General features: G+C 36.9%; 51 protein-coding genes and 1 other annotated feature (2 of these 52 only partly in view). Of the genes, 43 read left to right on the top strand and 8 right to left on the bottom strand.

Annotated elements, in window-relative coordinates; genetic code table 11:
* From accD to AC3RV6_RS11470, 5 genes are all read left to right on the top strand, one after another.
* Nucleotides 1-855, top strand: partial view of an acetyl-CoA carboxylase, carboxyltransferase subunit beta gene (accD, locus tag AC3RV6_RS11490; RefSeq protein ID WP_489746177.1) — the 3' portion only. It extends 6 nt beyond the left edge of the window; the window shows 855 of its 861 coding nt (coding positions 7-861); the start codon falls outside the window, past its left edge; the stop codon is at nucleotides 853-855.
* 1 nt (nucleotide 856) lies between these two features.
* The gene (locus AC3RV6_RS11485) at nucleotides 857-1810 is read left to right on the top strand and encodes an acetyl-CoA carboxylase carboxyltransferase subunit alpha (protein ID WP_489746176.1); all 954 of its coding nucleotides are present in this window, start codon (nucleotides 857-859) and stop codon (nucleotides 1808-1810) included.
* A 70-nt stretch (nucleotides 1811-1880) separates the two neighbouring features.
* The gene (gene pfkA, locus AC3RV6_RS11480) at nucleotides 1881-2840 is read left to right on the top strand and encodes a 6-phosphofructokinase (protein WP_489746175.1); all 960 of its coding nucleotides are present in this window, start codon (nucleotides 1881-1883) and stop codon (nucleotides 2838-2840) included.
* Between the two features lie 41 nt (nucleotides 2841-2881).
* Entirely contained in the window at nucleotides 2882-4642 is a 1761-nt protein-coding gene (gene pyk, locus AC3RV6_RS11475; protein WP_489749240.1) for a pyruvate kinase, read from the top strand.
* A gap of 111 nt (nucleotides 4643-4753) precedes the next feature.
* Nucleotides 4754-5137, top strand: a complete 384-nt coding sequence (locus tag AC3RV6_RS11470; protein ID WP_489746174.1) for an FxsA family protein — start codon at nucleotides 4754-4756, stop codon at nucleotides 5135-5137.
* Here AC3RV6_RS11470 and AC3RV6_RS11465 read toward each other — a convergent pair.
* Nucleotides 5124-6101: an AI-2E family transporter gene (locus tag AC3RV6_RS11465; RefSeq protein WP_489746173.1), complete on the bottom strand. Its 978-nt coding sequence runs from the start codon at nucleotides 6099-6101 to the stop codon at nucleotides 5124-5126. The genes AC3RV6_RS11470 and AC3RV6_RS11465 overlap by 14 nt on opposite strands.
* Nucleotides 6102-6281: 180 nt before the next feature.
* On the opposite strand from AC3RV6_RS11465, the gene citZ reads away from it, so the two are divergent.
* The 20 genes from citZ to AC3RV6_RS11365 all read left to right on the top strand — a co-directional run bounded on the left by citZ (nucleotide 6282) and on the right by AC3RV6_RS11365 (nucleotide 26980).
* On the top strand, nucleotides 6282-7400 hold the full coding sequence (gene citZ, locus AC3RV6_RS11460) for a citrate synthase (RefSeq protein WP_489746172.1): 1119 nt from the start codon (nucleotides 6282-6284) through the stop codon (nucleotides 7398-7400).
* Nucleotides 7401-7470: 70 nt separating this feature from the next.
* Nucleotides 7471-8739: an NADP-dependent isocitrate dehydrogenase gene (gene icd, locus AC3RV6_RS11455; protein ID WP_489746171.1), complete on the top strand. Its 1269-nt coding sequence runs from the start codon at nucleotides 7471-7473 to the stop codon at nucleotides 8737-8739.
* A 57-nt stretch (nucleotides 8740-8796) separates the two neighbouring features.
* A complete protein-coding gene (gene mdh, locus AC3RV6_RS11450) occupies nucleotides 8797-9735 on the top strand; it encodes a malate dehydrogenase (protein ID WP_489746170.1) in 939 nt (312 codons plus the stop codon).
* A gap of 103 nt (nucleotides 9736-9838) precedes the next feature.
* Complete coding sequence (locus tag AC3RV6_RS11445; RefSeq protein ID WP_489746169.1) at nucleotides 9839-10273, top strand: MaoC/PaaZ C-terminal domain-containing protein; 435 nt, start codon at nucleotides 9839-9841, stop codon at nucleotides 10271-10273.
* 59 nt (nucleotides 10274-10332) lie between these two features.
* Nucleotides 10333-11043, top strand: a complete 711-nt coding sequence (locus tag AC3RV6_RS11440) for a response regulator transcription factor (RefSeq protein WP_489746168.1) — start codon at nucleotides 10333-10335, stop codon at nucleotides 11041-11043.
* The gene (gene pnpS, locus AC3RV6_RS11435) at nucleotides 11040-12458 is read left to right on the top strand and encodes a two-component system histidine kinase PnpS (RefSeq protein WP_489746167.1); all 1419 of its coding nucleotides are present in this window, start codon (nucleotides 11040-11042) and stop codon (nucleotides 12456-12458) included. Before AC3RV6_RS11440 ends, pnpS begins: the two co-directional genes overlap by 4 nt.
* 59 nt (nucleotides 12459-12517) lie before the next feature.
* On the top strand, nucleotides 12518-13486 hold the full coding sequence (gene hflK / locus AC3RV6_RS11430; protein WP_489746166.1) for an FtsH protease activity modulator HflK: 969 nt from the start codon (nucleotides 12518-12520) through the stop codon (nucleotides 13484-13486).
* Nucleotides 13486-14487 carry a protease modulator HflC gene (hflC, locus tag AC3RV6_RS11425; RefSeq protein ID WP_489746165.1) on the top strand — a complete coding sequence of 334 codons (1002 nt, stop codon included), beginning with the start codon at nucleotides 13486-13488 and terminating at the stop codon, nucleotides 14485-14487. The genes hflK and hflC overlap by 1 nt, the downstream gene beginning before the upstream one ends.
* A gap of 87 nt (nucleotides 14488-14574) precedes the next feature.
* On the top strand, nucleotides 14575-17199 hold the full coding sequence (gene polA, locus AC3RV6_RS11420) for a DNA polymerase I (protein WP_489746164.1): 2625 nt from the start codon (nucleotides 14575-14577) through the stop codon (nucleotides 17197-17199).
* Between the two features lie 9 nt (nucleotides 17200-17208).
* The gene (gene mutM / locus AC3RV6_RS11415) at nucleotides 17209-18081 is read left to right on the top strand and encodes a bifunctional DNA-formamidopyrimidine glycosylase/DNA-(apurinic or apyrimidinic site) lyase (RefSeq protein WP_489746163.1); all 873 of its coding nucleotides are present in this window, start codon (nucleotides 17209-17211) and stop codon (nucleotides 18079-18081) included.
* Between the two features lie 30 nt (nucleotides 18082-18111).
* Nucleotides 18112-18708 (top strand): dephospho-CoA kinase, encoded by a 597-nt coding sequence (gene coaE, locus AC3RV6_RS11410; RefSeq protein WP_489746162.1) that lies wholly within the window; start codon nucleotides 18112-18114, stop codon nucleotides 18706-18708.
* 122 nt (nucleotides 18709-18830) lie between these two features.
* On the top strand, nucleotides 18831-19853 hold the full coding sequence (locus AC3RV6_RS11405; RefSeq protein WP_489746161.1) for a glyceraldehyde-3-phosphate dehydrogenase: 1023 nt from the start codon (nucleotides 18831-18833) through the stop codon (nucleotides 19851-19853).
* Nucleotides 19854-19965: 112 nt separating this feature from the next.
* Nucleotides 19966-20430, top strand: coding sequence for a transcriptional regulator NrdR (gene nrdR / locus AC3RV6_RS11400; RefSeq protein WP_489746160.1), 465 nt, complete (start codon nucleotides 19966-19968; stop codon nucleotides 20428-20430).
* Nucleotides 20431-20447: 17 nt separating this feature from the next.
* Entirely contained in the window at nucleotides 20448-21839 is a 1392-nt protein-coding gene (locus tag AC3RV6_RS11395; RefSeq protein ID WP_489746159.1) for a replication initiation and membrane attachment family protein, read from the top strand.
* A 1-nt stretch (nucleotide 21840) separates the two neighbouring features.
* Nucleotides 21841-22785: a primosomal protein DnaI gene (dnaI, locus tag AC3RV6_RS11390; RefSeq protein ID WP_489746158.1), complete on the top strand. Its 945-nt coding sequence runs from the start codon at nucleotides 21841-21843 to the stop codon at nucleotides 22783-22785.
* A 108-nt stretch (nucleotides 22786-22893) separates the two neighbouring features.
* Nucleotides 22894-23129: a binding site (T-box leader), on the top strand.
* A gap of 51 nt (nucleotides 23130-23180) precedes the next feature.
* Nucleotides 23181-25112 (top strand): threonine--tRNA ligase, encoded by a 1932-nt coding sequence (gene thrS, locus AC3RV6_RS11385; RefSeq protein WP_489746157.1) that lies wholly within the window; start codon nucleotides 23181-23183, stop codon nucleotides 25110-25112.
* 331 nt (nucleotides 25113-25443) lie between these two features.
* The gene (gene infC / locus AC3RV6_RS11380) at nucleotides 25444-25950 is read left to right on the top strand and encodes a translation initiation factor IF-3 (RefSeq protein WP_489749239.1); all 507 of its coding nucleotides are present in this window, start codon (nucleotides 25444-25446) and stop codon (nucleotides 25948-25950) included.
* A gap of 21 nt (nucleotides 25951-25971) precedes the next feature.
* Nucleotides 25972-26172, top strand: a complete 201-nt coding sequence (gene rpmI, locus AC3RV6_RS11375; protein ID WP_489746156.1) for a 50S ribosomal protein L35 — start codon at nucleotides 25972-25974, stop codon at nucleotides 26170-26172.
* Between the two features lie 40 nt (nucleotides 26173-26212).
* Nucleotides 26213-26572 carry a 50S ribosomal protein L20 gene (gene rplT, locus AC3RV6_RS11370; protein ID WP_489746155.1) on the top strand — a complete coding sequence of 120 codons (360 nt, stop codon included), beginning with the start codon at nucleotides 26213-26215 and terminating at the stop codon, nucleotides 26570-26572.
* A 117-nt stretch (nucleotides 26573-26689) separates the two neighbouring features.
* Entirely contained in the window at nucleotides 26690-26980 is a 291-nt protein-coding gene (locus tag AC3RV6_RS11365; protein WP_489746154.1) for a DUF1294 domain-containing protein, read from the top strand.
* 118 nt (nucleotides 26981-27098) lie between these two features.
* Here AC3RV6_RS11365 and AC3RV6_RS11360 read toward each other — a convergent pair whose 3' ends face one another.
* Nucleotides 27099-27479, bottom strand: a complete 381-nt coding sequence (locus tag AC3RV6_RS11360; protein ID WP_489746153.1) for a sigma-w pathway protein ysdB — start codon at nucleotides 27477-27479, stop codon at nucleotides 27099-27101.
* A gap of 95 nt (nucleotides 27480-27574) precedes the next feature.
* Here AC3RV6_RS11360 and AC3RV6_RS11355 point away from each other — a divergent pair, with 95 nt between their 5' ends.
* The 7 genes from AC3RV6_RS11355 to AC3RV6_RS11325 all read left to right on the top strand — a co-directional run bounded on the left by AC3RV6_RS11355 (nucleotide 27575) and on the right by AC3RV6_RS11325 (nucleotide 34933).
* A complete protein-coding gene (locus AC3RV6_RS11355; protein WP_489746152.1) occupies nucleotides 27575-28060 on the top strand; it encodes a dUTP diphosphatase in 486 nt (161 codons plus the stop codon).
* 20 nt (nucleotides 28061-28080) lie between these two features.
* Nucleotides 28081-28905 carry a metallophosphoesterase gene (locus AC3RV6_RS11350; RefSeq protein ID WP_489746151.1) on the top strand — a complete coding sequence of 275 codons (825 nt, stop codon included), beginning with the start codon at nucleotides 28081-28083 and terminating at the stop codon, nucleotides 28903-28905.
* A gap of 171 nt (nucleotides 28906-29076) precedes the next feature.
* A complete protein-coding gene (locus tag AC3RV6_RS11345; RefSeq protein WP_489746150.1) occupies nucleotides 29077-30816 on the top strand; it encodes a carbon starvation CstA family protein in 1740 nt (579 codons plus the stop codon).
* A 73-nt stretch (nucleotides 30817-30889) separates the two neighbouring features.
* Nucleotides 30890-31147 carry a cory-CC-star protein gene (locus AC3RV6_RS11340; RefSeq protein ID WP_489746149.1) on the top strand — a complete coding sequence of 86 codons (258 nt, stop codon included), beginning with the start codon at nucleotides 30890-30892 and terminating at the stop codon, nucleotides 31145-31147.
* A gap of 33 nt (nucleotides 31148-31180) precedes the next feature.
* A complete protein-coding gene (locus AC3RV6_RS11335) occupies nucleotides 31181-32113 on the top strand; it encodes an ArsA family ATPase (protein WP_489749238.1) in 933 nt (310 codons plus the stop codon).
* Between the two features lie 5 nt (nucleotides 32114-32118).
* A complete protein-coding gene (locus AC3RV6_RS11330; RefSeq protein WP_489746148.1) occupies nucleotides 32119-33102 on the top strand; it encodes a zinc-binding dehydrogenase in 984 nt (327 codons plus the stop codon).
* A gap of 151 nt (nucleotides 33103-33253) precedes the next feature.
* Entirely contained in the window at nucleotides 33254-34933 is a 1680-nt protein-coding gene (locus tag AC3RV6_RS11325) for a formate--tetrahydrofolate ligase (protein WP_489746147.1), read from the top strand.
* Between the two features lie 295 nt (nucleotides 34934-35228).
* Here AC3RV6_RS11325 and AC3RV6_RS11320 read toward each other — a convergent pair whose 3' ends face one another.
* Nucleotides 35229-36563, bottom strand: a complete 1335-nt coding sequence (locus AC3RV6_RS11320; RefSeq protein ID WP_489746146.1) for an ISL3 family transposase — start codon at nucleotides 36561-36563, stop codon at nucleotides 35229-35231.
* Nucleotides 36564-37182: 619 nt separating this feature from the next.
* Here AC3RV6_RS11320 and AC3RV6_RS11315 point away from each other — a divergent pair.
* Together AC3RV6_RS11315 and AC3RV6_RS11310 are read left to right on the top strand one after the other, a co-directional pair.
* A complete protein-coding gene (locus AC3RV6_RS11315) occupies nucleotides 37183-37467 on the top strand; it encodes a DUF6509 family protein (protein WP_489746145.1) in 285 nt (94 codons plus the stop codon).
* 220 nt (nucleotides 37468-37687) lie between these two features.
* Complete coding sequence (locus AC3RV6_RS11310) at nucleotides 37688-38671, top strand: NAD(P)/FAD-dependent oxidoreductase (RefSeq protein WP_489746144.1); 984 nt, start codon at nucleotides 37688-37690, stop codon at nucleotides 38669-38671.
* 198 nt (nucleotides 38672-38869) lie between these two features.
* Here AC3RV6_RS11310 and AC3RV6_RS11305 read toward each other — a convergent pair whose 3' ends face one another.
* Both AC3RV6_RS11305 and AC3RV6_RS11300 read right to left on the bottom strand, forming a co-directional pair.
* Nucleotides 38870-39973, bottom strand: a complete 1104-nt coding sequence (locus AC3RV6_RS11305; protein WP_489746143.1) for a DUF1648 domain-containing protein — start codon at nucleotides 39971-39973, stop codon at nucleotides 38870-38872.
* Nucleotides 39973-40350, bottom strand: coding sequence for a GntR family transcriptional regulator (locus AC3RV6_RS11300; protein ID WP_489746142.1), 378 nt, complete (start codon nucleotides 40348-40350; stop codon nucleotides 39973-39975). Before AC3RV6_RS11300 ends, AC3RV6_RS11305 begins: the two co-directional genes overlap by 1 nt.
* Nucleotides 40351-40544: 194 nt before the next feature.
* Between AC3RV6_RS11300 and trhO the strand changes: the two genes are divergently transcribed.
* The 3 genes from trhO to AC3RV6_RS11285 all read left to right on the top strand — a co-directional run bounded on the left by trhO (nucleotide 40545) and on the right by AC3RV6_RS11285 (nucleotide 44335).
* Nucleotides 40545-41519 (top strand): oxygen-dependent tRNA uridine(34) hydroxylase TrhO, encoded by a 975-nt coding sequence (trhO, locus tag AC3RV6_RS11295; RefSeq protein ID WP_489746141.1) that lies wholly within the window; start codon nucleotides 40545-40547, stop codon nucleotides 41517-41519.
* Nucleotides 41520-41832: 313 nt separating this feature from the next.
* Nucleotides 41833-43065, top strand: a complete 1233-nt coding sequence (locus tag AC3RV6_RS11290; RefSeq protein ID WP_489746140.1) for an IS110 family RNA-guided transposase — start codon at nucleotides 41833-41835, stop codon at nucleotides 43063-43065.
* A gap of 122 nt (nucleotides 43066-43187) precedes the next feature.
* A protein-coding gene (locus AC3RV6_RS11285) for an IS3 family transposase (protein ID WP_489746139.1) occupies nucleotides 43188-44335 on the top strand; the annotation gives its coding sequence in 2 pieces (ribosomal slippage) (nucleotides 43188-43434 and nucleotides 43434-44335; 1149 coding nt in all).
* Between the two features lie 458 nt (nucleotides 44336-44793).
* On the opposite strand, the gene AC3RV6_RS11280 is transcribed toward AC3RV6_RS11285, so the two are convergent.
* Nucleotides 44794-45897 carry an ISL3 family transposase gene (locus AC3RV6_RS11280; RefSeq protein WP_489749237.1) on the bottom strand — a complete coding sequence of 368 codons (1104 nt, stop codon included), beginning with the start codon at nucleotides 45895-45897 and terminating at the stop codon, nucleotides 44794-44796.
* Between the two features lie 588 nt (nucleotides 45898-46485).
* Nucleotides 46486-47814, bottom strand: a complete 1329-nt coding sequence (locus AC3RV6_RS11275) for a TrkH family potassium uptake protein (protein ID WP_489746138.1) — start codon at nucleotides 47812-47814, stop codon at nucleotides 46486-46488.
* Between the two features lie 461 nt (nucleotides 47815-48275).
* Between AC3RV6_RS11275 and AC3RV6_RS11270 the strand changes: the two genes are divergently transcribed.
* Together AC3RV6_RS11270 and recQ are read left to right on the top strand one after the other, a co-directional pair.
* Nucleotides 48276-49094, top strand: a complete 819-nt coding sequence (locus AC3RV6_RS11270) for a DUF368 domain-containing protein (RefSeq protein WP_489746137.1) — start codon at nucleotides 48276-48278, stop codon at nucleotides 49092-49094.
* 139 nt (nucleotides 49095-49233) lie between these two features.
* Nucleotides 49234-51006, top strand: a complete 1773-nt coding sequence (gene recQ, locus AC3RV6_RS11265; RefSeq protein ID WP_489746136.1) for a DNA helicase RecQ — start codon at nucleotides 49234-49236, stop codon at nucleotides 51004-51006.
* Nucleotides 51007-51180: 174 nt separating this feature from the next.
* Here recQ and AC3RV6_RS11260 read toward each other — a convergent pair whose 3' ends face one another.
* Complete coding sequence (locus AC3RV6_RS11260) at nucleotides 51181-52341, bottom strand: MFS transporter (RefSeq protein ID WP_489746135.1); 1161 nt, start codon at nucleotides 52339-52341, stop codon at nucleotides 51181-51183.
* 234 nt (nucleotides 52342-52575) lie between these two features.
* Here AC3RV6_RS11260 and AC3RV6_RS11255 point away from each other — a divergent pair, with 234 nt between their 5' ends.
* The 4 genes from AC3RV6_RS11255 to AC3RV6_RS11240 all read left to right on the top strand — a co-directional run.
* Nucleotides 52576-53562: a diaminopimelate dehydrogenase gene (locus AC3RV6_RS11255; RefSeq protein WP_489746134.1), complete on the top strand. Its 987-nt coding sequence runs from the start codon at nucleotides 52576-52578 to the stop codon at nucleotides 53560-53562.
* Between the two features lie 52 nt (nucleotides 53563-53614).
* The gene (locus AC3RV6_RS11250) at nucleotides 53615-54703 is read left to right on the top strand and encodes a M42 family metallopeptidase (RefSeq protein ID WP_489746133.1); all 1089 of its coding nucleotides are present in this window, start codon (nucleotides 53615-53617) and stop codon (nucleotides 54701-54703) included.
* 82 nt (nucleotides 54704-54785) lie between these two features.
* The gene (locus AC3RV6_RS11245; RefSeq protein WP_489746132.1) at nucleotides 54786-55823 is read left to right on the top strand and encodes a tyrosine-type recombinase/integrase; all 1038 of its coding nucleotides are present in this window, start codon (nucleotides 54786-54788) and stop codon (nucleotides 55821-55823) included.
* An 846-nt stretch (nucleotides 55824-56669) separates the two neighbouring features.
* Nucleotides 56670-57671, top strand: the 5' portion of a protein-coding gene (locus tag AC3RV6_RS11240) for an S-layer homology domain-containing protein (RefSeq protein WP_489746131.1). It continues 627 nt past the right edge of the window; the window shows 1002 of its 1629 coding nt (coding positions 1-1002); the start codon lies at nucleotides 56670-56672; its stop codon lies off the right edge, out of view.

Here is a 57671-nt window from a genome sequence, read left to right as displayed (position 1 = left end):
CGCGATATATTTAAAAGAAATAATAAGAACCAAGATGCTAAAATTCCAACTAATGATACGAAGAACGGTGTTCCCGAAGGGATTATGACTAAGTGTCCTGAGTGTAAAAAAGCTATTTTAACTAAAGAATTAACGATTGTATTGAAGGTTTGTCCATCATGTAATCACCATTTTACAATGACTGCGAATGAAAGAGTCTTAAGTCTTTTCGACGAAGGAACTTTTATTTCAATAGATAATCATTTACAAACAGAAAATCCTCTTGGTTTTCCGGGTTATACTGAAAAAGTTCAGTCTGATGCTTTAAAAACAGGATTAAATGAAGCTGTCTTGACTGGTACCGGCTTAATTGAAGGAAACGAAGTTGCCATAGCTATTATGGATTCACATTTCAGGATGGGCTCTATGGGTTCAGTTGTTGGTGAAAAAATAACACGTGCAATTGAAAAAGCTACGGAGAAGAAGATTCCAATGCTCATATTCACCGCGAGTGGAGGAGCAAGAATGCAAGAAGGGGTTTTATCTCTAATGCAGATGGCGAAAACAAGTGTTGCGTTAAGTCGCCATGCGAAAGCAGGGTTATTATATATTTCAATTATGACCTACCCGACGACAGGCGGTGTTTCGGCGAGTTTTGCATCTGTAGGGGATATTAATATAGCTGAACCTAAGGCGCTAATTGGTTTCGCTGGAAGACGTGTAATAGAACAAACGGTTAGAGAAAAATTACCTGATGATTTTCAAACAGCTGAGTTTCTTCTTGAACATGGACAACTAGATGCGATTGTCCATCGTTCAGAAATGAAATCAACACTTGCAAATATTTTAAGACTTCATACCAGGGAGGCTAACTAAATTGGGGAAAACATTAGCGTTTGAAGAGCCGATTGTTAGGCTTCGTGAAAAAATTAATGAACTTGAAGATTTTACAAATAGCTCTTCTGTAGATTTGTCAGAAGAAATTGGAACTTTGAAAGTAAGATTGAGAAATCTTGAAAAAGATATTTATGGGAATATGGGTGCGTGGGATAGAGTGTCCGTAGCTAGACATCCAGGTAGACCAACTTCACTTGATTATATAAATGAACTGTTTGTTGATTTTATTCAACTTCATGGTGATCGTAACTACGGAGATGATGCAGCGATTGTGGGTGGAATTGCTTTCTACGAGTCTACACCTATCACTGTAATTGGGCATCAACGCGGGAGAGATACGAAGGAAAATGTGAAGCGGAATTTCGGTATGCCACATCCTGAGGGCTATAGAAAAGCGCTTAGGCTGATGAAGCAAGCAGAGAAGTTCGGAAGACCTATTATTTGTTTAATTGATACCAAGGGTGCCTATCCTGGTAAAGCGGCTGAAGAACGTGGACAGAGTGAAGCTATTGCTCGAAACCTAGTTGAAATGGCAGGATTAACGGTTCCTGTAATCTCTATCGTTATTGGTGAAGGGGGTAGTGGCGGCGCACTTGCATTAGGCGTTGCAAACCATATTCACATGCTTGAGCATTCGACATACTCGGTAATATCACCTGAAGGAGCTGCCTCGATTTTATGGAAAGATCCAAGTTTATCCAAACAAGCAGCAGAAGCAATGAAAATTACTGCGCCGGATTTAAAAAGAATGGGCATTATTGAAGAAATTATACCTGAAGTCCTTGGAGGCGCCCATCGAGATTTAAAAGCACAATCAATTTTGATTAGTGATGTGATTCGTAAATCAATGGAACAACTTGGGAAAATGAGTCAAGAAAGTATAGTAGAAGATCGCTATGAAAAATTCAGAGATATAGGCTTGTTTACTGAGTAAAAGGACGTAAAATTTGTACTTTATTTAATCTGAAAAAGAAATAGATATGTATAATAAAGGAGAGGCTCACTTGAAGAGAATCGCTGTGTTGACAAGTGGTGGAGATGCGCCTGGAATGAATGCTGCAGTTCGTGCAGTTGTAAGAAAATCGATATATGAAGGACTTGAAGTAATAGGGGTTATGAGCGGTTTTCAAGGTTTAATTGATGGCGAAATGAAGCTTCTAAATCTTGGTTCCGTGGGTGATATTATTCAAAGGGGTGGAACGATATTGCGTTCAGCCCGTTGCGCGGAATTTAGAACTTTAGAAGGGCGCCAAAAAGCATTAAAACAAATAAGGAAAAATCAAGTTGAAGGTTTAGTTATTATTGGTGGAGACGGGTCTTTTAGGGGTGGTTTCGAACTGAGTCAACTTGGAATACCTTGCGCTTGTGTTCCAGCTACAATTGATAATGATATTAATGGAACGGAATTTACAATTGGTTTTGATACAGCCCTGAATACTGTTATTGAAGCAATAGATAAAATTAGAGACACAGCGAGTTCTCATGAACGAACATTTATAATTGAGGTAATGGGACGAGATGCTGGGGATCTTGCGCTTTGGGCAGGTGTAGCTGGCGGTGCAGAAACTATTATTATTCCGGAAGAAAAACTGGACTTGCAAGATGTTATTAAACGATTAAAAAGTGGTACGGGGCGTGGGAAAAAGCATAGTATACTCATTGTCGCTGAAGGTGCTATGACCGGTAATGAGCTTGCCAAGATGTTAGAGCAGGAGGCAGGAATAGAAACACATGTCTCTGTACTCGGTCATATACAACGAGGGGGATCCCCATCAGCGAGAGATAGGGTAATTGCTAGCCAATACGGTGCCTTAGCAGTTGATGTAATTAGAGCAGGTCGTGGAAGTGCTGCTATTGGTATGCAAAATCATCAAGTGGTAGAATATGACTTGCAGGATGTATTTAAGAAAACTAGTAAATTGGACAAGAAATTGTATGATTTATCTAAAGAAATTTCAATATAACTAAAATCCTATCTAACTAAAAGAGGAGATTTTTAATGATGATGAGAAAGACAAAAATAGTTTGTACAATTGGTCCAGCAAGTGATTCAGTAGAATTACTCGAACAACTTATCGATGCAGGTATGAATGTTGCACGTTTAAACTTTTCACATGGTAGCCATGAAGAACATAAAATTCGTATTGATCGAATTAATGAAGCAGCTCGAAAAAAAGGTAAAGTGGTAGGTATTCTACTTGATACAAGAGGTCCGGAAATTCGAACGCATTTGATGAAGGATGGACGTATAGATCTTGTAAGAGGACAGAAAATTGATGTTGCGATGTCTGAAATTGAAGGAACTGAAGAGGTATTTTCAATTACATATGAGAAGTTGATTGAAGATGTTGAAGTTGGATCTGTTATCCTTCTTGACGATGGATTGATTGAATTAGAAGTAACTGGAGTAGATCTAGAACGTGGATTAATTCATACAATGATTATGAATTCAGGAACTTTAAAAAATAAAAAAGGTGTTAATGTACCGGGTGTTCAGGTTCAACTACCAGGCTTAACACAAAAAGACACAGATGATATTTTATTTGGTATAGCTGAAAGTGTCGATTTTGTTGCCGCATCTTTTGTTAGACGAGGATCAGATGTAATGGATATTCGTAAACTACTGGAAGAAAATGGTGGTTCTACGATACAAATTATTCCTAAAATTGAAAACCGCGAAGGTGTGGACAATATCGATGACATCATCGCACTTTCTGATGGTTTGATGGTAGCACGTGGAGATTTGGGTGTTGAAATACCTTCTGAAGAAGTTCCGCTTATCCAAAAGATATTAATTACTAAGTGTAACCAGGCAGGAAAACCAGTAATTACAGCAACTCAAATGCTTGACTCAATGCAACAAAATCCAAGGCCGACTCGTGCAGAAGCAAGCGATGTTGCAAACGCAATTTTAGATGGTTCAGATGCAATTATGTTATCAGGAGAAACTGCTGCTGGTCTTTATCCTGTTTTATCTGTAAAAATGATGGATAAAATTGCACTTCATACCGAAGAAGCAGTGGATTATCGAAGCTTGGTTTCGACGCGTAGACGTGAGAAACATGGTAATATGACTGAAGCAATAGCGCAATCTGCCGCTTATACAGCAATTAACCTAAAAGTAAAAGCAGTTCTTGCTCCTACAAGAAGTGGTCAAACAGCAAGAATGATAGCGAAGTATCGACCAGGATGCCCGATTATTGCGCTAACATCATCTGAGAAAAGCTCAAAGAAACTTTCACTCGTTTGGGGAGTTTATCCAATAGTAGGAAAAAATGTACAATCCATTGATGAAATTCTTCAAGAATCTGTTGAAGAAAGCATTAAGCATCAATATGTAAGTCTTGGTGATGTCGTTATCATTACTGCGGGTGTTCCTGTAGGCAAAGTAGGAACTACGAACCTTATGAAAATTCATGTAATTGGTGATTTGCTTGCCAAGGGTCAAGGGATTGGAAGATCTGTTGCTCATGGTCAGACAGTTGTCGCTAAAAGCACAAAAGAAGTGCTAAGTAACGGCTCTGATGGAAGCATCTTAGTAATTAAAGAATCAAACATCGAAATGATGCCTGTAATTGAAAGATGTGCAGGGATTATTACAGAAGAAGGCGGACTAACGAGCCACGCGGCTATTGTCGGGCTAAGCTTAGGGATTCCAGTTATTGTTGGCGTAGAAAATGCAACATCTGAATTTAAAAATGGAATAGATATTACGATGGATGCTGAAACTGGCGTAATTTATAATGGTCATGCCAGCGTACTTTAAAGATATTCATTAATTAAAGGGACATTTTTGCTTAATGATGGAGAATAAAATAAAAAAATGTGCTGCTTACGAGAAATCGTTAAGCAGCTTTTTAGGAAGTTAGTGAATATTATGAAATGGTTAATACTCGCGTTTATATTAATCCCGACAACTGAATTAGCAATACTCATTTATTCAGGGCAATTGCTTGGTTTTATCCCGACAATTACAATCATTTTGATTACTGGAGTTGGCGGTGCTTATTTAGCTAAAAAGCAGGGGCTTAAAGCTTGGAATGACCTAAATAAACGGATGTCAACAATGGATACCCCTGGAGATGCACTTATTGATAATGTTTGTATTTTGGTGGGGGGAATCATGCTTATTATGCCTGGATTCTTGACAGATATTGCAGGGTTTTTATTGTTATTTACTTGGCCCAGAAATTTAATACGTCCATTTATTCAGAGATGGATTTACAAGAAGATGAAAAACGGTCGCATTATTTCAAGGTGAATAATCGATGTTGCTTAACTTTTAATGCTGCAAAGAGTAGAAACGGTGTTAATAAAATCCCGGCAAAACCTAATAAATAAACTGAACTGGCCATTATGAAAAATGCGTGTATGGGCCTAAGTTGAAATGTAGACGCCCACATATAAGATTCTGCAAATTGACGAGTTATAAGTGTAAATAAATAAAGAGAAATTAATGCTATACCGATTATTAGGTTATTAACATATAGAAAAAAAGCTGCCATCGGAATAATGAAAATACCAATTCCGAGGAAAGGCACACTGTCAACAAGGGCTATAAGAAAAGCCATTCCTATAGGTGAATCAAAGCCTAATAATGAAAACCCGATAGCTAATATAATAAATGTTAGAAACATTAAACGTGCTTCCAAAGAAATAAAGGTACCGATAAGCTTACTCGCTTCTACTAGCATCTTTTTTGTTGTCTTACGCATTTTAACCGGAAAATATACTAGAAACCAAAATCTTTCTTTTCCAGATTCTCTTAATGCGAAAAAATATGCAATTAGGAAAATGAAAAAGCTAAATACGTGTTGGAATACAGTTTGGATAATTGTAATAGCGTATTCCAATAAAGCATGTCCATATTGAACAATTTTCTCTTCTAAAAAGGCGATAATCTTACTTGTGAAATCTTTATTTTGCGTAAATGGTTCAAGGTGACGTTGAACAGCAGGAATGATTTCGATAATACCGTGCATGGCGATATAAATTAATGAGCTCGTTATGAGAATTATTAAAGCCATTACAATGAGTGTTGCAAGCGTATTCGGAATTTTAGTGACGGATTTGACGGCTGACAATAAAGGTGCAGTAAAGTAAGCTAATATAACAGCGATAGCTGCCGGTGGTACGATAAAAATGATAAGCAATATTAATAGTGGAGGTAGCCACTTCAAAACTCTTTCGCTAGATGTCTTCTGTTTTTCCTTACAGAATGTCATTTTATAACCTCATTTTAAACTTTTTAAAATATATTTAAGCGTTTTCATACACAAAGTAGTTAAAGTTTACTATAATTGAACGTGTAAGTATTTTAGTTTAGTTATATAATAAAAATGAAAGGCTTTCATCTTAAAATATCAAAGATTGAATGCCAAACTAAAATTGAAGGAGCGATTTATATGACAGCAGCGACACGTGGTTTAGAAGGTATTGTAGCAACAGAGTCAGCTATCAGTTCTATCATTGACGACACACTTACATATGTCGGCTATGATATTGACGATTTAGCTAACAACGCGAGCTTTGAAGAGGTTGTTTACCTATTATGGCATCAAAAACTACCAAACCAAGATCAGCTTTCCGAACTAAAAAAACAAATTTCAGCTAATATGGCTATACCTAAAGAAGTTATTGAACATTTTAAATCGTATCCGATTAATAATGTCCATCCAATGGCTGCTTTACGTACTGCTGTATCACTTCTAGCATTGTACGATGAAAAATCAGAAGATATGTCTGACGAAGCAAATTATGAGAAAGCGATTAGCCTTCAAGCTAAAATTGCGACACTTGTAACTACTTTCTCACGTATCCGTAAAGGCTTAGAGCCAGTGGAACCTAGGGCTGATTTGAATTATGCTGCAAACTTTCTTTATATGTTATCTGGGGAAGAGCCTGAAGCAATTGAAATCGAAGCTTTTGACAAGGCGCTTGTTCTTCATGCGGACCACGAACTAAATGCGTCTACATTTACTGCACGCGTATGTGTTGCGACTCTCTCTGATATATATTCAGGAGTAACTGCTGCTATTGGCGCGCTCAAAGGACCACTTCACGGTGGTGCAAACGAGCAAGTGATGAAAATGCTTATGGAAATCGGTTCAGTTGATAAAGCTGAAGCATTTGTTAAAGATAAGCTTGCAAACAAAGAAAAGATTATGGGTTTTGGACACCGTGTTTACCGTAAAGGTGACCCACGTGCGAAGCATCTTCGTGAAATGTCTCAGAAACTTACAGCGCTTCGTGGAGAATCTAAATGGTATGATATGTCTTTGAAAATTGAGGAAACATTTACTGCAGAGAAAAATCTACCACCAAACGTAGACTTCTATTCAGCATCAGTTTATCATTCTCTTAATATCGATCATGACCTGTTTACTCCAATTTTTGCAGTTTCACGTGTGTCTGGCTGGATTGCTCACATTCTTGAACAATATTCAAATAACAGACTTATCCGTCCACGCGCAGCATACATCGGACCGGATATGCAAAAGTATGTACCAATCAGCGAACGCTGATATAATATAAAAAACTGGGCGGCATCTTCTGGTGTTAGCCCTATGATTTTGAAATTAGGAGGAATTTTTAATGATGAACGGTGAAAAAGTAACAGTAGCAAATGGTGTTTTAAGTGTTCCAGATCAAGTTGTAATTCCATATATTATCGGTGATGGCACAGGTCCTGATATTTGGCATGCAGCATCACGTGTACTTGAAGCAGCAGTAGATAAAGCATTTGATGGAAAGAAGAAACTTGTATGGAAAGAAGTTCTTGCTGGAGAGAAAGCATTCAATGAAACAGGCGAATGGCTTCCACAAGCAACACTTGATACAATTGATGAATATTTAATTGCCATTAAAGGACCTCTTACTACTCCAATCGGCGGCGGATTCCGCTCATTGAACGTAGCACTTCGTCAAGAATTAGACTTGTATACTTGTTTACGTCCTGTACGCTATTTTGAAGGTGTACCTTCTCCTGTTAAGCGTCCTGAAGACTGTGACATGGTTATTTTCCGTGAGAACACAGAAGATATCTACGCAGGAATTGAGTATGAAAACGGTTCTGATGATGCTAAAAAATTAATCGACTTCTTACAAAATGAATTGAATGTTAAAAATATACGCTTCCCAGAAACATCTGGTATTGGTATTAAGCCAATCTCTGAAGAAGGAACAAAGCGTCTAGTACGTAGTGCACTTGACTATATCATCAGAGAGAACCGCACTTCATTAACGTTAGTTCACAAAGGAAACATCATGAAGTTTACTGAAGGTGCATTTAAAAATTGGGGTTATGAAGTTGCTGAACAAGAATACGGCGACAAAGTATTCACTTGGAACCAATATGACAAGATTAAAGAAGCTGAAGGAACTGAAGCTGCAAATAAAGCACAAGCTGAAGCCGAAGCTGCTGGAAAAATACTTGTGAAAGATTCAATTGCTGATATCTTCTTACAACAAATTTTAACGCGTCCAAAAGAGTTCGACGTTGTAGCAACAATGAACTTAAATGGTGATTACATCTCTGATGCACTAGCTGCACAGGTTGGCGGAATTGGTATTGCACCAGGAGCTAATATTAACTATGAAACTGGACATGCTATTTTCGAAGCAACTCACGGTACTGCACCTAAATACGCTGGACTTGATGTAGTAAACCCATCATCACTTCTTTTATCAGGTGTATTGATGTTAGAACATCTTGGTTGGCAGGATGCTGCTACTATGATCGTTGATTCTCTTGAGAAGACAATCGCTTCAAAAGTTGTCACATATGACTTTGCACGCCTAATGGATGGTTCAACTAAAGTTAAAACATCTGAGTTTGCAGACGAACTAATTAAAAATCTTTAATAATAATTGAGGGGGCCACCGCCTCCTCTTACATATGTTTAAAAGGAGAGTTACAACATGACAAATAATCGGAAAAAAGTATCGGTAATTGGTTCAGGTTTCACAGGTGCTACAACCGCATTCCTTTTAGCGCAAAAAGAATTATGTGATGTTGTTTTAGTTGATATCCCGCAAATGGAAAACCCTACAAAAGGTAAAGCGCTTGATATGTTAGAAGCTGGTCCTGTACAAGGTTTCGATGTCAATATTATCGGAACTTCAGATTACGCGGATACAAAAGACTCTGATATCGTTATTATTACAGCTGGTATTGCACGTAAGCCAGGTATGAGCCGTGATGACCTTGTCCAAACAAACCAAAAAGTCATGAAAATTGTAACAGCAGAAATCGTAAAGCATTCTCCGAACACAAAAATTATCGTACTTACGAATCCTGTGGATGCAATGACATACACAGTATACAAAGAATCTGGGTTACCAAAAGAGCATGTTATTGGTCAATCCGGTGTACTTGATACTGCGCGTTTCCGCACTTTCGTTGCACAGGAGTTAAATCTGTCCATTAAAGACGTTACAGGCTTCGTGCTTGGTGGTCACGGTGATGATATGGTTCCTTTAGTGCGTTATTCTTATGCAGGTGGAATTCCACTTGAAACATTGATTTCTCCAGAGCGTCTTGAAGAAATTATTGACCGCACGAGAAAAGGTGGAGCTGAAATCGTTAATCTTTTAGGAAACGGTTCAGCATATTATGCACCAGCTGCATCACTTGTTGAAATGGCAGAAGCCATTTTGAAAGATCAAAAAAGAGTGCTTCCGTCGATCGCATATTTAGAAGGTGAATATGGATTTGATGGTATTTACATCGGCGTTCCAGCGGTTCTTGGTGCCAATGGAATTGAAAAAATATTTGAACTTGAACTAACTGAAGACGAGAAGGCTGCATTATCTAAGTCTGCTGATTCTGTTAAAGCGGTAATGGAAATACTAGTGTAAATTTTACTTTAATAGTAATGGAAAAATCGAGTAGCAGTTGCTACTCGATTTTTTTCTAAGTTATTGGTAGACTTAGATTATTATAAATAAAGGAGGAGACAAGTTGATTCTTGGCAAGAAAAGGCGGCTCGGGAAGAAAATTGATGAGGTTGTTTTGGGTGAAAAGTTAAAGCTAACGGAAAAAATAGCTGACAAAGATTTACTCTTATATCTAGGGTTAACTAATGATGGAAATCCACTTTATATACAACATGATTTCGCATCCAAAACGAGTTATAAACATCCAATTGTACCGACGATCTTGTTAACTGGTATTATTTCATCTGCAGTCTCAAAGCATTTACCCGGTCCAGGCTCGCATATTGTCGAACAAAAACTTACGTTTCCGAAAGTAGTCTATCACAATACAACATTAGAATTTGTTATGGAAGTTATCGAAATTAATATAGAAGCGAAAACGATTATTATTCAAGTTGTTGCATATGATGGAGATGAAGAAATAGTAGTAAATGGAACAGTAACAGTAAATCCTCTTTAAATTAGGTATACATAATACTCTATACTGATTATTAAATTGAACAGGGAGCAGTGATAAGGTTGAATTTTAAGAAGCAGAAAGTACTTATTGTTGACGATGAACAACCAATCCGAACCTTGCTGGATTATAACCTTAAACAAGCTGGTTACGACACGATTAATGCGGTTGATGGTCAAGAAGCTATTAGTATGGCAGAAAGCGAAGTGCCCGACTTAATTTTATTAGATCTTATGCTTCCCAAAATAGATGGTATTGAAGTTTGTAAAATTCTTAGACATCGGGAAATGAGTATTCCGATTATCATGTTAACTGCTAAAGGCGATGAATTTGATAAAGTATTAGGGTTAGAAATTGGTGCAGATGATTATATGACAAAGCCGTTTAGTCCGAGAGAAGTCGTTGCTCGCGTCAAAGCTGTGTTGAGGCGCAGTGAAAAGAGCACCACGCAAATTGATGACAAAGTATTAAGTTCTGGAACTTTAACAGTTTATCCAGAACGTTTTGAGGCTTATCAAGGGGAAACTGAACTTGAATTTACACCTAAGGAATTTGAATTACTAGTTTATTTTATTCAAAATAAAAATCGTGTTTTATCTCGCGATCAGCTGCTAAGCGCTGTATGGAATTATGACTTTGCAGGAGATACCCGAATTGTTGATGTTCATGTGAGTCATGTGCGTGAAAAAATTGAGGAAAATACGAAAAAGCCAATCTTTATTAAAACTGTAAGAGGAATTGGTTATAAATTTGAGGAGATGAAAGCCTGGTGAAAGGATTATATAGTCGTCTTTTCATTGCATGCGCAGTACTTCTCTCAGTGTTATTAACTGCCCTTGGTATCGTCCTTGGACAGTTTTTTTCATTGTTTTATAAAGAAGTGGATTTAGTCGTTGAAAGGCAGTATTGGATTTTTCTTATCGTTATTTTATTAATTGCATTTATACTATCACTTTTTATGGCTGGACGTTTGATGCTTCAATATGCAAAGCCAGTTGATGATGTAACAAAAATTGCTACGGTCATTGCGCAAGGTGATTATTCTGCAAGATCCCCACTTACTGAGCCAGAATACGATAACGAACTTTCCGTTGCTATTAATTCTATTGCTCGAAATATGCAAGAAATATCAACTTTAAGAGTAATGGAAAAAGAGCGCTTAAATACTTTAGTTGAAAGTATGGGTAGCGGTTTGATAATGTTTGGACGTGAAGGTTCTGTTAATCTAGTGAATGGTGTTTTTAAAGAAAAATTTGGGTTCAATAATAATATAATTGGCAAAACGATTAATTCAATTAATTTACCAATAGAAATTAAGGAATTAATTGAAGATGTATTTATGACGGAGCAAGTTCGAGAAAAACAGGTTCGGCTTGATAAAGGGTCAATTCTATCTTCCGCTAGTGTTTACGGGGCACCTGTAATTGGTGACCATGGAAATTGGCTCGGTATAGTCGTTGTTATCCATGATATTACTGAGCTTGTTAGACTAGAGGAAGTTAGAAAAGATTTTGTTGCAAATGTCTCACATGAGTTACGCACACCTGTAACGTCGATTAAAGGGTTCACTGAAACGTTGCTAGATGGTGCTATGGATGATAAAGAAGTGATGGTACAATTTCTTGAAATTATTCAAAAGGAAAGTGACCGGTTAAAAGTATTAATTGATGATTTACTGGAGTTGTCCGGTATTGAAAGAGTAGGGTTTTCATTAGAGTACGGACCTGTAAGTCTTCGCAACGTCGTAAATGATGCGCTTCAAGTCGTTTCAAGAAACACTAAAAAGAAAGATATGAATATGCTATTTGAATTGCAAGATGATATTATCTTTGAAGGAGATGAAGGAAGGTTAGTGCAAGTAATGGTCAACCTCCTTTCAAATGCGATTGCTTATTCGAAAAACGATAAAACAATTAAAGTCTATGCTGAAATAATAGATGAAGATGTTTTAATTGTTGTCGAAGATAATGGAATTGGTATCGAAGCATCTGAACTTACTCGTCTATTCGAACGTTTTTACCGTGTTGATCGCGCTAGGAGTCGCGATTCGGGAGGTACAGGACTTGGCCTGGCAATCGTTAAACACCTTGTTGAAGCCCATGGTGGTTCTGTGAATGTCGAAAGTGAGCTTGGGGTAGGTACTGCATTTCGAATTAAACTACCGCTTCAACAAAACAACCAAAAATGAAACCTTTTATTAAACTAACCGTATAGCATATAGATACATAGTTAAAGGGGGATTATTTAATGAGTGTTAGACGAATAAGAACTTTGGTTGGGCTGGTCATTTTAGGACTTATTTTAATTATAGTAGGATTTACAACTTGGTATACAGTTGATGAATCAGAACAAGCAGTGGTCATTACGTTTGGTCAGGCGAATTCAACGGTGACTGAATCAGGTCTTCATTTCAAAATGCCATGGCCAATTCAAGAAGTGAAGCTTTTATCTAAAGAAACATATAGTTTGAAATTTGGTTATAAGCAAGATGAGGGTGGTGATCTTGTTTCTTACGATAAAGAAACCAAAATGATTACTGGTGATGAATATATCGTGTTGACTGATCTTGTTGTTCAATGGAAAATTACTGAGCCTGAAAAGTACTTATTTAATTCTGAAAACCCAAAAGAAATACTCCATGATGCAACTTCAGCATCAATTCGTTCTATTATTGGTAGTTCAACGATAGATTCTGCTTTAACAGATGGAAAAGCAGATATTGAAGCGAAAACGAGAGATTTACTTGCAACTCTTGTAGAAAAATACGATATTGGTATCGTTATTCAAGGTGTTAAATTACAAGATGTTGAATTACCTAATGCCGAGGTTCGTTCAGCATTTACTGCGGTAACAGATGCTCGAGAAACAAAAAATACGAAGATTAACGAAGCTGAAAAATATGAAAATCAGAAAACAAGTGAAGCCATTGGTGAACGTGACGCCATTAAATCAAGAGCATTAGGACAAAAAACAGCACGTATTGAACAAGCTCATGGAGACGTATCATTATTTAATAAACTTTATATTGAATATAAAGACAATAAAGAGATTACGCGTCAACGACTTGTCCTTGAAACACTAGAGCAAGTGCTCCCAAAGGCGAAGTTATACTTTATGAATGACAATGGAGAAACGGTAAAATATCTTCCTTTGCAACAATTGGAAAACACTCCGCCGCCACTAACTGAAAAAAGTGATGAAGGAGGAAAAGAATAATGCCGAATGATAATAATTTATTTAAAAGTATAGAGGAAAAGTTTCTTGAAAAACAACGCAAAAAAAGAATAGTTTCAAAGGGACCTAATGAACCAATTGAATTAAAAAAACCGGTTGAAATTAGAAAGTATGTAAAACTTACAATCACGCTAACTTTGATTTTTGCTGTTGCGGTTATATTACTAGCTAATATATTCATTGTTAAAGAGAACGAATACCGAGTAGTTCGTCAGTTTGGTGAAATTAAAAGAATTGTCCAAGAGCCTGGTATTAATATAAAAATTCCTTTTATTCAAAGTGTTGAAATGTTGCCTAAAAGTCAGATGACCTTTAATGTTTCTGAAGAGGAAATTAATACTAAAGATAAAAAACGTATCATTATCGATAACTACGCTGTTTGGAAAATTACAGAACCGACTAAAATGATTTCTAATGCCCGAAATATTGTTAATGCAGAAGCACGTATGGAAGAATTTATTTACTCCGTCATTCGGTCAGAGTTAGGTCAATTAAATTATGTTGATGTTGTAAATGATGAAAATTCATCACGGGGAAGCTTAAATGATCGTGTAACTGAGCTAGTTAACGGTTTCTTGGACGATGGGAATTACGGCATTGAAGTAGTCGATGTTCGTATGAAACGCATCGATTTACCTGAAGAAAACGAGCAATCCATATATACAAGAATGATTTCAGAACGTCAATCAACTGCACAGAAGTATTTATCCGAGGGGGACGCGGATAAGAGCCGCATTGAAGCTGAGACGGATCGAGAAGTGAAAGAAATGCTTGCGACTGCTCATAAAGAAGCTGCAATTATTCATGCGGATGGCGAATCAGAAGCAGCTAAGATTTATAACAATACATTTTCTAAGGATCCTGAGTTTTACGAGTTGTACAGAACACTACAATCGTATTCGAAAACAATCGGGGATGACACAATGATCATCATTCCTGCTGACTCTCCATATGCTAAAATATTAACTGGATACTTAAAATAACAAAAGACCGTCCTCATCATTTACAATAAATGAAGAGGACGGTCTCTTAAATAAATTAATGGATGATCGAATAGGAGTGGAATTTATTTGAAGAAGAAAAAGATTGTACTACTTGATGGAAATAGCCTTGCTTATAGAGCGTTTTTTGCTTTACCTTTATTGACGAATGACACTGGTATTCATACGAATGCTGTTTACGGATTTACGATGATGTTGAAAAATATTTTGGAGGAGGAAAAACCAACCCATATGCTAGTTGCATGGGATGCTGGTAAAACTACCTTTAGGAATAAAATGTTTAGTGAATATAAAGGCGGAAGACAAAAAACGCCTTCTGAGTTATCTGAACAGTTTCCTTACATTCGTAAAATGCTTGAAGCTTTTAATATTAGCCAATACGAACTGAATGACTATGAGGCAGATGATATTATTGGAACGCTAAGTCGCATAGGTGACGAAGAAGATTCTGAAATAGTTGTTATTTCAGGAGATAAGGATTTAACTCAATTAGCATCTAGTAATACGACGGTATTAATTACACGTAAAGGGATTACGGATACTGAAAAATATACACCAGAACATGTAATGGAAAAGTACGGCATTAAACCTCTTCAAATTATTGATATGAAAGGGCTAATGGGCGACGCTTCGGATAATATTCCGGGTGTTCCAGGTGTGGGAGAAAAAACTGCACTGAAGTTATTGATTGAATATGGCTCAGTTGAACGTGTTTATGAATCACTTGATAAAATTACTGCAAAAAAATTGAATGAAAATTTGACGTTAAATAAAGAACAGGCGTTTATGAGTAAAGATCTCGCTACAATAGATATCAATACACCAATTACAATAGGGACGGAAGATTTAGTATATTCGGGACCTGATCAGGACAAGTTGGTTAGCATTTATAAAGATTTGAAGTTCAATACCCTTCTTGAAAAACTATCACCTGGTGCGAGCGCTGTGCCGCAAGAGGAAATTAATGTGACTATCGTTGAGCAATTGAGCGAAAGTCAGCTGACAGATAATATGGCTATGCATATTGAAATGATGGACGAGAATTATTTAACTGCACCAATTCTGGGTATTGCTCTTGCAGATGAAAAGAATACGCTATTTGTTCCGTTTACAGTTGTTGAAGAGTCCACAATTTTAAAAAATTGGCTTGTAGATGAAAGTAAAAAGAAATACTGTTCAGATTCTAAAGCGGCTTTAGCTTCTATGGCGCGTGGCAATTTTGATATAAAGGGCATTGATTTTGATTTGTTATTAGGGGCTTATATTGTAAATCCGTCCACTTCATACACAGATGTGGCTTCAGTTGTAAAGCAGTTTAATTATACTGATGTGCAACCGGATGAAGTGATTTATGGAAAAGGGGCTAAAAAAGCAGTTCCCGAAATAGAGATTGTAGCGGAACATGCAAGTCGAAAAGCGCTTGCTGTATGGAAGCTCCGTGCTATTGTTGAAGAAAAATTGAAAGAATATGATCAGTTTGATTTATATCACGAACTAGAACTTCCGCTTTCTGAGATACTCGGAAAAATGGAGTCAACAGGCGTGAAGACAGATAAAGAGGTATTAGCTGAAATAGGGAAACAACTTTCTGTTAGAATTAATGAGTTAGAAACCTTAATTTATGAAATTGCGGGTGAAAAGTTTAATGTTAACTCACCGAAGCAATTGGGCGTAATTCTTTTTGAAAAGATAGGTCTGACACCTATTAAGAAAACAAAAACAGGGTATTCTACTGCGGCAGATGTACTTGAGAAACTTGAAAGTGAACATGAGATTATTGGTCATATTTTGTTGTATCGTCAATTAGCAAAATTGAACTCGACTTATATAGTAGGACTTTTAAAGGAAATTCATGAAGATGGGAAGATTCATACTCGTTTTCAACAAGCGCTTACGCAAACTGGCCGACTTAGTTCGATTAATCCTAACTTGCAAAATATACCTGTAAGGCTTGAAGAAGGACGTAAAATTCGGGCAGCTTTTGTACCGTCAGAATCCGGCTGGTCTTTATTTGCTGCAGATTACTCCCAAATTGAACTACGTGTCCTCGCGCATATGTCACGAGATGAAAAAATGATTGATGCATTTCTTCATGGAGCAGATATTCACCAAAGTACGGCAGCAAATGTATTTGGTGTTGAACCGAGTGAAGTTACATCTGAAATGCGAAATGCTGCTAAAGCAGTTAACTTTGGAATTGTTTATGGAATAAGTGATTATGGGCTTTCGCAAAGCTTAAATATTTCACGAAAAGAAGCAGCGGAATTTATTAAGACATATCTTCAAAACTTCCCAGGTGTAAAAACTTATATGGATGAAAGTATTGCGGAGGCAAAAAAGAATGGCTACGTGACGACGTTAATGAACCGTAGACGCTATTTGCCGGATATTACAAGTTCAAACTTCAATCTACGTGGTTTCGCTGAAAGAACAGCGATGAATACGCCTATTCAAGGAAGTGCAGCAGACATCATTAAACAAGCGATGATAGATATGGCGAAGAGACTTGAAGACGAAGGAATGCAGTCGCGTATGCTCCTTCAAGTACATGATGAACTTATATTCGAAGCGCCAGAAGATGAACTTGAAAAGCTAAAGGAAATCGTGCCAGAAGTGATGGAAGCTGCGATACAATTAGACGTACCTTTAAAAGTAGATTGGGCGTTTGGTAAGTCTTGGTATGATATGAAGTGAGGGAGAGAAATGCCAGAATTACCAGAAGTAGAAGGCGTTGTTCGTGCGCTAGCACCTGAAATTATTGGACGAACAATAGACTCAGCGACGATTTCTGAAATTGTAATTGAGTCAAAGGAAAATGGTAAAGAAGCAATCATCAAGGGTGTCACAACTGATTCCTTTATAGAACAAATAAAAGAGATGACTATTACGAATGTCACGAGACGTAGTAAATATATTTATATAAATCTAAAAAAAGAAGAGAAAGACTATCTCCTCGTCAGCCATTTAGGTATGACAGGGGCGTGGTTCGTCGTTAACTCACTCAACGAGATTACTGAGTTGAAATTTAAAAAGCATATTCATGTAATATTTAAAATGAGGGATGGTGGAATGCTTGTTTATTCGGATATTCGGCGCTTCGGGGAACTTCGTTTATTGAACGTAGAAGCAGATTATCCACCTTTATTAAAAATGGCGCCAGAACCTTTCGAAGACGTCGCATGCATGCATTATATGGAATTACTTACGCTACCCAAATATGCTAAGAAGCCAATCAAAGAAATTATTATGGATGGTCAAGTAATATCTGGATGCGGAAATATTTATGCGACAGAAGCGCTATATAAAATGAAAATCCATCCGATTAGAAAAGCTGAACGCATTAGTGGGAAACGAAAAAAAGAGTTGTTTTCAGTTATTGTGGACATTTTACAAGAGAGCATTGATGCTGGAGGAAGTTCAATTTCGGATTATAGGAATATTAACGGAGAAGCAGGTACAATGCAAGACAGACTTAAAATGTATGGTAGAAAAAGCTGTCCGAGCTGTAATTCCGTTACAAAAAGCGTGAAGATAGCTGGGAGAACTTCAGTTTACTGCCCACGTTGTCAAAGATAATTTAGTTTGGTGTAAGGAGGTATAAATGATATGAATATTGGTCTAACGGGAAGCATTGCAAGCGGAAAGAGTACTGTTTCTAAAATGCTTAAACAAAAAGGCTTTCCAATTGTTGATGCGGATGAAATTGCACGTCTTGTCGTTGAACCGGGTACGGCTATCATTGAAGAAATCAGTCGCGTATTTGGCAAGGAGGTATTGCAAGTAGATGGATCATTAAATCGGGAGCGACTTGGCTCGTTAATTTTTAGTAAGCAAAGTGAAAGAGATAAATTGAATGGGATTATACATCCCGCGATTCGATCTGAAATGCTTAGACAAACAGAACAATGGCATTCTGTTGGAGAAAAAGTAGTCATTATGGATATTCCACTCTTGTTTGAAAGTAAGTTGCAACATTTTGTGGATAAAATCATTGTCGTTTCTGTGACAACGGAAATTCAAAGAGAAAGACTAATTACTAGAAATAACTTATCGGAACTCGAAGTATCGAACCGCATTGAATCCCAACTACCAGTGAAGTTGAAAGAGGCAGGTGCTGATGCCGTTATTTATAACAATGGATCAATTGAGGAGACAGAAGCTCAGTTGGATATGATATTAGACGATTGGAAATTGTGTTTTTAGTTCGATTCTGAACATAAAATACAAAATCTCTTTTTTATAAGTGATATTACTTTGTATAATGTGCTATACTAATGAACGAAAACAAGAGATAAAGTATAACATACATACAGGAGGATTTATTAATGACTACTTCTATAGCGATAAACGGGTTTGGGCGGATTGGACGGATGGTATTTCGTCAAATGATCATGCAGGATGATATTAATATCGTAGCGATAAATGCGCTTTATTCATCTGAAACACTTGCTCATTTAATTAAATATGATACCAATCATGGTGTTTTCCAAGGAGACGTTATACCTGAGGAGAATGCACTCATTGTAAACGGCAAACGTGTGCAAATTGTCTCAAATCGTGATCCGTTAAAACTTCCTTGGAAAGAGCTTGGTGTTGATATCGTCATAGAAGCTACGGGGAAATTTAATGCACGCGAAGGCGCTGCACTTCATCTAACAGCAGGAGCGAAAAAAGTGATTATTACTGCACCTGGTAAAAATGAAGATATAACAATCGTAATGGGCGTTAATGATGATAAACTAGACATCGAAAAGCATGATGTGATTTCGAATGCTAGTTGTACGACAAATTGTTTAGCACCTGTAACAAAATTGCTTAATGATAAATTTGGAATTGAGAACGGCTTAATGACAACGGTTCATGCTTATACTACGGACCAAAATAGTTTAGATAATCCACATAAAGATTTGCGCCGTGGACGTTCATGTGCACAGTCTATCATTCCTACTTCGACAGGTGCCGCGAAAGCACTTGGACTCGTTCTTCCTGAACTAAAAGGGAAAATACATGGTATGGCACTTCGCATACCAACACCGAACGTATCTTTAGTTGATTTAGTTGTAGACTTGAAGACAGATGTAACGGTTGAAATGGTGAATGATATGTTCAAAGAAGCTGCTGAAGGTGAAATGGCGGGTATCGTCCGTTATACAACCGAGCCTCTTGTTTCTATTGATTTCAACACAACAACGGAATCTGCAATTATTGACTCACTTTCAACAATCGTAATGGGCGATCGTAAAGTAAAAGTGCTAGCTTGGTACGACAACGAGTGGGGTTATTCTGCACGTGTCGTCGATTTAACTAAAAAGGTCGGTAAAGCACTAAAATCTAAAATAATTGTGTGATATTTTGACAGTATTAAAGGGCGGAGGAACTAATCCTCTGCTCTTTTCTATTTTTATCGACATTTTCTGTTATAATTAAACTACTATCAATGCAAAAATGGAGGATACATTTATGAAATGCCCAGCCTGTCAGTATAATGGCTCGAAAGTTGTCGATTCTAGGCCAGCTGATTTAAATAAATCAATTCGGCGTCGCAGAGAATGTGAGTCTTGCGGATTCCGTTTTACGACATTTGAAAAGATAGAAGATACACCGCTAATTGTCGTTAAAAAAGATGGTTCTAGAGATGAATTTGCGGGAGAAAAGATACTGCGTGGGCTTATTCGAGCTTGTGAAAAACGTCCAATCGAACTTGATGAATTAAAAAGCATAGTCTATTTCATAGAAAAAGAATTAAGAAGTTCGGGGATTGCTGAAGTAGCATCTGATGATGTCGGAGAAATGGTCATGGAGCGTTTAGCTGATGTTGATGAAGTAGCTTATGTGAGATTTGCTTCTGTTTACCGTGAATATAAGGACATTCCGGTCTTTATAGAAGAGCTTAAAAATTTACAAACGCGTTCTAAAAAGAAATAAAGAAAGGGGATTAATAAATGGTGGCGTTTTACAAAGAATTACAACCAGTCGATTCATACAAAATACTGTTATCGCAGCCATTTTCTGATTATGATCGTCAATTACTCACGCTGTTTTACCAACCACTTATTGGATCACAGGCAATGAGTTTATTTATGACTTTATGGGCAGATGCAGAGATAATTGAGGATTGTGAGTATAATCACTACCACCTAATGAATATTTTAACAATGCCACTCGAACCTATTTTTGAAGCAAGGATTTCACTTGAAGCTATCGGGCTATTACGCACTTATTCGAAACGTGAGGGAGATATTAGGTCTCATTTATATGAACTTTGTCCACCTCTTGATGCAAAGTCATTTTTTGGAGATCCTTTATTATCTACGTTTTTATTTAGTAAAATTGGTGAGCCGGCTTACAGAAGTTTACGAGATAGTTTTGCTAGAAAAAATAATGAAAAAGATGGTTTTAATGAAGTTTCCAGAACTTTTCTGGATGTTTACACGCCTGTGACTCACGGAGCACATTTAGAAGTAGCTGCGGGCACGGAGGTTGCGGGTAGACAAGAATCAGAGGGGATTCCGTTTGTGGATGCCGATTTTGATTTTGTACTCTTACAGTCTGGCTTGTCGGAACAGATGGTACCAAAATCTGCCTTGTCTAATGTATCAAAAGAGATTATTGCGAAATTGGCCTTTCTTTATACGTTGACCCCGTTAGATATGCAGAAAGTTGTTATGATGGCACTTGATGAGGATTTGAAATTGCCAGAAGCTAGACTTCGAAGAGCAGCGGCTGATTTTTATAAAATGAGCATTTCAAAAGAAGCTCCAATGATGAAGAAAGTCTTTACAAAACCACAACCAATTCAGCAAGGCAATACGCTAACTCGTGAAGGAGAATTACTCCACTATCTTGAAAATACGCCACCAGTCGACATGCTTCGTGATTTAAACGGCAAAGAGCCACTTTCAGTAGATGTGCAGCTTGCTGAAAGGCTAATTAATACGCATGATTTACCAATCGGTGTTGTGAATGTACTTTTACAATATGTTCATATTAGAAATGATGGTAAAATAACTAACAACTATGTTGAAAGAATTGCTTCGCACTGGATGAATAAAAAAGTAAGTACTGCGAAAGAGGCTTTAGAATTCTCTAGAAATGAACATGATAAGTATATGAAGTGGAAAGACGAAGGGCAACAAACGCCACAACGGCGCAGCGGGTCCCGCGATGAAAAAGTTCCTGAATGGTTTTATAAAAATGATAAAGATAAAAATAAAAATGAAAAGCAAAACAATAAAAAACAACCGAAAAAACGTTCTAATTTAGACAAGAATATAGAGGAAGAACGCCGTAAATTACTTGAAGAATTAGGAGTAACTGGAAGTGGGGTGAGTTAAAATGGAACCGATTGGAAGTGCTTTGAATCGTGTTGTGAAAGCACCTAATTTTGCTGCGCGGTATGAAAAAATGCGTTCAGAAATAATGGAGAATGAGTTTGTCCAACAATTTTTGACTGAGCACGCTAGTGAGATAGACAAAGGTGTCGTTGATCGAAGTCTTGGTAAACTATACGAGTACGCAACGGCGTCACACGCTTGTGATAAGTGTGAAAATCTTGGGGACTGCGTCAATATAATGAATGGTTTCGAACCTCAGTTAGTATTAAAGCGTGGTTTGATAGATGTAGAATATATAAAGTGTCCGTCTAGATTAACTGAAGATGATCGGCGCGATGTATCGAAAATGGTTGCGAGTATGCATATGCCGAAAGATGTCATGGAAGCCCAGTTACAAGATATTGATATGTTTTTTGATGATAGTAGAGTGGGTGTAATCCGCGCAGCGAAGGATTTTTTAAATTCATTCGATAAAACAGGAACTTTACCTGAACGTGGATTGTATATTCATGGACCATTTGGAATCGGCAAATCATTTATACTTGGAGCATTGGCAAATGAGTTGGCAAGACGTCGTATAAAAACAGTTGCTGTCTATGTGCCCGAATTTTTACGTGAAATGAAACAGTCGATTCAAGATCAAACGTTGAATGAAAAAATCGAATTTGTTAAAAATGCTCAAGTACTCATATTAGATGATTTCGGTGCTGAAACAATGTCTGCATGGACGCGTGATGAAGTTCTTGGAACTATTTTGCAATACCGTATGGCAGAACAACTACCAACTTTTTTCACTTCTAACTTTAGTTATGAAGAATTAGAGCATCACTTAACTTATTCACAACGCGGTGATAAAGAAGTGGTGAAAGCAGCTCGACTTATGGAAAGAATTCGAACAGTCTCTACTAGTGTCAAATTGGATGGGAATAATCGTAGAGACAAATAGAATGAAATAGTCATCTATTGATTCATAATCGAAAGCCACAATTATTCCAGATTAAAAATAATTTGCAATATTTGTCGGATTACTGTATGATAATTTCATCTATAGTACGTAAATGCATTGAAGAGAATAACATTTAATTTGTTACCGATAGAGAACGGGGTCATTGGCTGGAAGCCCTGTAGGTGAGACAATTTAAATTACCATCTCTGAGCAGCATCGGTGAAACAGTTAGTAACCGATGCCGGTCCGACCCGTTAGTCGATGTAAAGCTTCGACGCTTCAGTTTATTTCTGCTGGAACGAAGAAACAAGGGTGGAACCGCGAGCTAAAGCTTCGTCCCTTTCCAGGGATGGGGCTTTTTTTGTTGTCTAAAAATAAAAGGGATGTGTTTTGAAATGTCAAATATTAACTTGAAATTTCCAGATGGTGCAATAAAGGAATTTCCAAAAGGTACAACAACTGAAGAAGTTGCTGCTTCTATAAGTCCGGGTTTACGAAAAAATGCGTTGGCGGGTAAGTTTAATGGTCAATTAGTAGATTTTTCTGCTCCGATAGAAACAGATGGTGATATTGCTATAATTACACCAGATTCACCGGAGGCATTAGAAATTCTTCGTCACAGTACAGCGCATTTACTTGCCCAAGCGGTAAAAAGATTGTTTAAAGGTGCGAAACTTGGAGTTGGTCCTGCGATTGAAAATGGTTTTTATTATGATATTGATTCTCCCGAAATGATTACGGCCGAGGATCTTCCTTTAATTGAAAAAGAAATGAAACAAATTATGAATGAAAATATTGAAATCGTCCGACATGTATTATCACGTTCAGAAGCAGAAGCGCGTTTTAAAGAAATCGATGATGAATATAAGCTAGAGTTACTTGAGGCGATTCCTGAAAACGAGCAAGTGACAATTTATGAACAAGGTGAATTTTTTGACCTATGTCGCGGTGTTCACGTCCCGACGACTGCGAAAATTAAGGAATTCAAACTACTTAGTATTGCGGGAGCGTATTGGCGTGGAAACTCCGACAATAAAATGCTGCAACGAATTTATGGAACTGCATTTTTCAAAAAAGCTGAACTTTCTAAGCACTTAAAAATGCTTGAAGAAGCGAAAGAGCGAGATCACCGTAAAATTGGTAGAGAACTTGATTTATTCATGAACTCACAAAAGGTTGGTCAAGGACTTCCGATGTGGCTTCCAAAAGGCGCAACAATTCGCCGAATTATTGAGCGTTATATTGTCGATAAAGAAGAAAGACTTGGCTACAAACATGTCTATACTCCAGTTTTAGGAAGCGTAGAATTATACAAGACTTCAGGGCATTGGGAACATTATCAAGAAGGTATGTTCCCGGTTATGAGTATGGATAATGAAGATCTTGTATTGCGTCCTATGAACTGTCCACACCATATGATGATTTACAAAAATGGCATTCATTCCTACCGTAACTTGCCACTGCGTCTTGCTGAATTAGGAACAATGCATCGTTATGAAATGTCTGGGGCATTATCTGGACTACAAAGAGTTCGTGGGATGACATTGAACGATGCGCATATTTTCGTTCGCCCAGACCAAATTAAAGAAGAATTTAAAAGCGTTGTTAAACTTATCGTTGGTGTATATGAAGACTTTAACATTGAAGATTATTCATTCCGTGTGTCTTATCGAGATCCTTTGGACAAAGAAAAATACTTTGATGATGATGAGATGTGGAACCGTGCACAACTTATGTTGAAAGAAGCGATGGATGAGCTTGGACTTGATTATATTGAAGCTGAAGGCGAAGCGGCCTTTTACGGTCCAAAATTAGATGTTCAAGTGAAGACTGCTATAGGTATGGAAGAAACATTGTCTACAGTTCAACTTGACTTCTTATTGCCAGAACGTTTCGATCTCACTTATATTGGAGAAGATGGCAAACAGCATCGTCCAGTCGTTATTCACCGTGGTGTAGTTGGAACAATGGAGCGCTTCGTTGCGTTTTTAATAGAAGAATATAAAGGCGCTTTCCCGACATGGTTGGCACCTGTTCAAGTACAAGTTATACCAGTTTCTCCGGAAGTCCACTTTGATCATGCTAATAAGGTGAGTGAAAAACTTATTGCAGCTGGTTTTCGTGTTGAAATCGATAGCCGTGAAGAAAAAATTGGCTATAAAATTCGCGAAGCACAAATGCAAAAAATTCCTTATATGATTGTGTTAGGGGACAATGAAATAGAGTCAGGCGAAGTTAATGTTCGAAAATATGGTGAAAAGAATTCTGAAAGCATATCTTTTGATGCGTTTTTAAATAAGTTAAAAGAAGAGGTTACCAACGGATAAAGTTCTTTTTCAATAATAGTATATAAAGTTATTGACAGAGTATACGTTCCGTGATATAATTCTTTAGGTAGGTTAAATCTTGAATACAGTTTGTGGTAAAAGTAGGAGCTACCCGCTTCTCACCTGGTAGACACGTTATCGTTGTTAACAGGTTGACACTTAGTAAAGTATCGTACATGTTAATGTGCGTACACATACGCGGGTAGACAAAGAATTTTGTCTACCCGCTTTTTTATTGAATGGACTTGTGGGGCGCGCCTTTTATAGACGTTGTACCTAAACCATGTATTCGTTAGATAATACCCGGAGGTGGATTACTATTAGCAAAGACATTAACGTAAATGAGGGTATACGTGCCCGCGAGGTTCGCCTGATAGATCATAATGGTGAACAGCTTGGAATTAAATCTCGTACCGAAGCACTTGAAATCGCTACTCGTGTGAATCTGGATCTTGTTCTTGTTGCTCCAAAAGCGAAACCCCCGGTTGCTCGTATTATGGACCACGGTAAATTCAAATTTGAACAACAGAAGAGAGAAAGAGAAGTTCGGAAAAATCAGAAAGTCATCCTTCTAAAAGAAGTGCGCTTAAGCCCAACGATTGATGAACATGACTTTCAAACAAAGCTTAGAAATGCTGTTAAGTTTCTTCAAAATGGCGACAAAGTAAAAGCTTCGATTAGATTTAGAGGACGCGCTATAACGCATAAGGAAATAGGACAACGTGTTCTAGATCGTTTTGCGCAAGAATGTAAGGAATTAGCAACAGTGGAACAAAGACCTAAGATGGAAGGTCGTAGTATGTTCCTTATACTTGCCCCAACTGTCGAGAAACAATGAAAGATTTAGGAGGAACCAAAAATGCCAAAAATGAAAACACATCGTGGATCAGCGAAACGTTTTAAGAAAACTGGTACTGGTAAAATAAAACGTGGCCAAGCTTACACAAGTCACCTTTTCGCTAACAAAACGACTAAAGCAAAACGCCATTTACGTAAAGCTTCACTTGTATCTTCAGGCGATTACAAACGCATTCGCCAAATGATTACTTATTTAAAATAATAGAAACTAAATCCGAACAGAATAGCAGGAGGTTATTACTATGCCACGTGTAAAAGGTGGAGTAACAAGACAGAAACGTCATAAACGCGTATTGAAATTAGCAAAAGGTTATTACGGGTCTAAACATAGACTTTATAAAGTAGCTAACCAAGCAGTAATGAAATCATATAACTATGCATATAGAGACCGTCGTCAAAGAAAACGTGATTTCCGTAGACTTTGGATTACACGTATTAACGCGGCAGCTCGTTTGAACGGCCTATCTTATAGCACGATGATGCACGGTTTGAAAATAGCTGGTATCGATGTAAACCGCAAAATGCTTGCAGATCTTGCAGTGACTGACGCACAAGCGTTCACACAACTTGCAAATACTGCAAAAGATTCGGTTGCAAAATAATTTTTTATTAATAAGCCGTCTCACGCTTCGGAATCTTTCCGATCGGGAGCGGCTTTTTATCTGTTTGCGATTTACTTATATTAGTACTGAATAAAAGTAGTGAAGGGAGATACGGAAATGCAGATAATCGCACTAACGTGGATAGGCCTTATCTCTATTTGGTCATTCGCGGCAATGGGGTTTGATAAAAGTCAGGCGAAGAAAAAAGCGCTGCGCATACCTGAAAAGAATCTTTGGCTACTTGCTTTACTTGGTGGGGGTATCGGCGCATACTTCGGTATGCAAGTATTCCGGCATAAAACAAGGCATACATCATTTCGTATTGGGTTTCTCTTGCTTGCACTTATAGATGGTGTTGCTATATTTTATTTATTAGGGTTTAGAGTGCCTGGAATTTCTGTATATTAAAAAATCCTGTTTACGAAGTTTATCGCAAACAGGTAAATTAATTTAGTATTGCCTGGGAAACTATAAGTTTTTTTATATGTGGATAATTTATTACTTTGTAACTCCAGCGCTTCATATTCTATTTCTTCATGAGTTCTTCAATAGGGTTTTTCCAGTTAATTTCAGCTGTAGGGTAATTAGATAATACTTCAGCTTGCAAAAAAATAAAGTCATCAATCGTAAAACCTTGAAGTTTAGCTTCGTTTTTTACCCAGATAAAAATTGTTATAATATCAAATGAATGATCAGTCGTTCCTAAATACTTTTCTCCTTCAAACATTGCGCCTTTATAGGTAATGAAGAAATTCTTCCTTACATTTTTCACATCATCATAAAAATAATAGCGTTCTTCTTCATAGGCATCGTCTAACTTTCGCTTTGGGTCAGTTAAATAACGAATACCACGGTAAAATAAATAAATTATAAAGGCAATGATCACAAAGCGGACCAAGAGCACCATAAATAGATCCCCCCTAACTAAGATATGTATTTCTTAGTATACGGATGACATAGTGAAAAGGTTTCAAAAATAAAAATTTAGTGGAGGTTTTATTAATGGAGTTATCAAAGTTATTTACAATGCAGCGTGAACTAGATTTATTTATACAGAATAATAGGGATGATCAACAAGATGTATTCAGAGAAAAAGGATTGGCATTATTTGTAGAACTTGCAGAGTTGGCCAATGAAACACGGAGCTTTAAGTTTTGGAGCACAAAAGGTCCTTCTGCGGATAATGTTATTCTAGAAGAATATGTTGATTCTATTCATTTTCTTTTATCACTTGGTATTGAACAAGGGTTTGAAAGTTTGGCAAATTGGCCAGAGGACAAAGTTGAAGGTGAGTTAACTGAGTTATTTATTAAGACAACGGAAACAATTAGTCACTTTTTGAATGATTTAACGATGGAGTCTTATTTGTTGGTATGGGTTTATTACGGTGCGATTGCAAAAAAACTCGGCTTTACTTATGAGGATATTATAAGTGCTTACATATCTAAGAATGAAGAAAATTATGAGCGACAAAAAACTGGTTATTAAATTGTAGTATGAGAAAACTTATGATTGTATTGATTTTATTAAGTGTCTTCGCCTTTTTAATTTATAAAGGCAACACGACTGTTGGAACGACATATTACGAAGTGTTTTCTGAACGACTTCCCAAAAGTTTTGAAGCGTATAAAATTGTACAAATTTCTGATTTACATGATGCACAATTTGGAGAAGACCATGAGGATGTTGTGAAAATTGTAAAAGCAGCTGAAGCTGATGCAATCTTTATTACTGGGGATTTTATCGACAGTAATCGATATAATTTAAAACAAAGTTTAGATCTTGTAGAAAGACTGCAAGGGGTTGCGCCAATTTACTATGTCACAGGTAATCATGAAATTGCAACGAATGACGTACTACGCATTAAAGAGTCCCTTGCTGCGCTAAATGTAAATGTGTTAACGGATGAAGTTCATCTAGTTGATTCGTCAAAAGGCGAAACAATCGCAATCGGAGGAATCGAAGACCCATTGTCTAATAATTTGGGAGATGAAGAAGCTGTTAAGAAATCACTTAGTCGCGCATTTGGGCTAGTTGATGAAAAAGTGTTTAAATTATTGCTTTCGCATAGACCAGAACAATTCGATGTCTATGTCGAGAACTCTATAGATATTACTTTTAGCGGTCATGCACATGGTGGACAGTTTAGAATACCAGGTATTGGTGGACTTGTTGCACCAGGGCAAGGTTTTTTCCCTAAGTTAACAGCTAACTTACATGAAAAAAGTGGAAGTCAGATGATTGTAAGTCGCGGCTTGGGCAATAGTATTATTCCGGTACGTATTTTTAATAAACCAGAAGTCGTAATCATCACATTGCACAAACCTTCATAATGAATAACAATTTAAAGCAAGAAACTGTAGTTACTTATACAGTTTCTTGCTTTTTTATTCTAGTAAACAAGAAAGAATCATAGGATAGGTAAATTCATCTATTGTAAAGGGGGATAGATTGTAAAGAATATACAAATGAAACGAAGAAAAATAAAGAAGGGAGTTTAATAAATGAATGCAATTGCGCTTGCTTTTATCGGAATGTTTATTTTATTTTTAGGGTATCGTTATTATTCAAAATTTGTAGCGGAGCGAATCTTCCGATTAGATCCAAATTATGTAACACCTGCGCATCGTTATAAAGACGACGTGGATTTTGTACCAACGAATAAATTCATCCTTTGGGGACACCATTTTACATCAGTGGCTGGAGCTGCGCCTATTCTAGGGCCTGCAATCGCTGTATATTGGGGATGGTTACCAGCATTTTTATGGGTTATTCTAGGTACGGTTTTTGCGGCGGGTGTTCATGATTTTGGAACACTTGTATTATCAGTACGAAACAAAGGTCAATCGATCGGTACACTTGCACACCGATTAATAGGAAAACGTGCAAAGCTATTATTTCTTTTTATTATATTGATTTTAGTCTTGATGATTAATGCCGTGTTTGCATGGGTAATATCAAATTTATTTATTAAGTTTCCTGCAAGTGTTTTTCCAGTGTTCCTCCAAATTCCGTTGGCGATTTGGATTGGTATTAGTGTTTATAAGAAAAAAGCGAAAATGCTCGTACCATCACTTATTGCGCTTGGAGTCATGTACTTCGCGGCGATTATGTCAAGTCAATATACGTTTCTGCAAATTGACCTCGTTAGATATATGGGCGGAGAGGATGCAGCCGGTTTATTTGGTCTAGGGGCAATTTCAAGTGCATTCTTCATCTGGATTATCGTGCTAATGGTTTATGTGTATATTGCTTCTGTTCTACCAGTTTGGAAGTTATTACAACCGCGGGATTTTATCAACTCTCATCAGCTTATTGTAGGGCTTGCAATATTGTATGTAGGTTTGATTTTTATTAATCCTACAGTTACAGCACCTGCTATGAATACAGTTACTGACGTTTCATGGTTCCCACTTCTTTTCATTACAATTGCTTGTGGTGCAATTTCAGGTTTTCATGGACTTGTGTCTTCCGGAACTTCTTCTAAACAATTAGATAAAGAAACAGATGCACGTTTTGTTGGTTATTTGGGCGCTGTTGGTGAAGGGGTTTTAGCGCTTATAGCGATTTTGGCAGTTATTACTGTGTTTCCGAATAAAGAAGCGTTTATGGCAACCTATTCAAGTTTTGGTGCAGCAAGTGCAGGCGGGTTGGGGGTTTTCATTGAAGGGGCCAGTAATCTAGCGACGGGTTTGTTAATTCCGGCAAGCATTGCAACGACAATTGTTGCGATTATCGTTGTAAGTTTTGCGGCAACGACATTGGATACTTCAGTCCGATTAATGCGTTATATTATTTCTGAAATAGGTGTGGAATATAAAATGCCTATTTTGGAGAAAAAGCATGTTGCTACAACAGTGGCAGTTGTTGCGAGTGCAGCTCTTGTACTAATTCCAAAAGGACCAAACGGATTTGGTTCAGGCGGTTATCTATTATGGCCGTTATTTGGTACAGCGAATCAATTACTTGCGGGTATTAGTTTACTTTTAATATCAATTTGGCTAAAGCGTCTAGGACGAAATTATTTAATTACAATAATTCCAATGGGCTTCCTAATGTTCATGACGCTTTATGCGATGGTACAGCAAGTTTTCTTCAAATGGTCGTGGTTTGGAAATGATACGAATATGCTGTTGTTCGTATTTGGGTCTATTATTTTAGTGTTTACAGTATGGATCATGCTCACTGCGGTATCTGCGCTAAGGGGGAATTTTGATCATAATATTCCTGTAGATGATGAATAAAAATAGTCATTAAACATAAAAGGGGGGATGCTAATTATGGGTCCCTCTTTATTAATTTTATAGGAGTGATTTCATGCTGAATAAAATGAAAGTACTTATTAATTGGTATGAAGAGGTACTTAGTATGCCGCATCAAAGAGAAATTGCAAGGGAGTTACGCGATGAAGATGATTTGTTTTTCCTATTACTGTATTCAGAAATGATTGGAATTCCAAATCCTGCATATTATTATACTCTTGAATTATATCCCTATATGATTGAACAATTTCATGATTGGCATTTGAGAATGGGCTTGGAGAAATCACCAATGACTGGGATTCGATGTTGTTAACTAAGTAACGGTTTAATGAAATGGGGTATTGACGTGGATGTGCTTACGAAAAAGATTATTTTTGTTGGCGGTAAAGGTGGTGTAGGAAAATCTACTTCTGCAGCTGCAATTGCACTGAAGTCCGCAAGACAGGGGTTTAAGACACTCCTAATTTCCACTGATCCCGCGCATAATGTTGGGGATATATTTGATACGAAAATTGGGGGTAAGACGAAGAGAATTGCTAAGAACTTATATGCGCTTGAAATTGACCCTGAAATAGAGACAGAGAAATATATAAAAGGTGTGAAAGAAAATATTAAGGGTGTTGTACATTCATCAATGATGGAAGAAGTTCATCGTCAATTAGATACTGCAAAGGCCTCGCCTGGGGCTGATGAGGCCGCTTTATTTGATACGCTTATACGCATTATTTTAGTGGAGCGTTCCAATTATGATAAGTTGGTTTTTGATACTGCACCTACAGGACATACGATTCGACTTCTTTCATTGCCGGAATTAATGGGTGTTTGGATAGAAGGGTTATTGAATAAACGAAAATCGACGAATGAAAACTATTCAAGACTTTTAAATGACGGTGAACCGGTTGAGGATCCTATATATGATGTACTAAGAATTAGGCAGTCACGATTTTCTGAAGCTCGAAAAATTTTACTAGATGAATCACAAACAGGTTTTATTTTTGTTTTAAATCCTGAACGACTCCCAATTGTAGAAACGAAGAAAGCACTTGAATTACTCGCTCAGTATAAATTACAAGTATCCACGCTCATTATAAATAAAGTTTTGCCAGAAAAAGCAGAGGGAGCCTTTCTTTTGGAACGAAAAAAGCATGAAACGCAGTATATTAAACTAATAAATGATACATTTAAGAGGCAGCAATTAATATATGTGCCATTATTTTCACAAGATATTGTGAATCAAGAACAACTTGAGTTGTTTAGTGGTTACTTTCAGGAAGGGTGAATGAAATGAAGGCATTTATACATGAATTTGGTGAGTTAAAAGTGGCTGAAGTTGCGGATCCGATTGCGAGTGAGGGAGAAGTCGTTGTAGTGCTTCGTACTGCAGGTATTAATCGAAGAGACTTGGGAATTCCAAACCGAAGAGGAGAAGGCTTAGAAGCGGTTGTATTAGGCTCTGACGGTGCAGGTGTTGTCGAGTCGATTGGGGTAGGTGTTACATCTGTTGCAGTTGGAGATGAAGTTATTATTAATCCGGCTCTAAGATGGCATAATAAAAGTGATGCTCCACCTGAAGGGTTTGATATTTTAGGCATGCCAGATAATGGAACATTTGCTGAAAAGATTGTCATCTCTGCGGAACAAGTCGAGAGAAAACCTGCTTATTTATCGTGGGACGAGGCTGGTGTTTTGGCGCTAGCAGCATTGACTGGTTACCGAGCTATGTTTACGAAGGGGACATTGAAAGAGTCTGAGACTGTATTTATACCTGGTGCGGGTAGTGGCGTTGCGACGTATCTTATTTCATTCGCGAAAAATATAGGTGCACGTGTGATTGTTACTTCTCGTAGTGAGGAGAAACGTAAGCAAGCATTGGCACTTGGTGCTGATGTCGCATTGGATACAAACGAAGACTGGGTTCAAGCATTAGCAGATGAGAAGATTGATCTTGTAATCGACAGTATTGGTCGCGCTACGTTTAATCGTTCCCTGGCAGTTTTGAAAAAAGGTGGGCGTATTGTCGTTTTCGGGGCAACAACTGAAGATCAAATTGATTTAAATATACGCGAGTTTTTCTATGGCCAGTATCAATTACTTGGTTCAACGATGGGAAGTCGAGAAGAGTTACGTGATATGCTGGAACATATTGAAAAGTATGAAACACATCCAGTTGTTGACACAGTGTTCAGTTTAAATGAAGCTATAGAGGCGTTTAAATATGTTGGTGAATCGCAACAGTTCGGAAAAGTAGCATTTAAAATAAGTGAATAAATAGATTCAGTAGGACAACCTTCCAAGAGTAAATACTTGTGAGGTTGTTTTATTAAAATGAGAAACTAAAAGTTGTAATTAGATAGTCACAAGTTCTAATTGTACCTTGTCTATTTTTCTGTATACTAGAATAAAAGAAAGTAGGATGAGTATGACAGAGAAGACTGTGCCATTAACAGATTTGGAGATTGCAAAAAAAGCAACAATGAAATCAATTTGGGAGATTGCAGAGAAAGCGGGGATTCCCGAAGAAGCAATTGAACCATACGGGCGATACAAAGCGAAAATTGATGTCTCTAAATTAAAAAAGAAAACAACAAACGGAAAAGTTGTTTTAGTCACCGCTATTAGTCCAACACCAGCAGGAGAAGGAAAGTCGACTGTTACGGTTGGATTAGCAGATGCTTTTTCAAGACTTGGTGAGGATTCTATCGTAGCTTTACGGGAACCATCACTTGGACCAGTTATGGGTATTAAAGGTGGTGCTACTGGTGGTGGTTACGCGCAAGTACTACCAATGGAAGAAATAAATCTTCACTTCAACGGTGATCTCCACGCGATTACAACTGCGAATAATGCATTAAGTGCAATGATTGACAACCATTTACATCAAGGAAACGAATTGAATATAGATCCGCGACGCATCACATGGAAACGTGTTCTTGATTTGAACGACCGAGCGCTACGTCATGTAATGGTCGGTTTGGGTGGGCCTACTCAAGGTGTACCAAGAGAAGACGGTTTTGATATTACAGTAGCATCTGAAATCATGGCGATTTTTTGTTTAGCGGTTAGTTTACAAGATTTAAAAGAACGACTGGCTCGTATTGTAATCGGGTACACATATGATAAAAAAGCGATTACTGTAAGAGAGCTCGGTTTAGAAGGTGCGTTGGCACTATTGCTGAAGGATGCTTTTAAACCAAATCTTGTCCAGACGATAGAGGGTACTCCTGCGCTCATTCACGGCGGTCCTTTTGCAAATATAGCACATGGCTGTAACTCTTTAATCGCAACGAACACCGCGCGTTCTTTAGCGAGTATTGTTGTAACAGAGGCAGGATTTGGATCAGATCTTGGAGCTGAAAAGTTTATGAATATTAAGGCGCGTCTTGGTCATTTTTCACCGGATGCGGTCGTAGTAGTAGCAACTGTTCGTGCGCTAAAAATGCATGGTGGCGTTTCAAAAGATGAACTAAAAACTGAAAATACAGCGGCATTATTAAAAGGAATTGTTAATTTAGAAAAACATATTGAAACAATTCGTGCGTTTGGGGTAGAGCCTGTTGTAGCACTTAATCGTTTTATTACAGATACTGAAGCAGAACTAGACGCAATTATTTCGTGGTGTAAGGATAATAATATTAGGATCGCATTAACAGATGTTTGGGAGCATGGCGGTGAAGGTGGCATTGCATTGGCTAAAGAAGTGTTACTAGCAATGGAGAAGCCAAATAATTTTGCGCCCCTTTATAATACAGAAGATACGATTAAACAAAAGGTGACGGCGATTGTTCAGAAAGTATACGGTGGAGAAGGCGTTATTTTTACAGATAAAGCCTTAAAAAATCTCATTGATATTGAATCGAATGGTTGGGATGCATTACCGATATGTATGGCTAAAACGCAGTATTCATTTACAGATAATCCGAAAATGCTTGGACGTCCAAAAGGCTTTACGATAACTGTAAGGGAAATTATTCCTAAACTAGGCGCTGGATTCCTCGTATGTTTATCAGGTGATATAATGACGATGCCTGGCTTACCTAAAACGCCTGCAGCACTTAATATGAATATAGACGAAGACGGTAATGCTGTTGGATTAATATAAAAGGAAAAGACTACAGTTTATGTAGTCTTTTTTCGGTTCTTTGTCAAATGACATTGGTGAAGTATTTATAGTCGACTATGACTGAATAAGATAAGTTGAAATAAATGGTCCTGACCACCGTTGATTTCCGTTCCAGGCGGACGCGTTCCACGGGGCGGGCGGTGAGCCTCCTCGGTCGCATTCGCTCCACTGCGGGGTCTAACCTGTCCCGCTACTCCCGTTGGAGTCGCCGCCTTGCACTACAATCTACTAGAATAGCTTACAACCCTATAGCCATCACGCTTCTAAAGCAGGTTCATACTGCATTAGAGTGTGGTGGTTTTTGATTTATTTTAACAGGTTTTGGCTTAATTACTTTCAACTTAAAATGAATGAGAATCCTCTTTTTATAATTCGTAAAATTTCTGTATCCATAAGCGACGCGGTTTAGGACCTTAATTTTATTGTTAATCCCTTCAATTCGACCGTTATTGTAAGGATAAATAAAACTGTTTTCAATAAACGGGAGATGTTTTCTTAATGTCTTTAAACTGGTTCTTATATAGTTTGAAATAAATGCTGTAATTGGTTTTGCTAAACAAGCTTCTAAGGACTTGAAATCACGCTCAGACATTGCTTGTAATAAAGCTTGATAAAGGTCGTAATTGTCCTTTAAAACAGGATTGTAAGCTAACATCTCTTCTACGATACTGCTCTCTAGACGCTGTCCGAATAATGTATAATATTTATATTCTGTACTGGATAACTTAGATCCGTTTTTAAGTAACAGTTTCCAATAACGCTTCAAGCGTCGGTATTTTTTCATGTCTTCGCCATTCGAATTTTTTAATTGATTCATGACTTGTATTCGACATCTATTCATCGAACGATTAATCAATTGGACTAAGTGAAAACGGTCGATAATAATCTTCGCATTTGGAAATAATTCTTTAATCACACTTACATAGCCTGCATTCATATCGATTGTGACGGTCTCGACGTGCTTGCGATCAGTCAAACTGTAATTCGCAATAAAGTGATTCTTGATTGTAAAGTTATCTCGACTTTCTAAAATATCAAGGATATCGCCAGTAACCACATTGATATATTCAAAGGACATCGCCCCTTTTGCGTACTTGAATTCATCAAAAGAAAGGTGATTTGCAAGTGCTTGATGATGTGATTTAAACTGTTTAGCGGCTTCATTGATTTCACGTTGAACTGTTGGCGGTGATACAGAACAATCCTGCGCAATCGACTTTAAAGATTGTGCATCAGCCGCTTTTAGAGTGACTTTTAATTTTACGTTCTTTGAGATAAAGCAGTTTCTTTTCACAATTTGTGTTTTCGCAGTGAAGCTCTTATTACAGGTATTACACCTGAAACGTTGTTTCTGTAAACGCAGATAAATCGGGTGTACGCCCGTTATAGGTAAAGTAATCCGTGACAGTTGTGTCCCGTTTTTATACACTGTATAGTTCTTATTTTCAGTTCGACATACTTCGCAACAAGTTGGCTGATACGTTAATTTACCCGTTATATATTTACACGGTTTTCCTTTATATTGGTCTTCTTGAATACAATTTTCACCGAAGGTGATGTTTGGGTCTTGAATATCAAGCAATGTTCGAATATCATTAGAATATGCCAAGTGAGTTCCCTCCTAGATGATGGTTTTAGTCGACTTCTATTCTACAGGGAATCTCGCTTGTTTTCTATTTATATTGAACGTATATCCCCCAGACTTTTTAGCTGATTGGCGTGCAGAGCGGCGACTCCGGCGGGATTAGCGTGACAGGTGAGACCCCACAGGCGCGTGGTTTTCGCGACGAGGAGGCTCACCAAGCGCCCCGCGGAACGCGTCCGCTCGGAACAGAAATCAGCGGGTAATAGGCAGGATTCTAGTTCAATATATATTTATTAGAAAATGACGTTAGTGAAATTCCATCCCTTTCTCCTGTTCTGTGGAGAGGGGATTTTCTTTCACCAACGTCATTTATTGTACAACCCTTTTTTCTTTAGTGAAAGAATCCTTCCTATTTGCAAATTAGGGGAATCTAGATTAATGAATATTCTGAATGAAAGTAATTAAGAGGAAATAATGCGTTTTTTAGCCAAAATGATGTACTATGAAGAACAGGGGTATTTTTAATCTTAATAAAAGAGAATGAATAAACTTGCTCTTTCTTTGATAATTGCATAAACGCAGTTGAGAAATTAAACAAATTAAATATGAAAAATTAATTTTAAAATCGAGAGGTTGGTTACTTATGGATATTAGCGAATATATTATGAAGAAGATATCTGATCCTACAGGAATTCTAATAGGAGAACGTTACGAGTTTTTATTGTATATTACACTAGATGAAGATGATGAATTGTATTCGGAAACCGGAACAGGTATACGAGCTATTTTAGCAGTAGATGAAGGCGTTGAAAGAGTAACTACAGCTTATTTTTTCGAGCGCGCTACAGAAAAATCGTTAAACTTTGAGATGGAAGACGATGAAAAAGAAGCAGTACTCCAATTTTGTAAACTCCACTATCAAGAATAATAAAGTTGTTTATTTCTATTATTGAAATTGAATGCCAAAATGTTGACACTTTAATAGTGACACAATTTGGTTTTTTTATTATTTGAAAGTTGTTAAACAAATCTAGTGTTTTTTTACAGGAGTTGTTGGATAATACATATAGGTGTACAATAAGAGCTAGAAGTGTGGATTCCCTAGTTTTTTCATTGGACCATAATACTTTAATTGGAGTTGTTTATACATGGAAAATGAGGTTGTTGATATTACAATTATAGGGGGCGGACCAACAGGTTTGTTCGCTTCGTTTTATGCTGGTATGAGAGAAATGTCGGTAAAAATAATCGATAGCTTGCCACAACTTGGTGGTCAGCTTATTGAACTCTACCCAGATAAATATATATATGATGTAGGTGGATTTCCTAAAATATTGGCGAAGGATTTTGTTGCAAATCTCGTGACACAAGCACACTATTCGAAACCTGAGATAATACTTGGTGAAACTGCTCTTTCTGTAGAACGTAAAGAGGATCACTTTGTTTTAACAACGGATAAGGGTGTTCATTTAACGAGAACGATTCTTTTAACAGCTGGAATCGGTGCATTTCAACCAAGAAAAATTGGTTTGAAAGAAGAAACCCTTTTTGAAGCGAATACGCTTCATTATGGCATAAAAGACTTGAACGTTTTTAAAGGTACAGACGTTGTTGTATGTGGTGGTGGAGATTCAGCGGTTGACTGGGCGCTTATGCTGGAAGATATTGCGTCTACTGTAACATTGGTTCATCGTCGTGAACGATTTACAGCTCATGAGACAAGTGTAAACCAGTTGATGGAGTCAAAAGTAAATGTTAAAACTTCTCTCAGTGTCAAGGCGATTTCAGGAGAAGATGGGAATGTGCGTGAAATTGTACTTGTATCTAAAGCCGGAGAAGAGGAAGTTATTCCTGTTCAACATCTAATCGTCAATTACGGAAATATTTCATCGCTTGGACCGATTAAAGAGTGGGGTATTGAAATGGACCGGAACTCAATTATCGTTAATACAAGAATGGAAACAAATATTGATGGTATTTATGCAGCAGGGGACATTACAACTTACGATGGTAAGGTGAAACTTATTGCTGTAGGACTTGGTGAAGCGCCGATTGCAGTCAACCATGCAAAAGCATTTATAGATCCGAAGGCAAGAGTTCAACCGTTGCATAGTACGAGTGTTTTTAATTAATTAGTGATAATAAGGTAGTCCATTTATATAGTCATTCATAGCTGCGATTTCATTGTATCAACTGATTAAAAAGTACAAAAGCCGTCATAGTGGATACTCACTAGGCGGCTTTTGTGTTTAAGTTTTGTGAAATCAATGGTAGACGTATCTTAGTTAGATGAGGAAAAGCAAAGTATACTGAATGCGCAGAGCTTTTATTCAAATCAGAAAAGTAATTACCAGAATGAGGACAATTGGACCAAATAATAGTAGATAGCCGACGGGGTGACTAAAATTTAACGTCCAACCAACGCCAAATCGCTTTTCGACAAAAATAGATGGGTCATTCTTATTGAAATAAAAGACGCCTGCTTTCCAATATTGATCATCATCATAATCTGTAATACCTTCAACGGGCTCATCAATAACTTTAACATCTAAGCGTGATCCACTTTGACCGATTTTAAATGCATAGAGAGCCGTCATTATTAATATGAGCACTAGAAAACTTAGTGGCATAGCTAATAAGAGAGAAGGACTACCAATATCTTCGTGAATGGTCATAAGCTGCAAGTAACTAAATAAAGCTGTTAATAAAAAAGTTATTAAAAATAAAAACCAACTTGTATATTTTCTAAACGCTAGCTGTTGGGCACGTGATTTCTTTTTCTGAGTTGCATTAAGTTTGATACCAGAACGCTTAGTCAACTCATTAATCCCAATCATCATCACTTGCATAATGAGCAAGATTAAAAGGAGGGCAATTGAAGATAATGGCGTTTTAACACTGAAGGCATCTGGTTGACCATCAATTCCCCAATGCGTAGGAATTAAGTCAGGTAAGTTGGCATATTGTGTAGCTGTATATGCGATTATCCCAATGGTAATAACAATAGGTAATAAATAAATTGTCCATGGTAGCATTTCATCAGCAGTTCGAATGGCGAGATCTGCTATTCGTACTTGTTTTAATTGAGCACCCCAATTATTTTGCATTTTCAATTTTGTTGTTTTGGCATGGTAGATAAAATAAAACGTCATACTTGCGAGAAGAACAACAAATTGAGCAGCAACACCTACTAAAATGACTGTTTCTTCAGTTGCTGATGACAAAGATATCCAAAGTAATAATATAAGCGAAACAATTCCTATGCACATTGTACTAATTGAATACCTTCTTTTGAATGATTTTAAAATAGGTTCATCTTTATAACCTTCTGGAATTGTGACTCCAAAAACAATATTATTTTTCAATAAATAAGGTATTACAGATTGAAGTATGGTAATTGATAAAATAATAAAAACTGAAATAGCAATACTCATTAATTTTCCTCCTTAATATTGGAAGTGAGTTCAGTTAATAAAAGTTGAATCTCTTTTTGCGTTAGCCCGATGGCAATAGCTTCGGCGATGACGGGCCTCATTGTATGAGCTATACGTTTTCGATTTAATTCAGTAGGTGCAGGTTCCGAAACAATAGCTCCTGATTTTGGAACGATATGAATAATTTGTTTTTTTGAAAGTTCATGATAAGCCTTATTAACAGTATGCATATTAATACCTAAATCAGAAGCCAACGAGCGAACTGAGGGGAGTGGCGTACCAGCTGGTAGTGAACCATTTGCAATACCTACGATAAGTTCATTCGCTAATTGCGTATAAATAGGAATGTCGGACTCCGTTTCAATATTAATAAACATCAAAAATACCTCCTTTGCTCTATATCTACTATAACAGAACTGTTCTGTGATTACTATAACAAAAAGAATAGAGCGGCTAACACCATTTACAGGGTTTATAATTCAAATCTAAATCTTTTTCCTTGTCGTAAATTATGTTACAATGTCATCATCAACAATAGAAACTGTTACATTAAAACAAGGTGGTTGGAAAATTGGAAAAGAACGAATACCGAGTTCTTCTTTTTTACAAATATGTAAAAATTGAAGATCCAGAAATAGTGGTTGCTGAACATTTAAAGAAATGTAAAGAAATAGGACTTAAAGGTAGGATTTTTATTGGTTCAGAAGGAATAAACGGTACTTGTTCTGGAACTGTAGAACAAACGGATGCTTACAAAGTGATGATGGAAGCCGACGAATACTTTAAAGATATTATTTATAAAGTTGACGAAGTTGATGCACATGTATTCAAGAAAATGCATGTACGTATTCGCGAACAAATTGTTAATTTAAGTTTAGAAGATGATATTAATCCGCATGAAATTACAGGTAACTATTTGAAACCTGAGCAGTTTTTAGAGCAAATGAAGGATGAAAATACAGTCGTTATTGATGCGAGAAATGATTACGAATATGATGTCGGTCATTTTCGCGGTGCAATTCGTCCAGATATTCGTACATTTCGTGAATTGCCACAATGGATTAGAGATAATAAAGAGCAACTTGATGGTAAGAAGGTTCTGACATATTGTACAGGTGGTATTCGTTGTGAGAAGTTTTCAGGATGGCTCGTTCGTGAAGGTTACGAAGATGTAGGGCAACTTGAAGGTGGAATCGTCACTTATGGGAAAGATCCTGTTGCTAAGGGTCAATTATGGGATGGCCAATGTTATGTATTTGATGAAAGACTCACTGTACCAGTTAACCAAGTTGAACATGTCATAGTAGGGCGCGATCATTTCGACGATGAACCTTGCGAGCGATATGTTAACTGTGCTAATCCGATTTGTAATGAACAAATTATTTGTTCAGAAGAAAACGAATATTTTTATATGCGTAGTTGTACAGATGAGTGCCGTGTTCATCCACGTAATCGCTATTTTATCGAGCATGATATGACGGTTGATGAGTTTAATGAACGTATGGCTGCCATTGAAAAGCACAGAAATGAAATGCCTGTAAGTTGAGAATAATAAAAGTCCGGACAGTTTTATACTATTCGGACTTTTATTTTATTATGGTTCTTTGTCAAACATACTAAGATTAGTAGTGTAAGTCCGCGACGGTGGATTTACACTACTTTTTTATTTAAAGTAGTATGTGAAGAAGAGGCCGTCAACGTCATAAGACCAACGAGTCTGCATGTCAAACTGGCCCCTTCACTACCTTAATTAAATCAGATTTTAGTATGTTGGTCCGTAGAGATCGTGTATAGGAAATTGGAAATGTTAAGGAATAGTGAAGAACTTCAATTTTAAAAAAGGAGGAGGAAAAATAATAATGAGAGTACTTGCCTTTGATATTAGTAAAGGTAAAAGTTATGTGGTTCTTTATGATGAACAAATATGTGTTGATGAGTTTGAGGTTTATCATAATCAAGACGGATTCAATCACATAAAGAAGATAGTGCATGAAGTTGAAACAGAGGTTGTCTTTGAAGCAACTGGAGTCTACTCTCAGCCGCTAGAGGCCTTATTACAATCGGAGGGCATTGCATACTACAAGATGAATCCATTACTCGCTAAAATGCAAACACAAACTTTACGAAGCAATAAAACAGATCAAGTAGACGCACATAAACTTGCTCAATCTCATTATAAATTTGAGAGAGAGATTTCAAAATCTCAACCAAGAATATATTCTGAGTTAAAAGATATTTCAGGTCTCTATGGCGAAATACAAAATGCTTTAGTTAAGGAGAAAAATCATTTACATGCAGCACTTCAAAAGGTTTTCCCAGAGCTAGAAGTTCTGTATTCTAGTTCGCTTTCTAAGTTTACTTTAAACCTAATTGAAAAGTATCCTCATCCGAATATCGTCTTGAAAAGCAGTCGAACAAAAATTAAGAATCAAATTCTTTTAAGTACTAAAAAGAAAATCTCGCAAGAGCAAGCAAAAGAGAAAGCAAAAGAGAAAGCAAAAGAGAAAGCAAAAGAGAAAGCAGAAGAATTGATAGAAATGGCTAAAAAGTCATATCCATCAGTAGACGATAAACATTTTTCAGTTACGAAAGTTCAAATTAGAGTAAAGATGATTCGAGATAGTCTAGAGATGAAAGAATTACTAGCTAAAAAAATGATTACATTAGCAACAGAGCTAACTGAATTTCAAGTTCTTACAAGTATTCCGGGGATAGGAAACTTGTCGGCAGCTTTAATCATTTCAGAATTAGGTGATATTCATCGCTTTGCGACATCGAACAAAATGAATGCATATGTCGGAATCGATATCCGAACTTATCAATCAGGAACAATACAAAAAAGAAATCGAATTAATAAGCGTGGCAACGCTAGAGCAAGAATGATTCTCTTTTTTGTCGTTCGTAATATGTTAAGGAAGCAAAAAGTATCACCTAATCATATTGTTGACTATTATTATAAAATGAGAGAGCAGCCTTTTAATAAACAAGATAAGGTAGCGATGGTAGCTTGCATGAACAAGCTACTAAAAGTCATCCATTTTTTAGTTAATAATACTGAAACGTATGACTATACTAAATCTGCACATAGCTAATCATACTATTTTTATTATACATGCCTAGTCATTTTAAAAAAAGAGAATGAATAGGTTACACTTAGTTGGACAATTAAATTAAGGGCATGTAGAATCATTCAAAAGAAGTGAGGAGATCTACTATGTCCACAAAAAGAAGAACGTTTTCAACAGATTTTAAAAAACAAGTCGTTGCACTCTACGAAAATGGGAAAAGCCGACAAGCAATTACTGAAGAATACGAATTAACGCCGTCTGCATTGGATAGATGGATTAAACAATTTAGAGCGTCTGGTTCTTTCAAAGAGAAAGACAACAGATCTCTAGAAGAACAAGAAGTAATTGAACTCCGCAAGCGAAACAAGCAACTTGAAATGGAAGTTGATATTTTAAAGCAAGCCGCGCTGATCATGGGACGAAAATAGAGGTTATTCAAAAGAATCGCCACAAATATTCGGTATCAGCAATGTGTAAAGTCCTTCAAATTGCACGTAGTACTTTCTATTATGAAACTGAAATAGCTGCTCAAAAAGAACAAGAAAAATTAGCAGAAGAATGCGTATTAAAAGAAAAAATCACAAATGTTTTTAATGACAATCGCAAAGTCTACGGAACTCGAAAAATAAAGATTGAATTAGATAAAGAGGAAGCATTATTTCCGGTCTCCAGACGTCGAATTGGCCGTTTAATGAGCGCGCTAGGCCTCGAATCGAAGTATGCTAAACCATCGTATAAGCCAATGGCGACAAGCCCTAATGAAGAATCTATTCGAAATGTGTTAAACCGAGAATTTGAAGTGGATAAAGAAATGTCCGTGTTAGTTAGCGACTTAACGTATGTAAAAGTTGGACGTCGTTGGAATTATGTTTGTTTTTTAATTGATTTATATAATCGTGAAATTGTCGGGTGGAGCGTCGGCGCACAAAAAGACGCAGCCCTAGTTCAACGTGCGTTCGATTCAGTTAAATACCCACTAGGAACTGTAAACTTGTTTCATACAGACCGTGGTTCAGAATTTAAAAACGTTGGCATCGATGAGCTATTAAGTGATTATAAAATTACGAGATCTCTTAGCCAAAAGGGAAACCCTTATGATAATGCGGTGGCAGAAGCTACATTTAAGATTTTAAAAACAGAATTGATTAACGGCGCGCACTATCAAACGCTTGATCAACTGTCGCTTGAACTTTTTGATTACGTCAATTGGTACAACAATATCCGTTCACACGGTACATTAGGCTACTTAAGTCCAGTTGCTTATAAAGCAATATCCCTTAATAGTTTTGTTTGAATTAGTGTTGACTATCCAGAAAGACTAGGTCTTATTTGTGCTGTTTAAAGAAGTTACAACCTGATTTAGCAGTTTAATTTTAAGCCCTCATGCATTTTCTTATTTACGTTATTTTTAAAAATCACTTGACTATACGTAGGAAATGACGTTGGTGAAGAATAATAGCCAACCATAACTTAGTTATTGTAGGGCTATCCAAGAAGTCAGTAAAGCTGATTTTTTAGGATAGTCCTTTTTCATATAGTCTTCCATGTATCCCGTTGTTTTCCGTTCCAGATGGACGCTTTCCACGGGCACGGCTCAGCCTCCTCGTCGCGAAAAGCACGCTCCTGTGGGGTCTTCAGCTCGCGCTGTTCCCGCTGGAGTCGCCATCTTGCACTACAAACAACTAGTATTGCACTTGTGAATTACATAAAAATAGACAAAAGACTTTCAAGCCTATTAAATTCTCATAAATGTTACGCAGCGTCAAAATGGGATTTTCCTTGTTCCTGCTGTTTAACCGATGGTTTTAACTTGAAGTGTAACAGAATCCGTTTTCTATAGTTCTGGAAGTTTCTATATCCATAGGCGACACGATTCAATACCTTGATTTTATTGTTGTTCCCTTCAATTCTTCCGTTATTGTAGGGGTAAATAAAACTGTTTTCTATAAATGGAAGATGTTTTCTCAACGTTTTTAAACTTGTTCTCATATAATTTGAAATTGCAGATGGAACCGCATTTGTTAAACAGGACAATAGTGCTTCGAAGTCCTTATTTGACATGGATTCCATTAATTCTTGATAAAGTTCATAGTTCGCTTTTAGTACAGGATCATAATTTAACATCTCATCTACAATACTTTGCCCAGTACGTTGGCTAAACAATGGATAATACTTATATTCTACGCTGAATAGTTCTGAACGTTTTTTTAATAATAGTTTCCAATAACGCTTAAGGCGACGGTATTTCTTCATATCATCCCCATTAGACGTTCTTAGCTGATTCATGACCTGAATACGACATTTATTCATAGAGCGATTAATCAGTTGAACCAGATGGAATCGGTCAATGATAATTTTCGCCCGTGGAAATAATTCTTTAATCACACTTACATAACCCGCATTCATATCAATTGTTACGGTTTCCACATGTTGACGGTCATTCAAACTGTAGTTCACAATAAAGTGATTCTTAATCGTAAGATTATCTCGTCTATCTAGGATATCCAATATGTTGCCTGATTCCGCATTTATATATTCGAAGGCCATTTCACCTTTTGCGTATTTGAACTCATCAAAAGAAAGGTGCTTAGGTAGGGTCTTGTAGTGTGAGATAAATTGTTTTGCGGCTTGATTAATTTGCCGTTGAACGGTTACGGGTGATACTGAACAATCCCTCGCGATAGACGTAAGCGACTGTGCTTCGGCAGACTTTAATATGACTTGTGCTTTTATATTTTGTGAAATAAAACAATTTCGTTGAACAATCGGTGTTTTAGCGGTAAAACTACTTTGACAGGCTTGGCACATGAAACGTTGTTTCTGTAGAAGTAGGTAGGTTGGATTTATACCCGTAATGGGTAAGGTAATTCTTGATAATTATGTCCCGTTTTTATAGACTGTAAAGTCGGTGTTTTTTACACCGCATTTCACACAAAGTGTGGGAGTATAGGTTAATTTTCCGGAAATATATTTACACCGTTTGCCTTTATAGGTTCCTTTTTTTACACAATCTTCATTAAAAATAACATTTGGGTCTTGAATATCAAGCAAAGATTTAATACTATTAGAACACGACAAGTGAATTTCCTCCTGAATGATGGTTTTGGTCGACTTTTATTCTACAGGGAATTTCACTTGTTTTCTAACTATATATAAAGGGAATTTATCTTACCCAGACCCTCCAGCTGCTTGAAGTGGAAAGCGTCCGCTTGGAACGGAAACCAGCGGGTAGTAGGATTACCTTATCCAATATATTTATAAAAAATGACGTTAGTGAAGATCCTCCTCATCTCCCTTTAAAGGGATGGGGATTTTCTTTCACCAACGTCATTTATTGTACAACCTTTATTATATATGATCATTACTATACCTTAAGTTAGAATTCATACAATTCGCGAAAATCAAACGCATTAAATCACCATTACAAATAACAAAAACAATATATTAGCCTGATTGTACTTGGTCATAAGGGTATTGGAAGGTCTTTTTCTTAGGCTTCAACAGTAAAAAGAATAAGGTTAGGGGACCAATGCGTCCAAGAAGCATTAGAACAGATAATATAACTCTACCGGCATCACTCAAATCAGCAGTTATTCCCATTGATAAGCCAACAGTTCCGAATGCAGAAAAGACTTCAAATGCAAGTGGGAATATTGGTATTGATTCTGTAATGGACAATAAAAATAAAAAGAAAAAAATGAAAGCCGAGCTTACAGTTGCAATTGCTAATGATCGATAGATAATTTCAAACTTTATTGTCCTCCCAAAAACATGAGGTTCTTGGATGGATCTAAAATAGGAAAAGGTTGCTATAATAATGATGATGAATGTAGTTAGTTTAATTCCGGATGCAGTTGAAGCGGTACCGCCACCAATGAACATTAAGAACATTGTAAATAACAAAGAAGAACTTTCCATGTCTCCAACTGGAATTGTATTAAAACCAGCCGTTCGAGGAGCAACTGCTTGGAAATAGGATGCCGATGCTTTGTCGGCTAATGAGAAATCCGCAATAGTATGCACATTGTTATATTCAAGAACGAATATTATAATGGTCGCGATAAAATTTAAAACAATTGTTCCTGTAATCATTAACTTTGTGTGTAGCGTCCATTTATGAAATGATTTATTTTTTGCTATGTCTAGTACAACTACAAAACCAATTCCACCAATAATCAGTAAAGAGGAGAGTACAATATTAACAAGTGGATCACTTGCGAATTGTGTTAGGTTATCTGGAAATAATGAAAATCCTGCATTATTAAATGCAGAAATCGTATGGAAAAGACTGTAGTACATGCCATCGCGTATGCCGAATTTTGGTATCCAGTGAAATGATAGAATAATAAATGCTATACCTTCAACAATTAGAACGAATTTTAAGATCTTACGGACAAACTTTACCATTCCTCCGAAAGACTGAAAACTAAAAGATTCTTGTAAGTAAATTCTTGTTTGCATCCCTACTTTTCTACCTAGTAACATTAAAATAGCAACAGCAAATACCATTATGCCGATTCCGCCTAATTGAATTAGTGAAAGCATGACAAGTTCACCGAATAAAGTCAAAGTTGTACCTGGATCAAAAACAGATAAACCTGTAACGGTTGTTGCTGAGGTAGCAGTGAATAAAGCATCTATCCAAGAAATCGGGTGTTCAGTTGCAATTGGTAATTTGAAAAGCAATGTACCTATGATGATTAGTAAGAGAAAGTTTCCCGCAATAACAATAGGTGGTGAGATATGTCGTTTATTCTTCTTGGGTTTATACATAGCTGATTTCCCGCCTTTCACTAATCTAAATCAGCTTGATTTCTTAAAAGTATAGTCAGAAATCGGACAATTAATCTAAACAATATAGTTATTTTACGCTTATTATCAAAGTAAACCAAGTGCTATTGGTAATACTTTGAGAATTTAGGAAGTATCAATATTTATTTATAAATGACAGTTGAAAAAAGTTGTATATTAGCCCCAACATAAACTTATTTGACTGCTAGAACTTTATAAGAAATGAAGTAGATGAGCAATTCAACTACTGGTGCCGATGACGTTGTGAAAAGTGGATACCAAGTATAGTCAAAAATGAGTAACTCATTTCTTTTTGTGTATTTAGAACTTTATTATCTTCAGATACGTCATATTATAGAAGTTTGACACATAAATAGCCCATGAATAGTATGGAAGATGGTATACTAATGTCATTCGATTTTAAAAATGGAGGAACAGTATTTATGCAATGGAGAAATTTATATCGCGGTCTCTTTATGGGGATTAGCGATCTAATACCTGGAGTGAGTGGTGGGACAATTGCCTTTATTTTAGGAATATATGATGATTTATTAGCATCGATTAGCGGGATATTTAGCCGTGATTGGAGAAAACATATAGGATTTATATTGCCGCTCGGTATCGGGATTGGCGCTTCACTTCTTCTATTTAGTAGGTTAATCGAGTATTTGTTGAAAAATTACCACGATCCAACTCAGTTTTTCTTTTTAGGATTAATTATAGGAGTCCTACCTTTTATTGCTAAAACAGCTGGTGTTAAGAAAAACTTTAAGTTGAAACATTTTATTCTCATCCTAGTTGTTGGAGCTGCACTAGCTTCTTTAGCATTCATTAAACCATTAGATAGTACGCCAATTACAACACTGACTACATCTAATGCAGTTGGACTGTTTTTCGCTGGCTGGGCAGGCAGTATGGCTATGCTGTTGCCTGGAATCAGTGGATCCTTTATTTTACTTTTACTTGGGGTTTATTCAACCGCAATTGGTGCGTTGTCGAATCTGAATTTCCCGATTATAGCAGTTATTGGTGCAGGTGTTATTGTTGGTTTTATAGTAAGTAGTAAGGTTATTAGTTATTTGATTACAAATTATCCATACGTCACCTTTTCTGTTATTATCGGGCTAATATTGGGTTCGGTATTTGTAGTGTATCCTGGAATACCAAAGGACGGTACTTTTTTAGTGATGAGTGCTTTGACCTTTTTTGTTGGCCTTCTAGTAGCTAGTCTTTTTAGTGCACCAAACAGAAAATCGATATAATAAATAAAAGTAATTGAAAGCTTTCAATTTCAGTTAAACAACTAATCTGATAGACTAAAATTATTAGATTAATTAGAAGTAATTTCGAAAAGAAAACGCCTTGATATAGGCGTTTTTTATATGAGGGGAGGATTATTCATTGATAAAAGAAGCAACAACAATTTTACAAAATTATTTTGGATATGATTCGTTTCGGGTAGGTCAGGAAGAGGTCATTGGACATGTACTAAAAGGAGATGATACGCTTTGTGTGATGCCTACAGGTGGTGGTAAATCAGTTTGTTTCCAAGTGCCGGCACTTGTTTTAAAAGGTACAGTTCTAGTTATTTCACCATTAATTTCATTAATGAAAGATCAAGTCGATGCACTTCATGAAGTAGGTATAGCTGCGGCATTTATCAATAGTACTATGTCAACGGAGGAATACCAGGAGACGATGGAAGCGACTATTCGGGGCGAGTATAGTTTATTGTATATTGCGCCTGAGCGGTTGGATTCACCTTCATTTACGAACCGGTTACAATTAATGGATGTGTCTATGGTGGCAATTGATGAAGCGCATTGTATATCTCAATGGGGTCATGATTTTCGACCGAGTTACCGGAATATTAAACGTGTAATTTCTTTATTTCATAATAAACCTGTCGTGCTCGCGTTAACAGCTACAGCAACTCCAGCAGTTCGGAAAGATATATGTGCGCAACTGGGCATTGCCGAAAATAATACGGTGATGACTGGATTCGCACGCGAAAATCTGAATTTTTCTGTAGTGAAAGGACAAAATAGAGATAAGTTTGTAAAAGACTATGTAATGAAAAATAAAGAGGAATCAGGGATTATTTATGCTGCGACACGAAAAGCTGTTGATCAAGTACATGATGTATTATTGAAAAATGGTGTTTTAGCGGCTAAATATCATGCGGGACTTCCCGATATAGAACGTCAAATTGGTCAAGAACGGTTCTTAAATGATGAAGTGACTGTCATGGTTGCGACAAACGCCTTTGGGATGGGCATAGACAAATCCAATGTGCGTTATGTTATACACTACCAATTACCCAAAAATATGGAAAGCTATTATCAAGAAGCGGGACGTGCAGGTCGTGACGGGTTAGACAGTGATTGTACACTCATATTTTCATCTCAGGATGTTCAAACACAAAGGTTTCTAATTGATCAATCACCAGATGAAACACGCATTCCGGCTGAACTTGAAAAGTTACAGTCCATGATTGATTATGCACATACGGAAACTTGTCTGCAAAAGTTTATTATTACATATTTTGGTGAAACAGATGTTGCTAATTGTGGTCGTTGTGCAAATTGTACGGATACACGTGAAAGTTCTGATGTGACGAAAGATGTCCAAAAAGTACTGTCTTGTGTTATTCGAATGGGTCAGCGTTTTGGTAAGACTATGATTGCACAGGTTTTAACTGGTTCTCGAAACAAAAAGGTTATTGATTTTGGCTTTGAAAAATTAACGACCTATGGAATTATGAAGGATCGAAGCGCAAAAGATGTTTCTGATTTTATAGAGTTTATAATTTCTGAAAGATATTTAGGTGTAGAAAATGGGCAATTCCCAACTATTTATGTTGCCGAACCAGGTAAAGACGTTCTGTCAGGAAAAGTAAATGTATTCCGTAAAGTTACCGTCATTACGAAACAAATTACAAAAGAAGATCCGCTGTTCGAACAATTACGTATTTTACGTAGGAAAGTCGCACAAGAAGGTGGCGTACCTCCGTTTGTTGTTTTTTCAGATAAAACGCTACAAGATATGGTTGCGAGAATGCCGATGACAGATGCGGAATTCCTAAATGTGAATGGTGTTGGACAAGCAAAGTTGGAAAGATACGGGGAAGAATTTATGGAAGAGATTAGAGCATTCAAGTTAACACAGGTTTGAATGACATAAAAAAGAGGCCGACCTTATCTCATTGTAGAGATTGCTGGACCTCTTTTTTGTATTAATTAAATGCAGAACATGTTTTGTATGCAATATTATTTATTATACTGTCAGGCAATCCATAAACGTCGAAAATAATCCGTGTCGCTAAAGCTATTGTCGATAGTGTAGTAATTAAATTGATTTGTCAACGAAACTTTTGTTTACGTTTCTCATTCCAAAAAAGGCGTAGAGTGCGACAATAATTAAGAGAGTACCAGTTAGAATAAATGCACTCTGGAATTCCAACTGTAAAAAACCGATTAAACTAGAACCTGCGACTACTCCAATCGAGAAGAAAGCGTAAAAGTAGCCATATGCTTTCCCACGGAATGTCGGTGACGAGGAATCGATTAATAAAGAATTGATGGACGGGAAAAGAAATGCAAAACCGATTCCGTAAATAACCATTGCTAAGTAAAGATAATTTAATGCGTCTACACCACTTAGAAATAACATACTGAAAGCCATCATTAGCATACCAAAGGCATAGGTTGTTATTGGTTGTACACGGTCAAAAATCCGATTAATCGGTAATAAAAATATAAGGATTGCTGAAATCCCGAATGTACTAAATAATAAACCGCTTGTCTTGGCGTCAAAGTCTAGCGAAATAACTTTTAGTGGCAATACAAGGGCAAGAACACCTTGTGAAAACATTAGGAAAAATGCGCCCGAAAAAGCCCGAATCATGCCCGGTGATTTAAATAGTTCTGTTATATGAAAATGGGCACTCGTTTTTTCTTTTTGTCGAACAAAAGAATACGATCTTAATATAAAAAATGCTGCTATCGCAATGACTAAAATGATTCCGCCGTTCACGGCCATTATAAAAGGGGTACTTGTCTTTGCTCCGACAATCCCGCCATATGCAGGTCCAATAATTGCAGCAAGACCAACGAAAGAACCAGAAATAGCTACACTGCGACCGCGTTTCGACTTTTCTGCTCGATTAGCCAAATAGGTAAAGGCAGCTGGTACAATTAATCCTTCCATAAAACCATGTATAAACCTAACCCCAAGAAGGGCCATTGGGTTTGATGCGAACATATAGAGGAACAAAGAAGCTGCTGTGGCGAATAAACCGAGAACTAATATCATGAAGGGTCCTTTTCGATCGGTCATAAATCCAGAAATAATGTTTCCAATTGTATTTGAAAATGAATATAATCCAACTGCCAACCCAATTAAAAAAGGTGTTGCTCCAAGAGATTGGGCAAATGGGCTGATGACTGGTAATTGGGAAAATAAATCGAAGAAAGAAATGAAAACGATGAGATAAACAAAATTACGCATACAGGCGCCTCTTTTCGTATAGTAGAGATATCATTTATTTTATCACTATTTTCGTTTAGTAAGGAAATAATATTTGCTTTGATTTTAGACTGTTATAATAAGTTATCTGTTCTTTTATTAATTTATATTGCAAAAGCTTGCTAAGATAGATTAAGCTTTGTGCTTTTCTTATAAGTTAGAAAAGTATACACTGTGAACAAATGATGACAACTTACATAGTGAAGGAGAAATGAAATGAACAACAAAATTAGAGTAGGTATTGCAGGTTATGGAAATCTTGGAAGAGGCGTAGAATCATCAATTTCTCAAAATGAAGATATGGAACTAGTTGCTGTATTTACAAGAAGGAATCCACAAGATTTAATAATACAGAATACTGATGTACCAGTTTATTCATTAGATGTAGCCTCACAATATAAAGATAAGATTGATGTGCTCATCTTATGTGGTGGATCTAAAAATGATTTGCCAGAACAAGGACCGGCACTTGCGGAATTATTCAATACTGTTGATAGTTTTGATACACATGCAAATATTCCTGAATACTTTGAAGCAGTCGACAAAGTTGCGCAACCAAGTGGTAAGACTGCAATTATATCAGTTGGTTGGGATCCAGGTTTATTTTCAATTAATCGATTATTTGGCGAAGCTGTACTACCTGTTGGTTCCACTTATACATTTTGGGGTAAAGGACTAAGTCAAGGTCATTCAGATGCAGTACGTAGAATCCCGGGCGTTAAAGGTGCAGTCCAATACACAATTCCAAATACGGAAGCGGTTGACCGCGTGAGAAGTGGGTCAAATCCTGAACTGACAGTTAGAGAACAACATTCACGTGAATGTTATGTAGTCCTTGAAGAAGGTGCAAGTGCGACAGATGTAGAAGAAGCAATTGTGACGATGCCAAACTACTTTACGAGTCATGATACTACTGTGAATTTCATTTCAGAAGAAGAGTTAAAACGTGATCATGCTGCTATGCCACATGGTGGATTTGTTATACGTAGTGGTAAAACAGGTGAGGGCAACAACCAAGTCATTGAGTATGCGCTAACATTAGACAGTAATCCAGAGTTTACATCGAGTGTGTTAGTTGCTTATGCACGTGCTGCTTATCGACTAAATAAGCAAGGTGATACTGGAGCCAAAACGGTTTATGATATTGCACCAGGTCTTCTTTCGCAGAAATCTGCAGCGGAACTGCGTAAGGAACTACTATAATAAAATATACAGCATAAAATAATTATTGATTATCTAAGGGAGTGCGATGATTTTGACAAAATTAGATGAAACATTAGTAATGTTAAAAGAGTTAACGGATGCAAAGGGGATTGCGGGGAATGAAAGTGAACCTCGTGCAGTAATGAAGAGTTATATTGAGCCTTTTGCAGATGAACTTTTTCAGGATGGTTTAGGCTCTTTAATTGCCAAGAAAACTGGGGACAGTAACGGACCCAAAATAATGGTTGCGGGTCATCTGGATGAAGTAGGTTTCATGATTTCTAAGATTGATTCAAAAGGGTTTCTTTCATTCCAACCTGTTGGTGGTTGGTGGTCACAAGTAATGCTGGCACAGCGTGTAACAATTGTAACTCGTAAGAAGGGAACAGTGACTGGCGTTGTTGGCTCAAAACCACCGCATATATTAACGCCAGAAGCACGTAAAAAACCTGTAGAAATAAAGGATATGTTTATCGATATTGGTGCCACATCAGAAGAAGAAGCAAAATCTTGGGGGATTTTACCGGGAGATATGGTCGTACCCTATTTCGAATTTACTGTGATGAACAATGAAAAGTATCTTCTAGCTAAAGCTTGGGATAATCGAATCGGTTGTGCAATTGCAATAGAAGTATTAAAAGCTTTAAAAGATGAAGCTCATCCTAACATTGTATATGGCGTCGGCGCGGTTCAGGAAGAAGTGGGCCTTCGTGGTGCCAAAACAGCAACTGCCAAAATTCAGCCAGATATTGGCTTTGCTGTTGACGTAGGAATCGCAGGAGATACTCCGGGCGTCACTTCAAAAGAAGCGACAGGAACAATGGGGGATGGTCCTCAAATCGTTTTATACGACGCTTCGATGGTAGCACATAAAGGACTTCGTGATTTAGTTGTAGATACAGCTGAAGAAAAAGGAATTCCTTACCAATTTGAAACAATCCCAGGTGGGGGAACTGATGCAGGTTCTATTCATATTTCTGCAAATGGTGTACCCGCACTGGCTGTCTGCATTGCTACTAGATATATTCATTCACATGCAGCGATGTTGCACCGTGATGATTTTGACAATACTGTAAAACTAATTGTCGAAGTGATTAAAAAGTTAGACCGTGATACAGTGAATAAAATTATATATGATTGAGCTGCGGAAAGAACATCGGAAAGAACTAAATCAGAATATCATTGTTTTGCCTTCTAACTAAAATGTTAGGGGGCTTTTAACTTTGGTCAGACCAAAAAAGTATATTAATGTTGATATTGATACGAGAATTTTAGCAATTCAACCTAAAACGGAAGAAGGGCCGATTTCAGAGAAACAAAGCATTGTAGATAAGTTGTATCTTCCGATTGTAAATGAAAAGAGTATTAAGAATATTACTATTCACCATGCATTGCTCGTACTCAATCAGCAAATGAAGTTGAACGGTTTACGCAACCGAACAATTGTCGATTATAATTACCAATTTAAACGGTTTGCTGAATTGTTAAAGATAGAGTATTTACATGAAATCAATGTAGATAAGATTTACGAGTACTTATCGCTCCTTGGTGATATTAAAGACGTTTCCAAGCTCAACCGCTTAAAGACGCTTACGGCGGTTTTAGGTCGTTGTTTTGACAATGGGTGGATTAAGGTGAAGTATTGGAAAAAAATTAAAATTAAAGTAAATAAGACGATTAAGAAGCCTACTGAGGAAAGTGACTTGAGTATTTTATTGTCATTGCTAGATAAGACAACATACTCAGGATTTCGAGATAGCGTTGCAGTATTATTGCTATACAAGACCGGGATTCGTATTACAACTTTAGGTTTATTAGAAGAAAAACATATAGATTTTAATAATCAAGTGCTTTATATGACAGGAGATATTATGAAAAGTCACAAAGCCTTGAAGTTACCTTTAGATGAAGATATGTGTTCGCTACTTCAACAATTAATTGAAGTAAATCAAGAAATGCGCAGGGAGTATAAGATTAATAATACTAATATCTTTTTAACAAGCACTGCAACGCCTATTAAAGACACAGTTTCACCGTCAAATGTAATTGCGAAAAACTTATGGAAGTATAGTAAACGCTATGAGTTAAAGAACATCAATGCACATAGTATTAGACGCTTGTATGCGCAAAACTTAATAAAGAGAGGTGCAAATATTAACCTTGTTTCACATGCTCTTGGTCATGATAGCCTTCATACAACAAGTAGATATTTGTATTTGGATGAGGAGACAGTAGCAGAGAACTTACGTGACTATCTATAGATAAAAGATGATTGGTAGTTTTAATAGCTAGTCTTTACGCGTTTTTTAGTAGTATGGAAATACAACTGTATAGGGTGATTAATATGCCTTTGTTCTACTTTGAAAAAATGGATTTGCAAAAGTCTAGATTCCTATTGTCTTTTTTGTGGCATGTTGGCATATTGCTTTTTGGTGTTGGTCTATAACATCAATCAATACAAAAATCAGGACATGGCTAAATGCGATAATCAAGTCTAGGGCATCGCTAGGGCTTCCTTGTAGCACTTACGAAGTGTGGTTCTGAGTAGTAAGCAACTGGTCGTATAGGACGTGCCACATGCTGTCTGAGTCGCTCCTAGATAGTAGGATGGGCATGAAGCTATGTGACAAGACGAATAAAGATAATTTATATGGTTTATTCATATTTTAATGGCTGTCTATGTTTTAGGCTCATGATTAATTGAGTCTTTGATGTAGGCATTTTTTTGTATAAATGTAGATTCGCCTGTAGCGAATTTTATGAAGGATATGTAAAATATAAGACAATAGATTAGTTGAAATTAAAGTATAACTCAAGTACATTATTAAGTTGGTGTGCTTTTTATGTTACCTACCTTCTCAGACATCGCTAAGATGATTCGAGAATTAGTTAGACGGATAAGTTGGTTGCCTAGATTACTCATGGTAGGTTTAGTCACGTCATATATGCCTTCTTGATGTCCATAGAATCCTAAACGGAACTCATTTTAAGTGTTTTGAGTTGTCTAGAGGCATAATAAAATAGGATACTATTGGATATATTTAGGGACTAGTGGACGGGCTACCGTAGTAGCTGTACTATTAAACTATAACAAGGGAGGAATAAAATTGATAAAAAGAAGTTTTCTGTCATTTTTAGCTTTGATATTAGTTCTTACTTTCTTACCGCAGAAACAGACGCAAGCGGCGGGATTCACTGATGTAACAAATTATCAAGACGAAATTAACTATTTATCTGAAAAAGGTATCATTAATGGTTATAAAGACGGTAGTTTTAAACCGCGGAATAACTTAACGCGACTTCAAGCCGTTACAATGATATTGCGAGAAAAAGAAATCACTGACTTTACTGCTCCAAATCCAAACTTTACAGATTTAAAGCCAGGAATCTATGGATATGAAATTGTATCTAAAGCTGTAGAACTTGGGATTATTGGGGGTAAAACAAACAAGGACGGTAGCAAGTACTTTGATGCTGCTGCACCTTTAACGCGAGGGCAAATGTCAAAAATACTTTCAGAAGGCTATAAACTGCAAAAGACTAAAGATGTAAGCTTTACCGATGTGCCTTCTACAAGCGGATATAAAGATTATATTAGCGCACTTGCCAACGCCAACATTACAACTGGCTACGACGACAATACTTTTAGACCTAGCACGAACCTATCGAGACAACATTTCTCCCTCTTTATGGCAAGAATGTTAGACGATAAGTTTAAGCCGGAACCACCGAAGCCTGATGTGAAAGTTCACTTTATTAATGTTGGACAAGGTGATTCTACTTTAATTCAGACACCAGAAGGAAAAAATATCTTAATTGACGCGGGCATAAAATCCGCTGGACAGAAAGTTGTCTCATTTCTGAAGTCAAAAGATGTGGGGAAATTAGATTTAGTTGTTGCAACGCATCCACACTCTGACCACATTGGTGGACTAATAGATGTTCTTAAAGTTTTTCCGGTTTCAAAGTTTGTAGATAGCGGAAATGCACATACATCTCAAACGTATTTAGAATTATTAACATTAATAGATGCAAAAGATATACCGTTTGAAGTTCCGACGATTGGACAAGTTTACTCCTTCGATAATGCATTCAAAATCACAGTTCTT

Source organism: Sporosarcina sp. So3-204, assembly GCF_058068165.1.
The sequence above is the reverse complement of the archived record's forward strand: the minus strand, read 5'-3'. Positions and strand labels throughout refer to the sequence as shown.

Bases quoted from the DNA above. Each gene is read 5' to 3' on its own strand.
- pyk (WP_489749240.1), top strand. From the start codon at position 2,882: ATGAGAAAGACAAAAATAGTTTGTACAATTGGTCCAGCAAGTGATTCA.
- AC3RV6_RS11470 (WP_489746174.1), top strand. From the start codon at position 4,754: ATGAAATGGTTAATACTCGCGTTTATATTAATCCCGACAACTGAATTA.
- AC3RV6_RS11465 (WP_489746173.1), bottom strand. From the start codon at position 6,101: ATGACATTCTGTAAGGAAAAACAGAAGACATCTAGCGAAAGAGTTTTG.
- citZ (WP_489746172.1), top strand. From the start codon at position 6,282: ATGACAGCAGCGACACGTGGTTTAGAAGGTATTGTAGCAACAGAGTCA.
- icd (WP_489746171.1), top strand. From the start codon at position 7,471: ATGATGAACGGTGAAAAAGTAACAGTAGCAAATGGTGTTTTAAGTGTT.
- mdh (WP_489746170.1), top strand. From the start codon at position 8,797: ATGACAAATAATCGGAAAAAAGTATCGGTAATTGGTTCAGGTTTCACA.
- hflK (WP_489746166.1), top strand. From the start codon at position 12,518: ATGAGTGTTAGACGAATAAGAACTTTGGTTGGGCTGGTCATTTTAGGA.
- hflC (WP_489746165.1), top strand. From the start codon at position 13,486: ATGCCGAATGATAATAATTTATTTAAAAGTATAGAGGAAAAGTTTCTT.
- mutM (WP_489746163.1), top strand. From the start codon at position 17,209: ATGCCAGAATTACCAGAAGTAGAAGGCGTTGTTCGTGCGCTAGCACCT.
- coaE (WP_489746162.1), top strand. From the start codon at position 18,112: ATGAATATTGGTCTAACGGGAAGCATTGCAAGCGGAAAGAGTACTGTT.
- AC3RV6_RS11405 (WP_489746161.1), top strand. From the start codon at position 18,831: ATGACTACTTCTATAGCGATAAACGGGTTTGGGCGGATTGGACGGATG.
- nrdR (WP_489746160.1), top strand. From the start codon at position 19,966: ATGAAATGCCCAGCCTGTCAGTATAATGGCTCGAAAGTTGTCGATTCT.
- AC3RV6_RS11395 (WP_489746159.1), top strand. From the start codon at position 20,448: ATGGTGGCGTTTTACAAAGAATTACAACCAGTCGATTCATACAAAATA.
- dnaI (WP_489746158.1), top strand. From the start codon at position 21,841: ATGGAACCGATTGGAAGTGCTTTGAATCGTGTTGTGAAAGCACCTAAT.
- thrS (WP_489746157.1), top strand. From the start codon at position 23,181: ATGTCAAATATTAACTTGAAATTTCCAGATGGTGCAATAAAGGAATTT.
- rpmI (WP_489746156.1), top strand. From the start codon at position 25,972: ATGCCAAAAATGAAAACACATCGTGGATCAGCGAAACGTTTTAAGAAA.
- rplT (WP_489746155.1), top strand. From the start codon at position 26,213: ATGCCACGTGTAAAAGGTGGAGTAACAAGACAGAAACGTCATAAACGC.
- AC3RV6_RS11365 (WP_489746154.1), top strand. From the start codon at position 26,690: ATGCAGATAATCGCACTAACGTGGATAGGCCTTATCTCTATTTGGTCA.
- AC3RV6_RS11360 (WP_489746153.1), bottom strand. From the start codon at position 27,479: ATGGTGCTCTTGGTCCGCTTTGTGATCATTGCCTTTATAATTTATTTA.
- AC3RV6_RS11355 (WP_489746152.1), top strand. From the start codon at position 27,575: ATGGAGTTATCAAAGTTATTTACAATGCAGCGTGAACTAGATTTATTT.
- AC3RV6_RS11350 (WP_489746151.1), top strand. From the start codon at position 28,081: ATGATTGTATTGATTTTATTAAGTGTCTTCGCCTTTTTAATTTATAAA.
- AC3RV6_RS11345 (WP_489746150.1), top strand. From the start codon at position 29,077: ATGAATGCAATTGCGCTTGCTTTTATCGGAATGTTTATTTTATTTTTA.
- AC3RV6_RS11340 (WP_489746149.1), top strand. From the start codon at position 30,890: ATGCTGAATAAAATGAAAGTACTTATTAATTGGTATGAAGAGGTACTT.
- AC3RV6_RS11330 (WP_489746148.1), top strand. From the start codon at position 32,119: ATGAAGGCATTTATACATGAATTTGGTGAGTTAAAAGTGGCTGAAGTT.
- AC3RV6_RS11325 (WP_489746147.1), top strand. From the start codon at position 33,254: ATGACAGAGAAGACTGTGCCATTAACAGATTTGGAGATTGCAAAAAAA.
- AC3RV6_RS11315 (WP_489746145.1), top strand. From the start codon at position 37,183: ATGGATATTAGCGAATATATTATGAAGAAGATATCTGATCCTACAGGA.
- AC3RV6_RS11310 (WP_489746144.1), top strand. From the start codon at position 37,688: ATGGAAAATGAGGTTGTTGATATTACAATTATAGGGGGCGGACCAACA.
- AC3RV6_RS11305 (WP_489746143.1), bottom strand. From the start codon at position 39,973: ATGAGTATTGCTATTTCAGTTTTTATTATTTTATCAATTACCATACTT.
- AC3RV6_RS11300 (WP_489746142.1), bottom strand. From the start codon at position 40,350: ATGTTTATTAATATTGAAACGGAGTCCGACATTCCTATTTATACGCAA.
- AC3RV6_RS11290 (WP_489746140.1), top strand. From the start codon at position 41,833: ATGAGAGTACTTGCCTTTGATATTAGTAAAGGTAAAAGTTATGTGGTT.
- AC3RV6_RS11275 (WP_489746138.1), bottom strand. From the start codon at position 47,814: ATGTATAAACCCAAGAAGAATAAACGACATATCTCACCACCTATTGTT.
- AC3RV6_RS11270 (WP_489746137.1), top strand. From the start codon at position 48,276: ATGCAATGGAGAAATTTATATCGCGGTCTCTTTATGGGGATTAGCGAT.
- AC3RV6_RS11260 (WP_489746135.1), bottom strand. From the start codon at position 52,341: ATGCGTAATTTTGTTTATCTCATCGTTTTCATTTCTTTCTTCGATTTA.
- AC3RV6_RS11255 (WP_489746134.1), top strand. From the start codon at position 52,576: ATGAACAACAAAATTAGAGTAGGTATTGCAGGTTATGGAAATCTTGGA.